At 71.3% G+C, this 56,968-nt stretch carries 50 protein-coding genes (2 of these 50 only partly in view); 25 read left to right on the forward strand and 25 right to left on the reverse strand.

The window, feature by feature from the left end; all coding sequences use genetic code 11:
• The 4 genes from OG867_RS10160 to OG867_RS10175 all read left to right on the forward strand — a co-directional run.
• Nucleotides 1-650, forward strand: partial view of a hypothetical protein gene (locus OG867_RS10160; protein ID WP_406284412.1) — the 3' portion only. Its footprint begins 100 nt before the window's first position; only the last 650 of its 750 coding nucleotides appear in the window; its start codon lies beyond the left edge, outside the window; it ends in the stop codon at nt 648-650.
• An 83-nt stretch (nt 651-733) separates the two neighbouring features.
• The gene (locus tag OG867_RS10165; protein WP_406284414.1) at nt 734-1,645 is read left to right on the forward strand and encodes an aminoglycoside phosphotransferase family protein; all 912 of its coding nucleotides are present in this window, start codon (nt 734-736) and stop codon (nt 1,643-1,645) included.
• A gap of 1 nt (nt 1,646) precedes the next feature.
• Nucleotides 1,647-2,339 (forward strand): class I SAM-dependent methyltransferase, encoded by a 693-nt coding sequence (locus OG867_RS10170; RefSeq protein WP_406284416.1) that lies wholly within the window; start codon nt 1,647-1,649, stop codon nt 2,337-2,339.
• 35 nt (nt 2,340-2,374) lie between these two features.
• Nucleotides 2,375-2,920, forward strand: coding sequence for an HAD domain-containing protein (locus OG867_RS10175; RefSeq protein WP_406284418.1), 546 nt, complete (start codon nt 2,375-2,377; stop codon nt 2,918-2,920).
• Between the two features lie 120 nt (nt 2,921-3,040).
• On the opposite strand, the gene OG867_RS10180 is transcribed toward OG867_RS10175, so the two are convergent.
• From OG867_RS10180 to OG867_RS10205, 6 genes are all read right to left on the reverse strand, one after another.
• Nucleotides 3,041-3,613, reverse strand: coding sequence for a hypothetical protein (locus OG867_RS10180; protein WP_406284420.1), 573 nt, complete (start codon nt 3,611-3,613; stop codon nt 3,041-3,043).
• Between the two features lie 170 nt (nt 3,614-3,783).
• A complete protein-coding gene (locus OG867_RS10185; protein WP_406284422.1) occupies nt 3,784-4,224 on the reverse strand; it encodes a hypothetical protein in 441 nt (146 codons plus the stop codon).
• Nucleotides 4,225-4,281: 57 nt separating this feature from the next.
• Nucleotides 4,282-5,979 (reverse strand): relaxase/mobilization nuclease domain-containing protein, encoded by a 1,698-nt coding sequence (locus OG867_RS10190; RefSeq protein ID WP_406284424.1) that lies wholly within the window; start codon nt 5,977-5,979, stop codon nt 4,282-4,284.
• Nucleotides 5,969-6,538, reverse strand: a complete 570-nt coding sequence (locus OG867_RS10195) for a hypothetical protein (RefSeq protein ID WP_406290877.1) — start codon at nt 6,536-6,538, stop codon at nt 5,969-5,971. The genes OG867_RS10190 and OG867_RS10195 overlap by 11 nt, the downstream gene beginning before the upstream one ends.
• A 315-nt stretch (nt 6,539-6,853) precedes the next feature.
• Nucleotides 6,854-8,263: a DUF3631 domain-containing protein gene (locus OG867_RS10200; RefSeq protein WP_406284426.1), complete on the reverse strand. Its 1,410-nt coding sequence runs from the start codon at nt 8,261-8,263 to the stop codon at nt 6,854-6,856.
• Between the two features lie 400 nt (nt 8,264-8,663).
• Entirely contained in the window at nt 8,664-8,858 is a 195-nt protein-coding gene (locus tag OG867_RS10205; RefSeq protein WP_123974439.1) for an AlpA family transcriptional regulator, read from the reverse strand.
• 121 nt (nt 8,859-8,979) lie between these two features.
• On the opposite strand from OG867_RS10205, the gene OG867_RS10210 reads away from it, so the two are divergent.
• Together OG867_RS10210 and OG867_RS10215 are read left to right on the forward strand one after the other, a co-directional pair.
• On the forward strand, nt 8,980-9,480 hold the full coding sequence (locus OG867_RS10210; protein ID WP_406284428.1) for a helix-turn-helix transcriptional regulator: 501 nt from the start codon (nt 8,980-8,982) through the stop codon (nt 9,478-9,480).
• 24 nt (nt 9,481-9,504) lie between these two features.
• A complete protein-coding gene (locus tag OG867_RS10215) occupies nt 9,505-10,623 on the forward strand; it encodes a tyrosine-type recombinase/integrase (protein ID WP_406284430.1) in 1,119 nt (372 codons plus the stop codon).
• A gap of 109 nt (nt 10,624-10,732) precedes the next feature.
• On the opposite strand, the gene ychF is transcribed toward OG867_RS10215, so the two are convergent.
• The 7 genes from ychF to OG867_RS10250 all read right to left on the reverse strand — a co-directional run bounded on the left by ychF (nt 10,733) and on the right by OG867_RS10250 (nt 19,506).
• Nucleotides 10,733-11,821: a redox-regulated ATPase YchF gene (ychF, locus tag OG867_RS10220; RefSeq protein WP_328902079.1), complete on the reverse strand. Its 1,089-nt coding sequence runs from the start codon at nt 11,819-11,821 to the stop codon at nt 10,733-10,735.
• A gap of 120 nt (nt 11,822-11,941) precedes the next feature.
• A complete protein-coding gene (locus OG867_RS10225) occupies nt 11,942-13,150 on the reverse strand; it encodes a GNAT family N-acetyltransferase (RefSeq protein WP_406284432.1) in 1,209 nt (402 codons plus the stop codon).
• Between the two features lie 69 nt (nt 13,151-13,219).
• The gene (locus OG867_RS10230) at nt 13,220-14,308 is read right to left on the reverse strand and encodes a peptidase C39 family protein (RefSeq protein ID WP_406284434.1); all 1,089 of its coding nucleotides are present in this window, start codon (nt 14,306-14,308) and stop codon (nt 13,220-13,222) included.
• A gap of 19 nt (nt 14,309-14,327) precedes the next feature.
• On the reverse strand, nt 14,328-16,436 hold the full coding sequence (locus tag OG867_RS10235) for an iron ABC transporter permease (RefSeq protein WP_406284436.1): 2,109 nt from the start codon (nt 16,434-16,436) through the stop codon (nt 14,328-14,330).
• Entirely contained in the window at nt 16,433-17,497 is a 1,065-nt protein-coding gene (locus OG867_RS10240; protein WP_406284438.1) for an ABC transporter substrate-binding protein, read from the reverse strand. Before OG867_RS10240 ends, OG867_RS10235 begins: the two co-directional genes overlap by 4 nt.
• A 77-nt stretch (nt 17,498-17,574) precedes the next feature.
• The gene (locus OG867_RS10245) at nt 17,575-18,438 is read right to left on the reverse strand and encodes an ABC transporter ATP-binding protein (RefSeq protein ID WP_406284440.1); all 864 of its coding nucleotides are present in this window, start codon (nt 18,436-18,438) and stop codon (nt 17,575-17,577) included.
• A 180-nt stretch (nt 18,439-18,618) separates the two neighbouring features.
• Complete coding sequence (locus OG867_RS10250; RefSeq protein WP_406284442.1) at nt 18,619-19,506, reverse strand: helix-turn-helix domain-containing protein; 888 nt, start codon at nt 19,504-19,506, stop codon at nt 18,619-18,621.
• Nucleotides 19,507-19,750: 244 nt separating this feature from the next.
• Between OG867_RS10250 and OG867_RS10255 the strand changes: the two genes are divergently transcribed.
• On the forward strand, nt 19,751-20,284 hold the full coding sequence (locus tag OG867_RS10255; protein WP_406290879.1) for a DUF6542 domain-containing protein: 534 nt from the start codon (nt 19,751-19,753) through the stop codon (nt 20,282-20,284).
• Nucleotides 20,285-20,328: 44 nt separating this feature from the next.
• On the opposite strand, the gene ppgK is transcribed toward OG867_RS10255, so the two are convergent.
• Both ppgK and OG867_RS10265 read right to left on the reverse strand, forming a co-directional pair.
• Complete coding sequence (ppgK, locus tag OG867_RS10260; protein ID WP_328902076.1) at nt 20,329-21,075, reverse strand: polyphosphate--glucose phosphotransferase; 747 nt, start codon at nt 21,073-21,075, stop codon at nt 20,329-20,331.
• Nucleotides 21,076-21,136: 61 nt separating this feature from the next.
• Nucleotides 21,137-22,126, reverse strand: coding sequence for a 4-hydroxy-3-methylbut-2-enyl diphosphate reductase (locus OG867_RS10265; protein WP_328902075.1), 990 nt, complete (start codon nt 22,124-22,126; stop codon nt 21,137-21,139).
• 74 nt (nt 22,127-22,200) lie between these two features.
• Between OG867_RS10265 and OG867_RS10270 the strand changes: the two genes are divergently transcribed.
• From OG867_RS10270 to OG867_RS10285, 4 genes are all read left to right on the forward strand, one after another.
• On the forward strand, nt 22,201-23,574 hold the full coding sequence (locus OG867_RS10270) for an APC family permease (protein ID WP_406284444.1): 1,374 nt from the start codon (nt 22,201-22,203) through the stop codon (nt 23,572-23,574).
• A gap of 46 nt (nt 23,575-23,620) precedes the next feature.
• On the forward strand, nt 23,621-24,832 hold the full coding sequence (gene xseA / locus OG867_RS10275) for an exodeoxyribonuclease VII large subunit (protein ID WP_328902073.1): 1,212 nt from the start codon (nt 23,621-23,623) through the stop codon (nt 24,830-24,832).
• Nucleotides 24,833-24,906: 74 nt separating this feature from the next.
• Nucleotides 24,907-25,146, forward strand: coding sequence for an exodeoxyribonuclease VII small subunit (locus tag OG867_RS10280; RefSeq protein WP_328902072.1), 240 nt, complete (start codon nt 24,907-24,909; stop codon nt 25,144-25,146).
• A 148-nt stretch (nt 25,147-25,294) separates the two neighbouring features.
• Nucleotides 25,295-25,885 (forward strand): malonic semialdehyde reductase, encoded by a 591-nt coding sequence (locus tag OG867_RS10285; RefSeq protein ID WP_406284447.1) that lies wholly within the window; start codon nt 25,295-25,297, stop codon nt 25,883-25,885.
• A gap of 104 nt (nt 25,886-25,989) precedes the next feature.
• Here the strand turns inward: OG867_RS10285 and OG867_RS10290 are convergent, their stop codons facing one another.
• A complete protein-coding gene (locus OG867_RS10290; RefSeq protein WP_406284449.1) occupies nt 25,990-26,508 on the reverse strand; it encodes a DUF4245 domain-containing protein in 519 nt (172 codons plus the stop codon).
• A gap of 143 nt (nt 26,509-26,651) precedes the next feature.
• On the opposite strand from OG867_RS10290, the gene glpX reads away from it, so the two are divergent.
• Nucleotides 26,652-27,683, forward strand: coding sequence for a class II fructose-bisphosphatase (gene glpX, locus OG867_RS10295; RefSeq protein ID WP_406284451.1), 1,032 nt, complete (start codon nt 26,652-26,654; stop codon nt 27,681-27,683).
• A gap of 84 nt (nt 27,684-27,767) precedes the next feature.
• Here the strand turns inward: glpX and OG867_RS10300 are convergent, their stop codons facing one another.
• The gene (locus OG867_RS10300) at nt 27,768-28,112 is read right to left on the reverse strand and encodes a WhiB family transcriptional regulator (protein ID WP_328902068.1); all 345 of its coding nucleotides are present in this window, start codon (nt 28,110-28,112) and stop codon (nt 27,768-27,770) included.
• Nucleotides 28,113-28,253: 141 nt separating this feature from the next.
• A complete protein-coding gene (locus OG867_RS10305) occupies nt 28,254-28,922 on the reverse strand; it encodes a DUF1707 domain-containing protein (RefSeq protein WP_406284454.1) in 669 nt (222 codons plus the stop codon).
• 177 nt (nt 28,923-29,099) lie between these two features.
• Between OG867_RS10305 and OG867_RS10310 the strand changes: the two genes are divergently transcribed.
• The 6 genes from OG867_RS10310 to OG867_RS10335 all read left to right on the forward strand — a co-directional run bounded on the left by OG867_RS10310 (nt 29,100) and on the right by OG867_RS10335 (nt 38,545).
• A complete protein-coding gene (locus OG867_RS10310; protein WP_328902066.1) occupies nt 29,100-30,767 on the forward strand; it encodes a fumarate hydratase in 1,668 nt (555 codons plus the stop codon).
• A gap of 279 nt (nt 30,768-31,046) precedes the next feature.
• Nucleotides 31,047-32,246, forward strand: a complete 1,200-nt coding sequence (locus OG867_RS10315; RefSeq protein WP_406284457.1) for an MFS transporter — start codon at nt 31,047-31,049, stop codon at nt 32,244-32,246.
• Between the two features lie 408 nt (nt 32,247-32,654).
• A complete protein-coding gene (locus OG867_RS10320; protein ID WP_406284459.1) occupies nt 32,655-33,956 on the forward strand; it encodes a M18 family aminopeptidase in 1,302 nt (433 codons plus the stop codon).
• Between the two features lie 155 nt (nt 33,957-34,111).
• Nucleotides 34,112-35,515: a class II fumarate hydratase gene (locus OG867_RS10325; RefSeq protein ID WP_406284461.1), complete on the forward strand. Its 1,404-nt coding sequence runs from the start codon at nt 34,112-34,114 to the stop codon at nt 35,513-35,515.
• Between the two features lie 44 nt (nt 35,516-35,559).
• Entirely contained in the window at nt 35,560-36,267 is a 708-nt protein-coding gene (locus OG867_RS10330; RefSeq protein ID WP_328902063.1) for a DUF402 domain-containing protein, read from the forward strand.
• 385 nt (nt 36,268-36,652) lie between these two features.
• Entirely contained in the window at nt 36,653-38,545 is a 1,893-nt protein-coding gene (locus OG867_RS10335) for a SpoIIE family protein phosphatase (protein ID WP_406284463.1), read from the forward strand.
• Nucleotides 38,546-38,554: 9 nt separating this feature from the next.
• On the opposite strand, the gene OG867_RS10340 is transcribed toward OG867_RS10335, so the two are convergent.
• From OG867_RS10340 to OG867_RS10350, 3 genes are all read right to left on the reverse strand, one after another.
• On the reverse strand, nt 38,555-39,319 hold the full coding sequence (locus OG867_RS10340) for a hypothetical protein (protein WP_406284465.1): 765 nt from the start codon (nt 39,317-39,319) through the stop codon (nt 38,555-38,557).
• Nucleotides 39,319-43,299: an SGNH/GDSL hydrolase family protein gene (locus OG867_RS10345; protein WP_406284467.1), complete on the reverse strand. Its 3,981-nt coding sequence runs from the start codon at nt 43,297-43,299 to the stop codon at nt 39,319-39,321. Before OG867_RS10345 ends, OG867_RS10340 begins: the two co-directional genes overlap by 1 nt.
• 203 nt (nt 43,300-43,502) lie before the next feature.
• Nucleotides 43,503-45,785 carry a transglycosylase domain-containing protein gene (locus tag OG867_RS10350; protein ID WP_406284469.1) on the reverse strand — a complete coding sequence of 761 codons (2,283 nt, stop codon included), beginning with the start codon at nt 45,783-45,785 and terminating at the stop codon, nt 43,503-43,505.
• 227 nt (nt 45,786-46,012) lie between these two features.
• On the opposite strand from OG867_RS10350, the gene OG867_RS10355 reads away from it, so the two are divergent.
• The 5 genes from OG867_RS10355 to OG867_RS10375 all read left to right on the forward strand — a co-directional run bounded on the left by OG867_RS10355 (nt 46,013) and on the right by OG867_RS10375 (nt 50,951).
• On the forward strand, nt 46,013-46,984 hold the full coding sequence (locus tag OG867_RS10355) for an SPFH domain-containing protein (protein ID WP_328902058.1): 972 nt from the start codon (nt 46,013-46,015) through the stop codon (nt 46,982-46,984).
• A complete protein-coding gene (locus OG867_RS10360) occupies nt 46,981-47,247 on the forward strand; it encodes a hypothetical protein (protein WP_406284472.1) in 267 nt (88 codons plus the stop codon). The genes OG867_RS10355 and OG867_RS10360 overlap by 4 nt, the downstream gene beginning before the upstream one ends.
• Before the next feature lie 103 nt (nt 47,248-47,350).
• Complete coding sequence (locus OG867_RS10365; protein WP_406284473.1) at nt 47,351-47,875, forward strand: PadR family transcriptional regulator; 525 nt, start codon at nt 47,351-47,353, stop codon at nt 47,873-47,875.
• A complete protein-coding gene (locus OG867_RS10370; RefSeq protein WP_018100930.1) occupies nt 47,872-48,558 on the forward strand; it encodes an ABC transporter ATP-binding protein in 687 nt (228 codons plus the stop codon). Before OG867_RS10365 ends, OG867_RS10370 begins: the two co-directional genes overlap by 4 nt.
• Nucleotides 48,555-50,951, forward strand: a complete 2,397-nt coding sequence (locus OG867_RS10375) for an ABC transporter permease (protein ID WP_406284475.1) — start codon at nt 48,555-48,557, stop codon at nt 50,949-50,951. Before OG867_RS10370 ends, OG867_RS10375 begins: the two co-directional genes overlap by 4 nt.
• A 45-nt stretch (nt 50,952-50,996) precedes the next feature.
• Here the strand turns inward: OG867_RS10375 and OG867_RS10380 are convergent, their stop codons facing one another.
• On the reverse strand, nt 50,997-51,959 hold the full coding sequence (locus tag OG867_RS10380) for a hydrogen peroxide-inducible genes activator (RefSeq protein WP_328902054.1): 963 nt from the start codon (nt 51,957-51,959) through the stop codon (nt 50,997-50,999).
• Nucleotides 51,960-52,091: 132 nt separating this feature from the next.
• Between OG867_RS10380 and OG867_RS10385 the strand changes: the two genes are divergently transcribed.
• Both OG867_RS10385 and OG867_RS10390 read left to right on the forward strand, forming a co-directional pair.
• Entirely contained in the window at nt 52,092-52,646 is a 555-nt protein-coding gene (locus OG867_RS10385) for a peroxiredoxin (RefSeq protein ID WP_014154322.1), read from the forward strand.
• A gap of 12 nt (nt 52,647-52,658) precedes the next feature.
• Complete coding sequence (locus OG867_RS10390; RefSeq protein ID WP_328902053.1) at nt 52,659-53,192, forward strand: alkyl hydroperoxide reductase; 534 nt, start codon at nt 52,659-52,661, stop codon at nt 53,190-53,192.
• Nucleotides 53,193-53,268: 76 nt separating this feature from the next.
• Here OG867_RS10390 and OG867_RS10395 read toward each other — a convergent pair whose 3' ends face one another.
• The 3 genes from OG867_RS10395 to OG867_RS10405 form a co-directional block, all read right to left on the reverse strand.
• The gene (locus tag OG867_RS10395) at nt 53,269-54,651 is read right to left on the reverse strand and encodes an AI-2E family transporter (RefSeq protein WP_328902052.1); all 1,383 of its coding nucleotides are present in this window, start codon (nt 54,649-54,651) and stop codon (nt 53,269-53,271) included.
• 130 nt (nt 54,652-54,781) lie between these two features.
• A complete protein-coding gene (locus OG867_RS10400) occupies nt 54,782-55,483 on the reverse strand; it encodes a transglycosylase SLT domain-containing protein (protein WP_328902051.1) in 702 nt (233 codons plus the stop codon).
• Nucleotides 55,484-55,873: 390 nt separating this feature from the next.
• Nucleotides 55,874-56,968: the 3' portion of a PhoH family protein gene (locus OG867_RS10405; RefSeq protein WP_328902050.1), read on the reverse strand. Its footprint extends 228 nt past the window's final position; 1,095 of the gene's 1,323 nt are visible here — the last part of the coding sequence; the start codon falls outside the window, past its right edge; it ends in the stop codon at nt 55,874-55,876.

Below are 56,968 nucleotides of genomic sequence, written 5' to 3' on the forward strand. Positions count from 1 at the left end.
TCACGATCGACCCGGCCGAGTACTTCTTCCGCTTCGAGTCCAACTCCTGGCTCGTCGCCGACTGGGAGCTGGTCAAGTCCCAGCTCCTGAACGTGGACGAGACGACCGAGAGCGCGGTCGAGCAGCTCGCGCTCGACTTCATCAAGAACCACGGCGAGTCCACCTCCGACGCCGCCCGCGTCCTGGCCACCGCGTACGAGGTGTACGCCTACCTCTTCCGTGACGAGCACCTCGCCGGTCTCGGACTCCCGCAGATCACCGCCGATCACCTGCGGATGCTCCGCGAGGCGGCCACGCTCATGGCGCTCAACAAGGTAGAGCTCGACGGGCACATCTCCAACGTCGGCCCGTGCTGGTTCTTCCCCGCCGCCACCTCCGTCGTCTTCGACCTGGACGACGAGACGGGCGGGATGCTCGACGAGGTCTACCACGGCGGCTGGTTCAACGAGCACCGCCGGATCGAGTCCATCAAGGCCCACGCCGCCCTCGGCGGCCGGCTCGTGCACGGCTGCCAGTCCGTGCCGGACCAGTCCGGCGGAGTGGTCGCGCCCTACGGTGCCTCAATGGCCAACTTCCGTGACGACCTGGCCGCGTTCAAGGCGGGCTGGATCGAGCAGGTCTACGCCCACCGCGTGAACCCCGCCGCGTAACCCCACCCGATCAGGCTCCGGGGCGGGCCGACACCTCCCTCCCGCCCGCCCCGGACGCCACCCTCACCCTCCGGAGCCCACACGTGACCACGAACCCCAGCGCCGAACTCCTCGACAACCTGCTCACCGTGGTCGGCCAGACCACCGCTGTACGGGAGGAGGTACGCGTGTGGTCCATGTCCGGCGTCGAGCGCGTGATCTTCCCGGACGGCTCCACGGCCATCTTCAAGTACGCCAAGAAGCCCTTCGACAGCGAGGACCAGGCCCTCCGCCTGGCCCACGCCCTCGGCGTGCCCGTCCCCCAGGTCCACGCCTCCGCCGCCCTGGACGGCTGGCTCGGCATGCTCATGGAGGACCTCGGACCGTCCGTCCGCGAGGCCGACGACCTCGACGGCGTCGCCGCGGCCGTGATCCTGCACGGCACCCGTACGGCTCCGCCCTTGCCTGTCCTCGACCAGAACCGGCTGCGCACGCTGCCCGCCCGGGCGCTGGAACACCTCGAACGGCTGCGCAGGGCCGACCGGTGGCAGGACGCCGACGACGTCGAGGACGCGCTCGACAGGATCGCCCAGGCCGCCGAGGCCCGCTCGGTCGGAGCGACGCTGGAACCGTTCGGCTGGGTGCACTCCGAGTTCCACCCCACCAGCCTGCACATCGGCGAGCGCGGCTGGCGGCTGCTCGACTTCGCCCGCGCCTTCACCGGCCCCGGCCTGCTCGACCTCGCAAGCTGGCACGGAACCATCGAACCCCCGCACCCCGTGCGCCTGCGCGTCTTCCTGGACCAGTACGTCACCGCCGGCGGCTCCCCCGACGCCCTCGCCCCGCGCGGCGGGCTCACCGCCGAGAACTGGGCCCTGGGCTGGCACCGCATGTGGGCCGTCGAGTGGTTCATGGAGCAGTCCATCCGCTGGATCAACGACCCGGCCACCGACCCCGCCTACATCAAGGCCGTCCGCCGCCACCTCACCGACGTCCTCCACCTCCTGGAGATCTGACGTGCTCGCCCAGGCATCCCCCTGGCACGCCCACGCCGTCCAGCGCACCGCCGCCGGACTCGCCGAACCCCTCTCCGTACCCGCCCGGATGGAATGGACCACGAGACCCGGCCAAGGTCCCGGCGCCGATGTCCTCGGGCCTGACCTGCGCGGCAAGCGGCTCCTGGAACTCGGCTGCGGCCCTGGCCACAACGCCGCCCACCTCGCCACCCGCCACGGCGCCAACGTCACCGGCGTCGACCTGGTCGGCCTCCAGGTCCGCCGCGCCCGCTCCCACTACGGACGGCTGAACAACCTCACCTTCATCGCCGGCCACGCCCTGCACTACCTGCACGCCTCCGCCGAGCAGTTCGACGCGATCTACTCCGTCTTCGGCGCCGTCGGTCTCGTCGCCCCCGAGCTCCTGCTCCCGGCCATCGCCCAACGCCTCACGCCCGGCCGGGTGCTCGCCTTCTCCGTCCCACACTCGCAGCGTGGCGGCCGAAGCCCCTCGAGCGACGACCGGCCTCGTCGTGACCACGTCACTCTTCCCGATCGCACCCGACTACCCATCGCCCGCTGGGAGTTCTCCACAGACCGGTGGGAGAAGCACCTCAGCCAGGCGGGCTTCTGGCTCACCTCGGCCCAGGAGTTCCACGACCCCCGCATGGGCCACTGGCCCACCACCCTGCTGATCCGCGCCCGCAAGCTCTGACCAGCCATTTGCCCCGGCTTCCCCTGGAGGAACCGATGCGCCCGCCCTACCTGCTCCTCGACATCGACGGCGTCCTCATACCCTTCCCTGACCAGCACGGCTCGACCCCGGCCACCCACGCCCGCCACGACGTCGTCCCCGCCGGCCGGAGCGCCGACAACCCGGTCACCGTCTGGCTCGACCCTGACCACGGCCGCCTGCTCATGGACGTGATCCGCACCGGCCTGGTCACCCCGGTCTGGTGCACCAGCTGGCGCCAAGACGCCACCACCCTCATCGGGCCGCTCCTCGGCCTTCCGACCCTGTCGTACGTCGATCTCCCGCGTCCGCAGATCACCACCAGCCACCCCAACGGCTACCTCTGGAAGCGCGACCACGTCGACGCCTGGCTGGGCGACGCCCCCGCCGTCTGGATCGACGACGACTTCACCGGCCTCGACCACGCCTGGGCGGCGGAGCGCGCCGCCCGCGGGACGGCGACCCTCCTCGTTCAGCCCGACCCACACCTCGGGCTGCAGCCCGAGCATCTGACTGAGGTGACGAAGTGGGTCGCTCAGTTACCCGTAGTCCGAGCCGCCTGACGACTGATGCCCTCGCTGCCACGGACAGCGAGGGCATCAGGCTGCGTAACGGGCGGCCCGAACGCGACCTCGACTGGTGGGCTGGCGTATTCGGGCCTCCTCGCCATGAGTCACGCCACGTCAGGCCGTCGACCCGTTGAGGCGGTACTCCTCGGAGGGCATCGAGTCCCATTCGGTATTCGCGCCGTCGCGCGTCACCATGAACAACGGGCGCGATCGGAGGACCGGCCCGACTAGTTGCCCGCGCATGACGACCCCGGGATCATCCGGTCCTGCGTAGCCCTCGGGCGTGTAGCGGAAGTACACGTCCATTGCCTCGGCATACGCAATTGCGTCGCTCTCCAGCTCCGACAGGTCTCGCCCGACCAGCCGGATTCCGTCGTATGCGACCTGGGGACCGTACACGGCGTCGACAGCAATGCAGAAGAGGCCCACAGCTTGACTCACATAGGTTGTGACGGCAGATGGAGAAGGAGCCGCCCCGTGACGGCGGACCTCGACCTTCCAGGTCGGCGAGAAGATCGCGTGGTCCGGTGCACAATCGCTGACCTTCGTCTGGCCGAGTGTCTCAGCCGCCTCGACCACTTCGTCGACGGTCATACCGAACCGGAGCGGTCCCACTCCGACAGCCGGCGCATAGGACCACTCGTCCCGTCCGGCGACTCCGAAATCGGCTTCGGCCTTGACCGCCATAGTCGCCCCTCTAGAGACACCTGAGAACTCACCGGCGCCCATCATGTCAATCACCGACCAGCAGACTGCCGGGGTGCGGCCGGGCGCGAAAGGCTGTGAACTCAGCGATCACCTCCGGCGACGGCTTCCGGTGCCCACGCGAGGGCTGGATAACGGGTCCCGCTGATCGTCTACGAGGTCGCCGGCCTGGCGGCCGACGACTGCGGAGTGGGCCACGGCCGGTCGTCAGGTGTCGTTGCGGGGCGGCCGGCCAGTACGTAGTCGCGGTACTCATCGCCCGCCATGGTCTGGTTTACCCAGCGTTCGAGTGCGGCTCCGGTTTGGCTCTCGGCAGCGTGCATGGCAGCAAGCGGCTCACTCGTGGTTGCCAAGAGCAGGCCGAAGTCCTCTTCCCCGTCGTCGAACAACGGTGGCAGCGAATCCAGGTCGCCAGTCAGGGGTTCGCAGTCGAGAGCGGTGTGGAGGTAGACCTCGTAAGACCCTCGGGACGGTCGTATTTCGACCCAGCGGACCCCCGGCCTCTCGGGGGTTCCAATCGGTCCAAGGAACTGCTCGACGGAACGCCCCCGCTTCAGGGCGCCGAGGATGAATGGTTCTGCGAGATAGCGCACGCCGGAAGGCTACGGCGTGATGAGGACGCGCGCCCGCAGAAGGGCATCTGACCGGGGTCAGCGGTGTCGACCGTGCTCTTCGGACCTCGTGGCCACTGGTGCGACCGGAGGATGCGGCGTGGCGGACCTGGCCGAGGTGCCGCTGATGGTGCTTCGGCTGCGAGCGGCTTGCGTCCGTCGGTTCGGCTGAGCGGTGATGCGCCAGTTGAGGATCTCGGCCGGGCGCTCCGCGCTGTCGAGTTCCCGCTGGGCACCCACCTTCGCCAGGAGACGTCGGGGCTTGTGGCCGGCGGTTTCGGCCTGGGCGAGGGTTGTGGTCAGGGCGGTCCAAGTGGGGTCGGCGAGGATCCGGTCGGCGTGGTCGGGGAGAGTCGCGCGAACGTCCTGCTCGAAGCGGCGGGCGGTTGCGGCTCGTGGTGCGCGGCGGGCCAGGTCCGCCAGGACGGGTGCGGCGGCCTGCTGGTAGCCCGCCTGGAGGTGGCGGAATGCTTCTTCGGCCGCAGCGGCCTGCTGTTCGTGGCCGCGTTGCTCGTGCCACTTGGCGGCGGCGCGGGCCAAGTGCACGGTGGCGAAGAGCAGGGCGATGGCGAGCCCGCCCGGCTCGCTGGAGGCGTAGGCGAGTTCCTTGGCGGCCTTGCGCAGGGCGGTGGCGGCCTGGTGGTCGGCGCGGGTGGCGGAGCGGCGGGCGCGGTTGAACGCCATCGCCGCCGCCCGTAGTTCCGCCCGGTGTGGGCCGGTCGTGGCGCTGGCGATGTTGTACAGGGCATCGCCGAAGGCGGCCAGGTAGCCCTGGGCGGCGGCATCGTCACCGGAGTCGAGAACGGTGCGCGCCGCGTGTATGGCGGTGGTGGTGTGGCGCCATGGGTCCGTGGGGTCCGCCACATACCGAGGGTGGTCGGCTACCTCCTGGTCGGAGAGGCGTTCGCGTAGGCGGTTGATGGAGAGGTCGGGGGCGAGTTTGGAGCCGCCGTACCAGACGGGTTCGCCAGCCGCGTTGGTGTCGCCTGGGGCGGCGAGGCTGTAGCCGATGACGTCGCCGGTCTCGGGGCCGATGCGTGTCTTGACCTTGATGCCGAGGGACTGCAGCACGGTGAAGTAGTCGGCTTCGGTTCGTACGGCGGCGGCGACCGCATACGCCTGCTCGCGCAGCCAGTGCCGTGCCGTGACTGTCTGGCCCTGGCGCTCGGCCTTGGCGCGTTCGGCGCCGGTGGGGGTGCGGGGCGCGGTGAGGTCGCCGGACTTCAGGCGGCGCAGGCCGAACTCGGCTTCGATCTTGCGGCATTCGGCTTGGGCCCGCTGTCCGTCGCGGCGGGTGCGGGGGCGGCGTCCGTCGGCGCGGACTGTGGTGGCCATGATGTGGATGTGGTCGTCGGCATGGCGTACCGCGATCCACCGGCACGCTTTCTCGTCGCCTTCGGGTGCGACGCCTGTGGCGTGAACGATGCGGCGGGCGACCTCGGCCCACTCGGCGTCGGTGAGGTAGCGGTCGCCGGGCGCGGTACGGACCGGGCAGTGCCAGACGTGCTGAGGTGGCTTCTTGCCACCCAGCTCGCGGGTGCGCAGGTCGACGTGGGTGTCGAGGCGCTTGGCGAGCTGGGTGTAGGTGGCTGCCGGGTCGCGGCCGGGGTCGGGGGCGCCGGCCATGTCCCAGGCGGCGACGATGTGCGGGTCGGTGTGTTCGTCGCGGCGGCCGGGGCCGAAGAGGTAGACGATCAGCCCGCGGGTGTCGGAGCCGGTGGAGACGTCAGGAACCATGTGCGGTGCCTTCCGTCAGGAGCTGGTCGATCAGTCGGTAGCTGCTCTCGGCGGCTTGCTCGACGCGGTCCAGCACCGCCTCGGCACGCTCGGGCACCGCTCCTCGGTGGATGGCTGCGGTGATCTGGTTGAGGTTCCTGCCGATGCTGTTCAGCGCGACCGTGTGTGCCTCGACGGCCTCGATCAGCGGGCGGACCGGGTCGTCCTCCGGGCTGCCGACGAGTCCTGCCTTGCCGAGGGCGAGGGCGGCGTCGCCGACGAATCCGGCGAACTTCTGACCGCGCTGGTGAGCGGCGGCGCTGATCACGCTTACAGCGGTCCGGGTGAAGCGGATGGTCTTCTCCTGGTCGCGCTTCTCCACGGTGCGCTTGCGGTTCATCAGTGCGGGCAGGACGGGGGCATCAAGATCCCGCCAGGAGAGCTGCTCGACGGGCGGTGGGATATCGGTCGGCGGCTGAGTGCTCGGGGCGACGGAGTCGGCTGCGGGCGGGCAGCGAGTCTCGGCTGCACCCTCCTCCGGCTCGGGCGCCCCCTGGCGCTCGGCCTTCTTCTCCGCCACCCCTGGGGCGGGGGCAAGCGCGGACGAAGCCTCGTTAGAGGCTCGTTCGTTCCAGCTTGCTGCTGATCGGCGGGTCAGGCCGAAGAACCCCTTGAGGCGGCGGGTGGGGGCGTTGTCGGTGCTCGTTTCGGGCATGGTGGTGCTCCGGTGGTCGTGTGCGGTGGGGCTTCGTCACGTCCGTTGCATCCGTCCCGTAGCTGGTCAGGACAGGTACGGAGGCGGTCGCAGGTACGGAGTGATCCGTATCGGCGAGGAACTCCGTCCCCGCGCTGACCTGCGCGGGGACGGATGCGACGGATTGATACGGAGCTGGTGTCAGCGCGTGGGCCTGGGGCCGGCAGACCCGCCAGGCGGACCGATGGGCAACGTCCCCGACGGAGGGGCTGGTGGCTTGCCCTGGGCTCGACGTGCGACCACGGTCTCGCTAGCTGCGGGGGTCGGCTGGGCAGGGTCGGGGCAGTAGCGGGCCCAGGCGTCGAGGAACTGGTTTCGGGCGTACGCCTTCGCCTGCCTGCCGTTCTCGAAGCGGTGGTTGGCCGGGCTGATGCCGAAGTCGCGCAGCAGGTTGGCCAGGTGGTAGGCGTTCAGGCCCTTCGTCCCGTACTCGGACCAGGGCGCCTCGGCGTCCTGGAGGAGGGCGGCGAGCAGGTCGTGGCTGCGCAGCGCCTCCGCGTCGCCCTGCTGCTCGAACACGCGGCGGATGTCCCGGAGCAACCGGGTCTTCAGCGTCGTCTGTTCGTCCTGGACCAGCTCGGTGCGGGTCATCGCCAGGCAGGCGGCGCGGGCCTGGGCGGGCCAGTGGCCGCCGGCCAGGTCGGCAACGATGACCAGGGGCTCCCAGGTGTCCGCGGCCCGGTCTTCGACCGGCATCGGTGGCACCAGCCGGTGTGCTGTCCCGCGCAGCGGGGTCAGCCACGCGGCCAGCCGGTCCCGCAGCGCGTTCAGTTCCGGGACGGAGTGCCGGGAGCGGAAGGGAGCGACCTTCTCGCCGGGCTTGCGCTTCTGCATGCGGAGCACGACGGCGCGGTCCATGATCGTGTCCGGCAGGTCGCCGATGCCGGCCAGCGCGGCCATGGCGAAGGTCGGGAACGCGGTCGGCTTGTGCTCAGGGCCGGAGATCCGCCAGGCGGGGCGGTTGCGCTGGTGTCCGGCGTTCAGCAGGCCCCGGAGGTCCTCCTTGTCGCCGGCCTTGGGGCCGAAGATAGTGTCGGCCTCGTCCACCAGCAGCGTCGGCGGGTCCTCGCCGATGATCCGGAAGACCACCGCCGGCGAGGTGTTCACGGTCATCATCGGCTGGGACACGGTCTCGTGGAGCACGTCCAGGACGCGGGACTTGCCGCAGCCCTTGGTCGGGCCCACCACCGCCAGGCGCGGCGCGTGCTGGAGGGCAGGCTGGATGTGGGAGGCCGCCACCCACAAGGTGACCGCGGTCAGGGCCTCGTCGCTCGGCAGTACGACGTAGCGGCCGATCGCGGCGCGCAGCTCGTCCAGTACGACGGTCCCGTCCTGGTTCCGGTCCGCCGAGAAGCCAGCACGCTCACGACCCTCGGTCCCCGGTCCGGGTTCGGGGACCGTCCCCGGAGCACCGTGGTGACTATGGTCAACCCGGACCGACGGTCCGGGTTCGCCGGCCGACCGACCGGAACTCTCCGTCCGGTCCTCGGCTTCCGGACCGGGGCCGTGGTCCGGGTTCCCGATCCGGTCCGGTAGGCCGATGAGCTGCACGTTCTCCGTCGGTCCGGGTTCCTGGTCCGGGTTGTCCGGGACTTCGGTCCGGGTTTCGGTCGCGGGTCGGTCCGGTCCCGGACCGACCGGACCAGCGGCACGGTCCGGTCGATCGCCGGCCCCCGGAAAGGCGGGCCGGCCGTCTGTTCGGTCTGGACCGAGCCACGGGATGCCCTGGCCGGGGACCGCGGCTATAGGCCAGACGACCTTGTGGGATGTGTTCGAGGTGGCGGGGGACGTAGAGTCCTCCATCGGCGTTCCTCTCAGGTGAGGGACGGGACGGGCAAGTTCCCGCCTCTCACCGGTTCGTTCGTTCAGGGATGGGCGGCGTGCAGGGGAATCTCCGGCCCTCGGCGTTGGCGCGCCGAGGGCCGTTGCTGTGTCTGGGCCCGTCGGTGGCTCACGAGGCCAGGCCCCATTCCTCCTGGCCGTCGATCAGGGTGCGCTCGTAGCGCAGCAGCTCGGCCTCGGGGTACAGCACCCGCTTGCCGACCTTGATGCCGCGTGGCCCCTTCTGGATATGGCGCCAGTAGCGGACAGTGCTCTCGGCCGTGCGGTAGCGCTCGGCGACCTCGGCGGTGGTCAGGTATCGCATGCATTCCCATTCGGCTAGGTATCGATTCGATCTGCATAAAGTTGTACCCCAGGATCGGCGGTTACCCAAATCGGGAAGCCCATGTTTCAATTGGGATAGCGACGGTGACGATGGAGGTTCGATGGCAGGCGACAGGCCCAAGGGCGGCGAGGTCCCGCTGCTCTACAGCGAAGGGAACGTGGCCGCGCGCGTGGCCCTGGAGCGCGAGGTCAGAGGGTGGAGCACGACCGAGCTGGCGGAGCGGGTGACCAGAGCCGGCATCAAGATGAACCAGACGGCGGTCTGGCGCATCGAGAACGGCACCCCCCGTCGGCGTATCAACCTCGACGAGGCACTCGCCTTCTCCCGCGTCTTCGAGCTTCCTCTTGAAGAGCTGATGTCCCCGCCCTTGGAGGGGCTCGACATCGACAGCCGGCGGCTCGTCCAAGAAGCCGTCGAGGCGTTCTACGAGGCTCGAGACGCGCGCGACCGTCTGCACCACGCCGTGGCCGCCATCGCCGACCACATCAAGGCCCATCCCGACAGCTCGCGGGCGATCCACGAGCAGTGCCTCCGCCTCATGGGCGACGAGCGGGACGCTCGCACCCTCAGCAGCGACATCGAGGACGGCGGCCACTACTGACAACCGACACGAAGGAGAGGCCACTTGGCCAACATCCAGAAGCGCCCCAACGGCAAATGGCGGGCCCGCTACCGCGACCTCGACGGCAAGGAGCACGCCCGCCACTTCGACCGCAAGATCGACGCCCAGCGGTGGATCGACGAGGTCACGGCCAGCCTGGTCACCGGTCAGTACGTCGACCCGCGGTCGGCAAAGAAGCCCTTCAAGGAGTACGCGGAGGAATGGCGGGCCATCCAGCCGCACCGGCCCTCCACGGCCAAGGCGGTAGCCCAGCACCTGCGCTGCTACGTCTACCCGGCCTGGGAGAAGCGGGCACTCGGCGCCATCAAGCCCGGCGACGTACAGAGCTGGGTCACCAGCCTGACCACCACACACGGGCTGGCCGCCAGCACCTCACGGACGGTCTTCAACACGGTCAACGCCGTCTTCCGGGCGGCCGTCCGTGACCGGATGATCCCTCACAACCCGTGTGCCGAGGCGAAACTGCCCTCGGTACCACGGAAGAAGATCGTGCCCCTGGCCGTCGAGCAGGTGCGGACGCTGTCCGAGGAGATACCCGCCCGATACAAGGGCCTCGTGCTGCTCGGCGCGGCCACCGGGCTCCGCCCCGGCGAGCTCTTCGGCCTGCAGCTTCGGCACGTGGACCTGCTGCACGCGACCGTCTCGGTCGAGCAGCAGATCCAGCAGACCGCCAAGCACGGCGTGTACGTCTGCCCGCCCAAGACCGCTCGCTCGCACCGCACGGTCCCACTCCCCCGCATAGCGGTGGATGCGATGAAGGCCCACCTGCGGGACTTCCCCGCCGATGGGCCCGAGAGCTGGATCTTCACGGCGCCGCAGGGCGGGCCCGTGGTCTACACGCACTTCATGGACGCCTCCTGGCGGCCCGCCTGTGCGAAGGCCGGCATACCGAAGGGCACCGGACCCCACGCCCTCCGGCACCACTACGCCAGCCTGCTGATCAAGCACGGCGAATCCGTGAAGACGGTCTCCGAGCGCCTCGGCCACACCAACGCGGCCATGACGCTGAACATCTACACCCACCTGTGGCCCGACTCCGAGGAGCGGACCCGGGCCGCCGTCGACAAGGCGTACGCGGACCAGTCCGCCGAGACCAAGCCACAGGTCGACGAAGCGGCGTAACCACTCCCCCCGCGTGCCGGACCCATCCAGCACGCTGCGGACTCCGTGCGGACCGCAAAGGCCGCCCAACCCGCTCCGCCGCAGGTCAGACGGCCTTTCGCCGGACGTATTAGACGTTGAAGCGGAACTCCACCACGTCCCCGTCCTGCATCACGTACTCCTTGCCCTCCATGCGGGCCTTGCCCGCTGCGCGGGCTTCGGTGACCGAGCCGGTTTCGATCAGGTCCTCGAAGGAGATGATCTCCGCCTTGATGAAGCCCTTCTGGAAGTCGGTGTGGATGACACCGGCCGCCTCGGGGGCCGTGGCGCCCTTCTTGATGGTCCAGGCGCGGGTTTCCTTGGGGCCTGCCGTGAGGTACGTCTGGAGGCCCAGGGTGTCGAAGCCGACGCGGCCGAGGGTGGCGAGGCCGGGTTCTTCCTGGCCCATGGCCTGGAGGAGTTCCAGGGCCTCGTCGTCGTCCAGCTCGATCAGCTCGGACTCGATCTTGGCGTTCAGGAAGATCGCCTCGGCGGGGGCGACCAGGGCGCGCTGTTCGTTCTTGAAGTCCTCGTCCACCAGCTCGTCCTCGTCCACGTTGAACACGTAGATGAAGGGCTTGGTGGTGAGGAGGTGGAGCTCGTGGAGGAGGCGGCCCTTCTCCGTGGAGGCGGTGATGCCCGCGTGGAAGAGGGTGTCGCCGGCTTCGAGGATCTTCTGCGCCTCCTCGACCGCCGCGAGCACCGCGACCTTCTCCTTCTGGAGGCGGGACTCCTTCTGGAGGCGCGGGACCGCCTTCTCGACCGACTGGAGATCCGCGAGGATCAGCTCCGTGTTGATCGTCTCGATGTCGTCCTTGGGCGAGACCTTGCCGTCGACGTGGACGACGTTCTCGTCCTTGAACGCGCGGATGACCTGGCAGATCGCGTCCGACTCGCGGATGTTCGCGAGGAACTTGTTGCCCAGGCCCTCGCCCTCGCTCGCGCCGCGTACGATCCCCGCGATGTCCACGAAGTCCACCGTCGCCGGCAGGATCTTCTGCGAGCCGAAGATCTTCGCCAGGGCGTCCAGACGGTGGTCCGGGACACCGACCACACCGACGTTCGGCTCGATCGTGGCGAACGGGTAGTTGGCCGCCAGCACGTCGTTCTTGGTCAGGGCGTTGAACAGGGTCGACTTGCCGACATTCGGCAGTCCGACGATTCCGATACTAGTACTCATGCCACAAACGTCCGCTCAGGATCAAGAAGGGTGGGGTCGGGCCGCGACGGCAGCCCGGGCGTGCCATCGTCCACGTGCGCGTATCACGGTACAGGGACCGGGGCGAGGAGATCTCCTCGGTCAGAACCAGTGCAGGCAGTGCGGGGAGAGGTCGCTCGCGAACAGCGCGTCCGCACGGGCGGCGGCTGCCGGGTCGTGCGCCCGGATGTGTCCGGCCCGTACGAGCGTGCTCGGGCGGGTGCCGCCGAGGTAGACCGAGCCCAGGTCCCGTACGTCCAGCGACAGGTCGGGCCGCCGGTCCGTGGCCACGCACTCCGCCCTGCCGTCGCGGACGGTCAGCAGGTAGCGGCCGTGCTCGCCCAGGAACGGGTCGTCCACGTCCAGCACGAGCTCGCCGTCCGTGAACCAGCCGCGCGCCGTCAGCGCACGCGGTACGTCGAGCAGGCGCACCCAGAGCCAGTCGGTGTGGCCGCCGACCTCGCCGGCCCGGATGTCCGCGAGCTGCCACCGCAGCGGGTGCTCCGGCGGGACGTGGCGGAACACGACCTGGGAGACCAGGTCGTGCCCGAGGGCGTACCGGGCCAGGGCGGTGAAGGCCGCGTCGCCGACGGCGATGGTCTCGTCCACCGTCAGGGTGCCGGACTCGGTCGAGTAGCCGGCGTACCCGTCCGCGACGCCGTCCGCGTCCCGGTGGACGGCCACGTAGCGGGGTGCCCGGGAGACCGGCGGCTGGCCCGCGCCCAGGTCCCACCAGCGGTGCGGCCGGGACAGCGCGCCGGGCTGCGCGCGGCGGTACCGGTCGTAGACCGCTTCGAGGATCTCGCCGCAGTCGGCCCGGGGCAGGACCTCCACGGAACCGGTGTCCTCGGCCGCGCCATCCCGCCGCTCCGCCGGCTCCGCCCTGTGCCGCGGCACCGTCAGGCGCGCCGTCAACGTCGCGGGGCCGTACCCGTACCGGCCGTAGATCCGCGCCTCCGAGGCCAGCAGCACCGACAGGAACTCGCCCCGCTCCCGTACCTCGGCGAGCTGGTGGCGCATCATCGCGCTGAGCACGCCGCGCCGCCGGTGCGAGGGCAGGACGCCGACGGCGGTCACCCCGGCGGCCGGGACGAGCGTCCCGCCGGGCAGGGTGAGCTCGAAGGAGTACGCGGCGGCGGTCCCCACGGGCTTTCCGTCCGGTGCCACGGCAAGCAGTCCCCGGTCCATCTCCAGTGCCGACCACCAGCGTCCGCCGTCCGCGACCGGCGTCTCCGGGAACTGCCCGAAGGCCGTGTGGACGGTCGCGACGAAGACCTCGAAGTCCTCGTCGGTCGTGGGACGGATCTCCATCACTGCCGTTTCTCCTCGGGTTCGGAAAGGGGCCCAGCGTACGGGCGGCGCCGCGCCCGGCGCACCGGATTACTCGTGGGCGGAGCGCAGGGTCACGGCCCCGCGGAAGCCCCCCGGCGCCATCCTCGACATCGCGTCCAGCGACGCGTCCGGCACCGGCAGCAGGTGGGCGTCGACCCAGGTGTCGCCGGTCGCGCCGTTGGCCCACGGGTCATCGATCACCACGGCACCGGGCACGACGCCGTGGCAGAGGACCCAGTGCGGCACCTCGAACCCCTGCATCGCGGCGAGCGAGAGCAGCAGGAGTACGTGGTCCTGCCGGCCGATCGCCTCCCGGACCGCGCTCAGGGGGAAGTGGTCCGGGTCGACCGGGACGCCGACGCGCTCGGCCTCCGTACGGGACACCCGCTGGAGCAGCGCGCGCCACTCCTGGTCGCCCGGGTCGAGGTGGTCGAGCATGACCGGTCGGTCCGTGTCGAGGTGGACCGTCACCCCGTACGACGGCCGTGCGCGGCGCAGGGCGACGCCGAGGCCGACGGGCTCGCAGGCCATGAAGTTGGTCGCGTCCCGCCACAGCGCCAGCTCCGCACCGCGGTCCAGCGCCTCCCGGGGCAGGACGCCCGCGTGCACCTGCGCGACGAGGGCGGTGACGGCGCCGCAGCTGAAGTGGGTGGTCTGCCCGTAGTACGGAGGCGCGGTCACCGCGTCGTCGTCGAGCCAGCGGACGTAACCGGTGGCCGGCCCGTTCGCGCCCTCCGACTGCGAGAGCGGCGGCTCCAGGGCGGTGAAGCCGGCGGCGGCGGCCTGCTCCGGTGCGGCCGTCCACCCCTCCCACTTCAGCTGGACGAGCCCCCGCTCGCGCGCGTGGGCGGCGACGGCCCCGATGACGGCCGGTACGTCGCCGACGGCATCCACGATCTTCAGATACGCCGTGTCCGGGCGGGCGGTCACGAGCGCGGCGCCCGTCCACTCCTCGCCGTCACCGGGGACGGCCACGAGGTGCGGGGCGTGGGCGGAGCGGTCGACCGCGCCCCAGCGCTCCGCCACCTCCAGGGGCAGAGCCGGTGCGGGGCCGGGCTCGTACGGCACGACGATGCTGTTCACGGACGGCACGGGCCCTTCTTGCGGTGGCAACGGTGGGGACTGCGGGGTCGGCATTCGAGTGCTCCAGAGAGGGTCACGCGCGGGACCGCTTCAGCACCCACACGAAGTACGGCGCCCCGACCAGCGCGATCATCAGCCCCGCCGGCACCTGGGAAGGGGCCGCGACGGTGCGGCCCAGCGCGTCCGCCACGCACACCAGCACCCCGCCGAGCAGCATCGCGACCGGGATCGTCCGGGCCTGCCGCGCGCCCACCAGGGAACGGGCGAGGTGCGGGGCGACGAGCCCCACGAAGCCGACGACGCCGATGGCGATCACGCTGAGCGCGGCGAGCACCGCGGCGATCGCCAGGGCCGCGAAGCGGGTGCGTTCCACCCTGACGCCGACGATGCGCGGGGTGTCCTCGTCCACGGCGAGCAGGTCGAGCCGCTCGCGCATGGACAGCAGTACGGGAAGGGCGAGGGCCAGGGCCACGGCGACCGGGACGGTGTCGGAGAACGTCCGGCCGTAGGTCGTGCCGGAGAGCCAGGTGAAGATGCGGGGCGTGTTGTACGGGTCGGCGCGCAGCAGCAGGAACGTGGTCACGGCGCTGAGTCCGTACCCCACACCGATGCCGATCAGGACGAACCGGTCGGGCAGGAAGCCGCCGCGCCAGGCCAGCAGGGCGATCACCGCGAAGGTGGCGAGCCCGGCCGCGACGGCGACCGCGACGAGCACCGTCCGTCCGCCGCCGAGCCCCGAGGTGACGACGCCCGCGGCGCCGAGACCGGCACCCGCCGTGATGCCGAGGATCCCCGGCTCCGCGAGCGGGTTGCGTACGGTGCCCTGCACCACGCATCCGGCGAGTCCGAGCGCCATGCCGGCGAGGACCGCCGCGGTGACCCGGGGAACCCGGTCGTCCAGGGCGGCACCGATCAGGTCGGGGGCGGTGCCCTGGATCCAGAGCGCGATGTCCCCGGTCTTCAGCCAGAGGCTCCCCGCGAGGGTGCCGACGAGGGCGGCCACGACCAGCAGGACCGCAGCGCCGGTCACGACGAGGAGGTAGGCGCGCCGGGACCGTGCGGCGACCCGGGCCCGTGGCGGCTGCTGGATGCGGCCCGTGTCGCGCAGCCGCAGCGCGAGGACCACGATCACGACGGAGCCGAGCAGCGCGGTGGGCACCCCGGTGGGGATGGAGGCCGCCCCGTCCGCCCCCTGCACCGCGCGCAGGACCGCGTCCGCGAGCAGGATGAGCAGCGCGCCGAGCAGGCCGGCCGCGGGGATCAGGAGCAGGTGGCGGCGCAGCGCGCGGACCCGCCCGGCGAGCAGGCGGGCCAGGACGGGGGCGCCGAGGCCGACGAACGCCATCGGGCCCGCGAGGGTGACCGAGGTGCTGGTCAGGAGGACCGCGCAGAGCACGGCGAACACCCGGGTGCTGCGGATCGGGACGCCGAGGGTGGCCGCGGTGTCGTCGCCCAGGTTCATCACGTCGAGCCGCCGGGAAAGGGCGAGGGCGGCGCAGAGCACCAGGACGACGAGGGGGATGGCGCGCAGCGACGCGTCGATGTCGAGCTGCGAGAGCGAGCCGCTGCCCCAGGCGTAGAGGCCGGTGGTGTTCTGCTTGAACAGGATGAGGAGCATCCCGGTCGCGGAGTCCAGGGCCATCGCCATCGCCGATCCGGCGAGGATGAGGCGGGTGCCCGAGGTGCCCGCCGCCCGGCCCGCGAGGAGCAGGACGAGCGCCGCCGCGGCCAGGCCGCCGGCGAAGGCGACGACGCCCGAGGCCCACAGCGGTACGGAGAGGCCGAAGGCGGCGACGAGCGAGACGGCGAAGTAGGACCCGGCCGAGACCGCGAGGGTGTCGGGCGAGGCCAGCGCGTTGTGCGTGACGGACTGGAGCAGCGTGCCGGCGCAGCCCAGGGCGAAGCCCACCGCGACGCCCGCGAAGAGGCGCGGCAGCCGGGAGCCGGTGAGGATCTCGCCGACCGGCGCACCGTCGGCGCTGTCCCGTACCCCGGCCAGGTGGCGCACCAGGTCGCCGACGCCGACGCCCGAGGTGCCCTGGGTCAGGTGCCACAGGCCCACCAGGACGGTCGCGGCGAGGAGGACCGCCAGGACGGCCGCCCCGGCGGGAGCGCCACCGCGTTCCTTGAGTGGACGCGTGGGCGCTCTCTCAGCAGGTGGCGCTGTGCGTACGGTGCTCACTGCTTGTCGAGTACGTCGACGTAGGCGTCGATCGCCTGCTCGTTGGAGCGGGGGCCGCCGGCGCCCCAGACCCGGGCCGGGAAGGCGTGGGCGCGGTTTTCCTTGACGGCCGGGAGCTTCTTCCAGATCGGGTTCTTCCGGAGCGCGGCGACGTAACCGCCGGCGCCCTCGTCGTTGGCGTAGAAGAGGTTGGCGTCGCCCACCGCGACGAGGCCCTCGACGTCGGTCTGCGCGAGGCCGTAGGCGGGGTCGACGCCTCCGTCGCCGTGCTCCTTGTTGACGCTGCTGGTCCACGCGGGCTTCAGGCCGAGCTCCTTGCCCAGCTCGGTGAAGAGGGCACCGTCGCTGTAGGGGCGGACGGTGAGGTTGTTGCCCTCCAGCCAGCCGTCGAAGAACACGAAGTCCTTCGTCGGCAGGTCGGCGTCGGTGACCTGCTGCTTCGCCTTTGCGAGGTGGGCGTCGAACTCCTTGAGCACCTGGTCGGCGCGCTCGGTGCGTCCGGTGGCCTCGCCGATCATGCTGAAGACCTGGCGCATGTTCCCGATCGGGTCCTTCGGGTTCGCGCCGCGCGTGGCCAGTACGGGGACGCCCCGCTTCTCCAGCTTCTTGATCATCTCGTCCTTGGCGTCGAACGCCTCCACGACGATGAGATCGGGCTCGGCCGCGTACAGGGTGTCGAGGTCGGGCTCCTCGCGGGTGCCGATGTCGGTCACCCCGCCGGGCAGCTTCTCCGCGCTGACCCAGGTGCTGTAGCCCTTCGCGTCGGAGACGGCGGCGGGGGTGACGCACAGGGTCAGCGCGTCCTCGACCTGCTGCCACTCCAGGACCGCGATGCGCTGGGCGGGCTTGTCGAGCTTCACCTGCCGGCCGACGCCGTCCGTGAGGGAGACGGGACCGGTCGACGTGGTGGTGGTGTCGTCGGCGCAGCTCTTCGACGCGGGGGCGGCCTTGGCGCTGCTCTTGGCCGTGACGTCGTCGGCGTCGGTCGTACCGCAGGACGCGAGGGCGAACAGGGCGAGCCCGGTCGTGGCTGCGGCCGTCAGGCGGCTGGCGCGGTTCATGGAGGGTCCTCTTTCTCAAATTTTCGAACGTTGCGTCGGAGCGCCGCACGGCTGCTCCGGAAGGGGTGGCGGCCTCGTCAGGTGAGGTGGCGCCCGAGGGGGTCGATGCGCAGCCGGCCGGTACGCGGGTCGAGGGCGACGTCGACGCGGATGTCGTAGACCAGGCCGATGTTCTCGGCGGTGAGCACGTCGGCGGGTGCGCCCGCCGCGTGGATGCGGCCGGCGTGCATGAGGACCAGCGTGTCGGCGACCCGGGACGCCTGGTCGAGGTCGTGGAGCACGATGCCGACGGCGAGGCCGTGCCGCTCCACGAGGTCCCGCACCAGGTCGAGCGTCTCGAACTGGTAGCGCAGGTCCAGGTGGTTGGTCGGTTCGTCCAGCAGCACGACGCCGGTGTCCTGGGCGAGGCAGGCCGCGAGCCAGACGCGCTGCATCTCGCCGCCGGAGAGCTCCCCGACCTGCCGGTCCGCCATGTCCCGTACGCCGGTGACGCCCATCGCGCGGTCGACGGCGGCACCGTCCTCGGGGGTCGGTCCGGCGAAGCCGCGCCGGTAGGGGTGGCGCCCAAAGGCCACGACCTCGGCGACCGTCAGCCCCTGGGGGGCGGGCCGCGACTGGGAGAACAGGGTGACCTCGCGGGCGAAGCCGCGCGGGCTGAGCAGGGCCGCGTCGCGCTCGGCCGCCCCGTCGGGGGCGCCGAGGGTGACCCTGCCGCCGTCCACCTGGTGGAGCCGGGAGAGCGCGCGCAGCAGCGTGGACTTGCCGCTGCCGTTCGGCCCCACGAGGGCGGTCGCGCGGCCGGGCTCCAGGGTGACCGAGACGCCGTGGACGACCGGCTCGCCGCCGTAGCGCAGCACCAGGTCGCGCCCGTGGAGCGCGGACGCCGGCGCGGCGGGGCCGTCCGGGAGTCTGCCGGCACGGCGGAAGGGGCTTGTGAACATGAGGAGGTCCGGGTGGTCGGAGGGGCGCGGTGTGGGGCACCCCCCGCCCGGCCTCCACGGGCCGGGCCGCACGCTCTGCCGTACGCGGGCAGCACCGCATACGGGCGTACGCGGGCAGCGCCGTGCACGGCGAGCAACAACTAAGGGTTACCTAACTCGAAGAAGACTATATTCCGCTTGTCAGGCAGACAATCCGGCGTTCTCGCCACCCGATACGGGATTCCGGACATCCCCGGAGGCCGCCACCGCCCCGTGGAACGCGCCGGGCGTGGTCCCCATGACGCGCCGGAAGGCGGCGATGAAGGAGCTGGGCTGCGCGTAGCCGAGGCGCTCGGAGACGGACATCACATCGAATCCGTCGGACAGGAGCATCAACGCCCGGTGCACCCGCAGCATCTGCCGCCACTGTGCGAAGGAGAGCCCGGTCGACCGGCGGAACGCGCGGGTGATCGTGCGGTCGCTGGTCCCCAGCCAACGCGCCCACTCCTCCAGCGAACGGCCGTCGGCGGGGTCGTCCAGCAGGGCTTCGGCGATGGCGTCGATCCGGGGGTCGCCGGGCAGCCGCAGCGCCAGTTCGTGCTCCGAGGGCTCGATCACGTCGAAGACGACGGCCTCAGCCCGCAGCCGGGCGGCCTCGGCGAGGTCCGTGCGCGACAGGTGGGTCAGCAGCGAGACGAGCAGCGGGGTCATCGCGATCGCCTGCGGCTCCCCGTAGGCGAAGGGCGTGCGGTCGGGGGCGAAGAAGGCGCTGTGGAAGCGCGCGCCCTCCGTCGCCCGCCCCGCGTGCACCACCCCGGCGGGCATCCAAAGCCCGTGCCCCTCGAACACGGTGAAGACCCGGTCGCCCACCCGGGACGTCAACGTCCCGCCGCGCACCCAGACGAGCTCGTGCAGCCGGTGCGCGTGCTGCGCCCACTCCGTGGGGGCGGGGACGATCCGGAACTCGGCGACGACGGCGCCGGAGTCCGTCGCCCGCTCGGGAAGCGCCCCGGCCCGGCGCACGACTGTGCCCGCCTCGCGGCGCCAGAGCCCGGGGCTCACCTCACCACGGGACGACGACCGGACCATACGAGCGAGTCTAAGCGGAGGGTACCTATCGGTTCCCGTTGCGCCGTGTGGCATCGAACTCATCGCCAAGGTCGGCCAAAGCGCGTGTCCCGCACCTGATTCCGGCCTCCCGGCGACCTACGTTGTCCCGGTGGAGCAGCACAGGACACGTCCCCCGCAGCGCAGGCAGACCCCGTTGTCCCCGCTGGGGGCTGACCGGGGAGCCCGGAAGGCCGACGGCACGGGGGCCCTCGGTTACCGGGTGATGAGCGCGCCCGCCGGGCGGCCGGTCCCACCCGCCGTGGGCGCCCTGCGCCGGCTGCCCAATCCCCGGCTCACCGGGATCGGCGCCGGGCTCTTCGCGGCCGCCGCGATGTTCCTGATCGGGTGCCTGGACTGGCTGCTGTTCGACGAGTCGCCGGCCGTGTTCGGCGTGCTGTTCCTGCCGGTCAGCGCGCTCACCGCGCTCTGGGTGCGGCCGGCGGACCTGGTGACCGCGCCCATCAGCGTGCCCATCGCCTTCGCGTTCGGCATCGCCCCCATCGCCGGCGGCGGCGGAGGGCTCGGCGGCCGGACCATGGCCGTCGTCACCGCGCTCGCCGTGCACGCCGGCTGGCTGTACGGCGGCACCCTCGTCGCGGGCCTCATCACCTCCGTACGCAAGGTGCGGCTGATGCGGGCCCGGCAGCGGCGGCTGACGCAGGCCGCGCACACCGCCCGGCCGGCCGCCGTCACCGCCCCGCCGGCACCGGCGGGCCGCGCGGCGGGACGGGCGCCCCGCCGGCCCTCGCAGCGCTGAGCCGGCGGGCCTCGCGCCGAGCCCGCCCTCCTCGCGCCGAGCCGTCAGTCCGAAGCGGCCGCCTTCGCGGCCATCGCCGCGCCCACGATCCCCGCGTTGTTCTGGAGCTCCGCCGGGATCATCTCCGCCCGTACGTGCTCGATCAGAGGCAGGAATTTGTCGGCTTTACGGCTGATTCCGCCGCCGATGATGAACAGTTCGGGCGAGAACAGCATCTCCACATGGGCCAGGTACTTCTGGACCCGGCGGGCCCAGTGGTGCCAGCCCAGGTCCTCGTCCTCCTTGGCCTTCGTGGAGGCGTGCTTCTCCGCGTCGTGGCCGTTGAGCTCCAGGTGGCCGAGCTCCGTGTTGGGGACGAGCTTGCCGTCGATGAAGAGCGCGCTGCCGATCCCCGTACCGAAGGTCAGCATGATCACCGTGCCCTTGCGGCCCCGGCCCGCGCCGAACGTCATCTCGGCGATACCCGCCGCGTCCGCGTCGTTGAGCACGGTGACCGGGAGGCCCAGCTTGTCGCCGAGCAGGGTACGGGCGTCCTGGTCGATCCAGCCCTTGTCGACGTTGGCGGCGGTGCGGGTGAGGCCGCCCGTGACGACACCCGGGAAGGTGATCCCCACCGGGCCCTTCCAGTCGAAGTGGCCGACGACCTCGGCCACGCACCCGGCGACGTCCTTGGGCGTCGCCGGGTGCGGTGTCAGTACTTTGTGGCGCTCCTGCGCCAGGTCTCCGCGGTCCAGGTCCACGGGAGCGCCCTTGATCCCGGATCCGCCGATGTCCACGCCGAAGATCTCCATGTGATCCACGGTACGGGCAGCGGCGCGCGCTCACTCCCGGAACGGCACCCGCAGGCCCCGGCTACTCGCCCTTCAGGGCCGCCGCCTCCGCGCGCAGGTCGCGGCGCAGTTCCTTCGGCAGCGAGAAGACGATCGACTCCTCGGCGGCCTTCACGATCTCGACGTCCTCGAAACCCCGCTCGGCCAGCCACGCCAACACGCCGTCGACCAGCACCTCGGGCACGGAGGCACCGGAGGTGACGCCGACCGTGGAGACACCGTCCAGCCACGCCTCCTCGATCTCGTCGGCACCGTCGACCAGGTGGGAGGCGCCCGCGCCCGCGCCGAGGGCGACCTCGACCAGGCGGACCGAGTTGGAGGAGTTCTTCGAGCCGACGACGATCACCAGGTCGGCGTCGGCGCCCATCTGCTTCACGGCGATCTGACGGTTCTGCGTGGCGTAGCAGATGTCGTCGCTGGGCGGCGAGATCAGCAGCGGGAACTTCTCCTTGAGCGCGCCGACCGTCTCCATCGTCTCGTCCACGGAGAGGGTGGTCTGGGAGAGCCAGACGACCTTCGACGGGTCGCGCACCTCGACGTTCTCGACGTCCTCGGGGCCGTCGACCAGGGTGATGTGCTCGGGGGCCTCGCCGGAGGTGCCGATGACCTCCTCGTGGCCCTCGTGGCCGATGAGGAGGATGTCGAAGTCGTCCTGCGCGAAGCGGACGGCCTCCTTGTGGACCTTGGTGACGAGCGGGCAGGTCGCGTCGATCGTGGCGAGCTTCCGCTCGGCCGCCTCCTGGTGCACGGTCGGGGCGACGCCGTGCGCGGAGAACATCACGATCGAGCCCTCGGGGACCTCCGCCGTCTCCTCGACGAAGATCGCGCCCTTCTTCTCCAGGGTCTGCACGACGTACTTGTTGTGCACGATCTCGTGGCGCACGTAGACCGGGGAGCCGTACTGCTCCAGGGCCTTCTCCACGGCGATCACGGCACGGTCCACGCCCGCGCAGTAGCCACGGGGAGCGGCGAGGAGGACGCGTCGGGGGGTCGTAGCAGTCATGCGTCCCATCGTAAGGCCGTATCGGACGGGCGCGGGGGGCAGCAGGTCGGGAGACTGATCTTGACTCGACCAACGGAGGGCTCATGGCCGACAGCGGTACGGAATCCGGCGGCGAAGGCTCCACGGAGACGGCGCGCCTGCGGCGGACCCTCGGCTTCCGGGACCTGGTGGTCTACGGGCTGCTCTTCATCGCCCCCATGGCCCCCGTCGGCGTGTTCGGGACGCTGGACGCGAGGTCGGACGGGGCGGTCGCGCTGGTGTACGTCGCCGCGACCGTCGTGATGGCGTTCACCGCGTTCAGTTACGCGCAGATGGTGCGGGTCGCGCCGATGGCCGGGTCGGTGTTCGCGTACGCCCGCAAGGGGCTCGGCGAGGGTCCGGGGTTCATCGCCGGGTGGATGGCGATGCTGGACTACCTGCTGATCCCGGCCGTGGCGTACCTCTTTTCGGGGATCGCGATGAACTCGCTGGTTCCCGGTGTCTCGCGGTGGGTATGGACGGCGCTCGCGGTGGTCCTGACGACGCTGCTCAACCTGTGGGGTGTGCGAGCCGCCGCCCGGGTCGGTTTCGCGGTGCTGGCGATGGAGATCGTGGTGCTGCTGGTGTTCGTGGTGTCCGCCGTGGTGGTGCTCGTACGGGACGGGGCGCAGCGCGGCTGGCTGTCGCCGCTCACCGGGGATTCCGGGTTCTCCATGACGGCGGTGCTGGGCGCGGTGTCCGTGGCGGTGCTCTCGTATCTCGGGTTCGACGCCATCGCCTCGTTCGCGGAGGAGGTGACGGGCGGCTCGGCGCAGGTGGCGCGGGCGGTGCTGTTCTGCCTGGTGCTCGCGGGGACGCTGTTCGTGGCGCAGGCGTATCTGGCGGCTCTGCTGGAGCCGATGACCTCGGCGGAGCTGACCGTCGATCCGGGGGCGCAGGGTTCGGCGTTCTACGACACGGTGGACGCCGCGGTGGGGACCTGGCTGCACGATCTGGTGGCGGTGAGCAAGGCGATCGGGGCGGCGTTCGCGGCGCTGGCGGGGCAGGCGGCGGCGGGGCGGCTGCTGTTCGCGATGGCCCGGGAGCGGCGGCTGCCGGGGCTGCTGTCGAAGGTCGATCCGCGCTCGGGGGTGCCCCGGGTGGCGATCCTGCTGGCGGCCGTCGTGACCCTGGTGGCGGCGGTGTGGGCGGCGCGGCGCGACGACGGGCTCGACCATCTGGTCTCGGTCGTGGACATCGGCGCGCTGACGGCGTTCGTGCTGCTGCACGCGTCGGTGGTCGGCTGGTTCGTGGTGCGGCGGAGGGAGGGCGAGCCGAGCTGGTGGCGCCATCTGGTGGTGCCGGTGGTGGGGGCCGGGGTACTGGTCGCGGTGATCGTGGAGGCGACGGGGAGCGCGCAGGTGGTGGGCGGCTGCTGGCTGGTCGTGGGTCTTGTGGTGGTCCTGGCGCAGCGGGGGCGGCGGGGCGTGGCCCCGTAAGGCGTGACGGGCCCGGTTGTCGGTCCCGGCCGTTACGCTCGCTCGCATGGCTCTGAACACTTCCCCGGAAGCGCCGCTGCCCGTCGGTGATGTGTCGCGGCTGATCGGCGGCTGGATCGACCGGCTCGGCGCGGTCTGGGTCGAGGGCCAGATCACGCAGCTGTCCCGGCGGCCCGGTGCCGGGGTGGTGTTCCTGACGCTGCGCGACCCGTCGCACGACATCTCGGTGAGCGTGACGTGCTTCCGGCAGGTCTTCGACCGGATCGCCGACGTCGTCTCGGAGGGCGCGCGGGTCGTCGTCCTCGCCAAGCCGGAGTGGTACGCGCCCCGGGGGCAGCTGTCGCTGCGGGCGACGGAGATACGGCCGGTGGGCATCGGCGAGCTGCTGGTGCGCCTCGAACAGCTGAAGAAGTCCCTGGCCTCCGAGGGTCTTTTCGCCCTGGACCGGAAGAAGCCGCTGCCCTTCCTGCCGCAGCTGATCGGCCTGGTCTGCGGCCGGGCCTCGGCGGCCGAGCGCGATGTCCTGGAGAACGCCCGCCGCCGGTGGCCCGCCGTCCGCTTCGAGGTCCGCAACACCGCCGTGCAGGGGGTGCACGCGGTCAACCAGGTGGTGCGGGCGGTCAAGGAGCTGGACGGCATCCCGGACGTGGACGTGATCGTCGTGGCGCGCGGCGGCGGCAGCGTGGAGGACCTGCTGCCGTTCTCGGACGAGGAGCTGATCCGTACGGTCGCGGCCTGCCGTACGCCGGTGGTCTCGGCGATCGGGCACGAACCGGACTCCCCGCTGCTCGACCTCGTCGCGGACGTCCGGGCGTCGACGCCGACGGACGCGGCGAAGAAGGTCGTGCCCGACGTGGGCGAGGAGCTGGACCGGGTGCGGCAGCTGCGGGACCGGGCCCTGCGGACGGTCCAGGCGCTGCTCGACCGGGAGGAGCGGGGCCTGGCCCACGCACTGGGGCGGCCCTGCATGGAGCACCCGCAGCGGATGGTGGACGAGCGTGAGGCGGACGTCGACGCGCTGGCCGGGCGCGCCCGCCGGGTGCTGGGCCATCTGCTGGACCGGGCCGATTCGGAGCTCTCCCACACCAGGGCCCGAGTCCTCGCGCTGTCGCCCGCCGCGACCCTGGAGCGCGGTTACGCGGTGCTCCAGCGCGCCGACGGGCATGTGGTGCGGGAGCCCGCGGAGGCGGGGGCGGCCGGGGAGCCGCTGCGGGCCCGGGTGTCGGGGGGCGAGTTCGCGGTGCGGGTCGCGGAGTAGGGGCGGGTCCGAAGCTCCAAGGGGCAGGGATCGGCGTGGAGGCCGGACACATGACGACGCATAGGGTGGAAGACATGACGGACGACGGGACGGCGGCCGCCGCAGCGACGAGCCCGCTGGGCTACGAGCAGGCGCGCGACGAGCTGATCGAGGTGGTGCGCCGGCTGGAGGCGGGCGGGACCTCGCTGGAGGACTCCCTCGCGCTCTGGGAACGCGGCGAGGAGCTGGCGAAGGTGTGCCGGCACTGGCTGGAGGGCGCCCGTGCCCGGCTGGACGCCGCGCTCGCGGGCCCGGCGCCGGAGGACGAGGCGTAACGCATTATTCCGGCTCCGTGGCGTGAGTCTCCCCACTCGCCATTTAGTTGAACGTTAACGCACTTCCGCCGTACCGTGATCGTCGTGGCCGGTTCCTCCGTGTCCGTGGCCCGATCCCCCCGTGTTCGTCCGGAAGGTAATACCCACGATGTCCCTCGTTCTTGACCCCGCCGCCCAGGACCTCCTCTTCCGCGAGGCCCGCACCGCCAACACGTTCACCGACGAGCCGGTGACGGACGAGCAGGTCCAGGCCATCTACGACCTGGTCAAGTACGGCCCGACCGCCTTCAACCAGTCGCCGCTGCGCGTCGTGCTGGTGCGCTCCGACGACGCCCGCGCGCGTCTCGTCCAGCACATGGCCGAGGGCAACCAGCCCAAGACCTCGACCGCGCCGCTGGTCGCGATCCTGGCCGCGGACAACGAGTTCCACGAGGAGCTGCCGGCCCTGCTGCCGCACTTCCCGCAGGCCAAGGACATGTTCTTCTCGGAGCGCCCGGTCCGCGAGTCCGCCGCCTCGCTGAACGCCGCCCTGCAGGCCGCGTACTTCATCATCGGCGTCCGCGCCGCCGGCCTGGCCGCCGGCCCGATGACCGGTTACGACGCCGCGGGCATCGAGAAGGAGTTCCTGGACGGCGACCACAACGTCCTGATGGTCGTCAACATCGGCAAGCCGGGCGAGGACGCCTGGTTCCCGCGCTCGCCGCGCCTGGCGTTCGACGAGGTCATCAAGACCGTCTGAGCCACGGCCGCCCGAGCCACGGCCGCCTCCGGACGGCTGAACACGGGGAAGGCCCCGGAGCACTCGCTCCGGGGCCTTCCCCGTTTCCGTACGCCGTACGGCGGTCAGGACGTCTTCAGCGCCGCCGCCATCTCCGCCAGCCGCTCCGCCGGGGCCGAGCCGGTCACCACGGTCGTGGCGCCCTTCTCCTCGCGCACCAGCGCGTCGTACTTCGGGCCCTCCCAGCGCTGCCAGGTCTCCCCGGCGACCTCCTGGGTGCGCCCGGTGTCCTTGGCCTCCTGGCTCACCTGCGTGATGTAGGAGTTCGCCGGGGCCGTGGACTGCTCCACCGCGACGTACTTGCCGTCCGGGTCGAGGAAGCCCAGGTGCCAGCTGTTGCCCTTGTCCCGTTCGTACGTGACCGAGGTGGGCTTCCAGCCCGCGGGCAGGCCGTCGGGGGCCGCCACCGGGTACGGCGCGGCGCGCCGCGCGGTCAGGAGCTCGACGCGGTAGTCGACCGCCTTGACCGGATCGGCCTTGTCGTCGTGCGGGATGAAGATGTAGACGACACCCGCCACGGCGGCGATCGCCAACAGCGACAGGATCATGTCCCGGACGGTCTGCTTGCCTTGCTTGCTTGCCACGCCCCCATCGTCGCATCAGCCTCCGTGCGCCCGGACCGGGGGCCACCCCGCTCAAACGTGACCCGGTCTGCTCATTTTATCGGCCTGGCGATAGAGTCAGATCACCCTCATCCGGTCGTCGCCGTACAGAAAGGTGCGCTCCGATGTCCGAGCATCATCTGCCGTCCCAACTGGAGGTCTCCCCGGAGGCCCCCGACCGCAACCTCGCCCTTGAGCTGGTCCGGGTCACCGAGGCCGCCGCCATGGCCGCCGGGCGCTGGGTCGGCCGCGGGGACAAGATCGGGGCCGACGGCGCCGCCGTGAACGCCATGCGGACCCTGGTCTCCACCGTCTCCATGAACGGCGTCGTCGTCATCGGTGAGGGCGAGAAGGACGAGGCGCCCATGCTGTTCAACGGCGAGCACGTCGGCGACGGCACCGGGCCCGAGGTGGACATCGCCGTCGACCCGATCGACGGCACGACCCTCAACGCCAAGGGCATGCCGAACGCGATCGCCGTCCTGGCCGCCGCGGACCGGGGCGCGATGTTCGACCCGTCCGCCGTCTTCTACATGGACAAGCTGGTCACCGGCCCGGAGGCGGCCGACTTCGTGGACATCAACGCCCCGGTCTCGGCGAACATCCGCCGCGTCGCCCGGGCGAAGAACTCCACGCCCGAGGACGTCACCGTCGTCATCCTGGACCGCCCGCGCCACGACGGCATCGTCAAGGAGATCCGGGAGACCGGCGCCCGCATCAAGTTCATCTCCGACGGCGACGTGGCCGGCTCGATCATGGCCGCCCGCGAGGGCACCGGCGTGGACCTGCTCATGGGCATCGGCGGCACGCCCGAGGGCATCATCTCGGCCTGCGCCATAAAGTGCCTCGGCGGTGTCATCCAGGGCAAGCTCTGGCCGAAGGACGAGGCCGAGCGACGGCGCGCCCTGGACGCCGGGCACGACCTGGACCGCGTGCTGTCCACGGACGACCTGGTCAGCGGGGACAACGTGTTCTTCGTGGCGACCGGGATCACCGACGGCGAGCTGATGCGCGGGGTGCGCTACCGCTCGGAGACGGCGACCACGGAGTCCATCGTCATGCGGTCCAAGTCCGGCACCATCCGGACGATCAGCTCCACCCACCGGCTGTCGAAGCTGCGGGCGTACAGCGCCGTCGACTTCGACCGCGCGAAGTAGCACCCGCGCACCCGCCCGAAGAGGCGCCCCCATGTGCGGTGGGGGCGCCTCTTCGTACGTACGGATACGGGACCGGCGGCCCGGTCAGCCCGCGGCCTTCAGCTCCACGTCCCGCCGCCGGCGGCGGGCCAGCGCGACGCGGCGTTCGGCGGCCGTGAGGCCGCCCCACACGCCGTACGGCTCGGGCTGCACCAGGGCGTGCTCGCGGCACTCCACCCTCACGGGACAGCGCGCGCAGACGCGCTTCGCGGAGTCCTCGCGCGAGAGGCGGGCGGCAGTCGGCTCCTTCGACGGGGCGAAGAACAGCCCGGCCTCGTCCCGGCGGCACACCGCCTCCGAATGCCAGGGGCCTGCCTGGTCCTCCCGAGCGGGGACCCGCTGCGGGGGAACGGCGGCGACCTGCAGGGGCTGATGCGGCAGTTGCAGCACGGTCCACTCCTGACGACGGCTTCGCGAGCGAGAGACGATGCAGCAGTCCCTACCCGCTGTGCGTGCGCCTATGCACTGAGTGGTACTCAGGTCCGTACCGCGCAATTGCGGTCGAGTCGCTTTTCGGCCGGATGAAACGGCTCAGTGGCCGAGGTGTTTACGCAGCCGGTCCTGGAGATCCGCGATGAACTTGCCGCGTTTCGGCTTCGCCTCGACGCTGCCGAACACCGAAAATCCGTTGACGACGACCACCGGCGCCTCGGGGTCGGCGGATTCCAGCGTGCGGACTTCGAAACTGCCGAAAATGCCCATCCCGCTGCCGCGCATCGAGATGTTCTCGGGGACCCGGATCTCCACGCTGCCGAAGACGGAGGTCGCGTTGATGACGGTGAGACGCTGTCCGAAAAGCGCCTCCGTCAGGTCGATTTCCACACTGCCGAAGAGCGAGAACGCGTTCGTGCGGGCGCCCACCCGCCAGCGGCCCCTGCGGGTCGAGCTGCTGAAGATCGCCACCAGATTGTCGGCGGGACCGGCGGTCGCCTCGGGGCCGTACCCGTACGGCGTGCCGGTGGCGGCCCTGGGCGCACCGCCCGTCGCCGGCAGGTCCCGTACGAGCGGTTCGAGCTCGCCGACGGTCTTGGCGCGGTAGACGGAGTCGATCCGCTCCGCGTGCTCCTCGGCGGTCAGCCGCCCCTCGGCCAGCGCCTCGCGCAGGATGTCCGCGATCCGGTCGCGGTCCGCGTCGGAGGCACGGATGGCGTCGGTGTCCGCCGGTGCGGTGGGCTGCTGGGGCTGCTTCTCGAGGTCCACCGCCCCAGCGTACCGAAACGCGATAGATCGCGACAGGGGCGGGGGCGCGGCGAGTCCGATGCCGCGCCGGGTGGTGAGCCCTACCTCACAAGCGCGCCGGTCCCGGCGCGTCCTACCCTGGTGGGTGCGCTGTCCAAGGGTGGCCAGCCGCTGTCTGCCGAGTGAGGAATGGCCGTAATGCCAGAGTTTGCGTACTCCGATCTGCTCCCCCTGGGAGAGGACACCACGCCGTACCGTCTGGTCACCGCCGAGGGTGTGTCCACCTTCGAGGCCGACGGGCGTACGTTCCTCAAGGTCGAGCCGGAGGCGCTGCGCACCCTGGCCGCCGAGGCCATGCACGACATCTCGCACTACCTGCGGCCCGCGCACCTGACGCAGCTGCGGCGGATCGTGGACGACCCGGAAGCCTCGTCCAACGACAAGTTCGTCGCGCTCGACCTGCTGAAGAACGCGAACATCGCCGCCGCGGGTGTCCTGCCGATGTGCCAGGACACCGGCACCGCGATCGTCATGGGCAAGCGCGGCCAGAACGTGCTGACCGAGGGCGGTGACGAGGAGGCCCTGTCGCACGGCATCTTCGACGCGTACACCAAGCTCAACCTGCGCTACTCGCAGATGGCCCCGCTGAACATGTGGGAGGAGAAGAACACCGGCTCCAACCTTCCCGCGCAGATCGAGCTGTACGCCACCGACGGCGGCGCGTACAAGTTCCTCTTCATGGCCAAGGGCGGCGGCTCGGCCAACAAGTCGTTCCTCTTCCAGGAGACGAAGGCCGTCCTCAACGAGGCGTCCATGATGAAGTTCCTGGAGCAGAAGATCCGTTCGCTGGGTACCGCGGCCTGCCCGCCGTACCACCTGGCGATCGTCGTCGGCGGTACGTCCGCCGAGTTCGCGCTGAAGACCGCGAAGTACGCCTCCGCGCACTACCTGGACGAGCTGCCCGCCGAGGGCTCCCCCACCGGGCACGGCTTCCGTGACAAGGAGCTGGAGGAGAAGGTCTTCGAGCTGACGCAGAAGATCGGCATCGGGGCGCAGTTCGGCGGCAAGTACTTCTGCCACGACGTCCGCGTGGTGCGCCTGCCCCGGCACGGCGCCTCGCTGCCCGTCGCCATCGCCGTCTCCTGCTCGGCGGACCGCCAGGCCACCGCGAAGATCACCGCCGAGGGCGTCTTCCTGGAGCAGCTGGAGAAGGACCCGGCCCGCTTCCTGCCGGACACCACCGACGAGCACCTCGACACCGAGGGCGACGTCGTCCGCATCGACCTGAACCGGCCGATGGACGAGATCCTCGCGGAGCTGACCAAGTACCCGGTCAAGACCCGGCTCTCGCTGACCGGTCCGCTGGTCGTGGCGCGCGACATCGCGCACGCCAAGATCAAGGAGCGCCTGGACGCGGGCGAGGAGATGCCGCAGTACCTGAAGGACCACCCGGTGTACTACGCGGGTCCGGCGAAGACCCCCGAGGGGTACGCCTCCGGTTCCTTCGGCCCGACGACGGCCGGCCGCATGGACAGCTACGTCGCGCAGTTCCAGGCGGCGGGCGGCTCCAAGGTGATGCTGGCCAAGGGCAACCGCTCCCAGCAGGTCACCGACGCGTGCGGCGAGCACGGCGGCTTCTACCTCGGCTCGATCGGCGGCCCGGCGGCCCGGCTCGCGCAGGACTGCATCAAGAAGGTCGAGGTGGTCGAGTACGAGGAGCTGGGCATGGAGGCGGTCTGGCGGATCGAGGTGGAGGACTTCCCCGCGTTCGTCGTCGTGGACGACAAGGGCAACGACTTCTTCACCGAGCCCGCCCCGGCGCCCACCTTCACCAGCATCCCGGTGCGCGGCCCGGGCCTGGGCTGAGCCCCGCGCCGCCGGAGGGGCGTGCCCTTCCGGCGGCGGCCGGCCGTCGAGCAGCCCCGAGGTGACGACCGGGGTGCGCGGCGGAGGGCGGGGAACAGGTTTCGCCGTAGCAAGACCTTGCGGGTCGCTGATCTGCGGGGCTTCCTGAGCCAGGAACCCCCCGCGTCAGCTGGGGGAGGGTTCAAGAACATCCAGATCACCGGTTTCGGCTTCGGGCACAGGCGGGAAGGGCCCCGGGCGGCCGGCGCTCCGCGCGGTGAGCGTTCCTTCCGTTTCCTGGTGGCCGGGTACGCGGTCTCTTCGTACGGCACGTTCCTCAATATGGTGGCGCTCAACCTCTTCGTCTACGAGACGACGGGGCGGGCGCTCGCGATGGGGCTGTTCATGGCCCTGCGGCTGGCCGCCGGATTCCTCGCGGGGCTGATCGCGGGCGGGCTGCTCGCGCGCTGCACGGCGAAGAGCGTGATGCTGTGGACGAATATCGCGCAGGGCGCCGTGATGGTCCCGCTGATTGTCGCGCCGGACGGCTGGCGCACGCCCGCGCTGTTCGCCGTCTCCGTGGTCGTCGGGGCCTGCGGGACGCTGTTCATGGTGGCCCTGCGCAGCTCCGTGCCGGAGATGGTGGGCGAGGAGCGGCGGTCCTGGGCGAACTCGTTGTCGGTGACCGGGCGTTCGCTGGCGATGGTGGCGGGCTTCGCCTCGGCGGGTGTGGTCGTGTCGCTGGTGGGGTACACCGCCGCGTTCGTGGTGGACCTGTGCACCTTCGCCGTCTGCGCGCTGACGGTGGCGCTGCTGCCGGTCGCGGGCGGCGGGAAGGGGCGCGCCGAGGCAGCGCCCGCGAAGGAGGACGGGCCTCGGCGGCGGCGCCCGGTCGCGGTCGCCGCGCTGGCCGCGGTGCCGGGGCTCGGGCTGATGGTCGGGCTGCGCGGGGTGGACGCGCTCGGCTCCTCATCGCACAACGCGGCGCTGCCCGTGCACTCCGCCGCGCTGGACGACGCGCACCCCGCGCTGTTCGTCAGCGCGTTCTGGTGCCTGTGGGCGGTCGGCAACATCGTGGCGCAGCAGGTGATCCAGCGGTACGGGCGCCGCACCGGCCGGTCCGTGGGCGCGGCGGGCTTCGGCTACGGCACCTGCGTGATGTCGGCGGCGTTCATCCTGGCGTTCGCCGGGTTCCCGGCGGCGGCCACGGCCGTGATCGCGCTGGTGGCGGGGGCGGCGGACGGCCTGACCGAGGTGTCGTACACCTCGCACCTCCAGACCCTGCCGGCCGGGCCCCGGGCGCACGCCTTCGGGCTGTCGGCGACCGTGGAGAACCTGGGCTTCGGGGCCGGGATGATCGCCGTGGCGGCGGCCCTGGAGCACTTCAGCCCGCTCGCGGTCGTCGGCTGGTCGCACGGCGCGGCCCTCGCCGTCGCGGTGGTGTTCCTGGTGCGCATCGCGGGAACGCGACGGGCACGGGCGGCCGCGTCGGCGCCATGACGGGCGGCGGCACCCGGCCGCACGCGGGGCCTCTACACCTACATCGAAAATCAGCCAATCTCGCGCGAGCGCCGCGACGCCCGCGCCACGGCGCCGGCCGGACCCGCGGGGACCCGGCACGGACCGGAGCGGGGCCCCGGGCGCCCGTCCGGCCTCCACGGCGCCCCGCGGCGCACCGCAGCTTTCGCGCACCGGGCCGCCCGCCGGGCTTGCGGGGCACCACACGAATGCGGTGGGTTGTCCGGCGTTGCCGGAGAACTCCGCACCGCCGGGCGGCCGGCCCGGTGCCACCGTCGGACGCGGGCCGCCCCCACGGGCCCGCCGCCGTCCTCGCCCCCTGCCGACCCCGTCCGAACCCCGGGCGGCAGCGCCACCCTCACCGTCCCACTCCGGAAAGGCGGACACCGCATGACGCCGGTCCCCCACCGCAGCCATGCCGACGACCTGCTCACCTTCATCGCCGCCAGCCCCTCCCCGTACCACGCCGTGGCGAGCGCGGCCCAGCGGCTGGAGAAGGCGGGCTTCCGTGAACTGCGCGGAACCGACGACTGGACGGGCACCACGGGCGGCGCCTTCGTCGTCAACGGCGGCGCGCTGATCGCCTGGTACGTTCCCGGGTCGCTGCCCGCCCACACCCCGTTCCGGATCATCGGCACGCACACCGACTCGCCGAACCTGCGGATCAAGCCGACGCCCGACACGAGTTCGGCGGGCTGGCGGCAGGTCGCGGTGGAGATCTACGGCGGGGTGCCGCTCAACACCTGGCTCGACCGCGACCTGGGCATCTCCGGCCGGCTCGCGCTGCGCGCACCGGGCGGCGGGACCGAGTCCCGGCTGGTGCAGATCGACGAGCCGCTCCTGAGGGTGCCGCAGCTGGCGATCCACCTGGACCGCACCGTCAACGACGGGCTCGCCCTGGACCGGCAGCGCCACATCGCGCCCATCTGGTCGCTCGGCGCGGCCGACGAGGGCGCGCTGCTGCGCCGGGTCGCGGCGGCGGCCGAGGCGGAGCCGGGCGAGGTGCTGGGCTGGGACCTGATGCTGCACGACGTGCAACCGCCCGGCTATCTGGGCGCGGAGCGGGAGTTCCTGGTGTCGTCGCGGCTGGACAACCTGGTGTCGGTGCACGCCGGGGTCACCGCGCTGACCGCCGCGGCGACGGCCGCCGAGCCGCCGTCGTACATCCCGGTGCTCGCCGCCTTCGACCACGAGGAGGTCGGCAGCGGCTCGGACACGGGGGCGCAGAGCCCGATGCTGGAGCGGGTGCTGAGCCGGTCGGTGTCGGCCCGGGGCGGCAGCGGGGAGGACTGGTCGCGGGCGCTGGCCGGGGCGTACTGCGTGTCCGCCGACATGGCGCACGCGGTGCACCCGAACTACGCGGAGCGCCACGACCCGGGCCACCACCCGCTGCCCAACGGCGGCCCGACGGTCAAGGTCAACGTCAATCAGCGGTACGCCACCGACTCGACCGGGATCGCGCTGTTCGCGTCGGCCTGCGAGCGGTCGGGTGCCCCGTGGCAGCCGTTCGTCTCCAACAACGCGATGCCGTGCGGCACGTCGATCGGCCCGCTCACGGCGGCCCGGCTCGGGGTGCCGACGGTCGACGTGGGGGTGCCGGGGCTCTCGATGCACTCGGCCCGTGAGTTGTGCGGGGCGCGGGACCCGGGTCATCTGGCGGCGATCCTGACGGCGTTCGTGACGTCCGGATAAGAGGCACGGGTACGGGGAAGGGCCACACCGGCCCTTCCCCGTGGCGGCTACCCTCGGCGAGTACTGGCCGACGAGGGCCTGGGGAAGGCCGGACCAGGACGAACCCCCTGCCTTGGCCACTGCCACCGACCAAGCGGCTTCAAGGAAGTTGAACGATGACGGATCAGGGAACGGCCGAGGGCTACCGCGTCGAGCACGACTCGATGGGCGAGGTCAGGGTGCCCGCCGACGCGAAGTGGCGGGCCCAGACGCAGCGGGCCGTGGAGAACTTCCCGGTCTCCGGCCAGCGGCTGGAGCGGGCCCACATCGAGGCCCTGGCCCTCATCAAGGCCGCCGCCGCCAAGGTCAACGCCGAGCTGAAGGTCCTCGACCCGGAGATCGCGGAGGCCATCCAGGAGGCGGCCGCCGAGGTCGCCGACGGGCGCTGGGACGCGGAGTTCCCGGTCGACGTCTTCCAGACCGGCTCGGGCACCTCCTCGAACATGAACGCCAACGAGGTCCTGGCCACCCTCGCCACCGAGCGCCTGGGCCGCGCGGTCCACCCCAACGACCACGTCAACGCCTCGCAGTCCTCCAACGACGTGTTCCCCTCCTCGATCCACATCGCCGCCACCGCCGCGGTCACCGCCGACCTGATCCCCGCCCTGGACCACCTCGCCGCCGCCCTGGAGCGCAAGGCGGAGGAGTTCGCGACGGTGGTGAAGTCCGGGCGGACCCACCTGATGGACGCCACGCCCGTCACCCTGGGGCAGGAGTTCGGGGGCTACGCCGCCCAGATCCGCCACGGCGTCGAGCGGCTGCGCGCCTCGCTCCCCCGCCTCGCCGAACTCCCCCTCGGCGGAACGGCCGTGGGCACCGGAATCAACACCCCGCCCGGCTTCTCCGCCGCCGTCATCGCCGAGGTGGCCCGCGTCACCGGACTGCCGCTCACCGAGGCCCGCGACCACTTCGAGGCGCAGGGCGCCCGGGACGGCCTGGTGGAGACCTCGGGCCAGCTGCGCACCATCGGCGTCTCGCTCACCAAGATCTGCAACGACCTGCGCTGGATGGCGTCCGGACCGCGCACCGGCCTCGCCGAGATCTCCCTGCCCGACCTCCAGCCCGGCTCCTCGATCATGCCGGGCAAGGTCAACCCGGTCATCCCCGAGGCGGTCCTGATGGTCGCCGCGCAGGTGACCGGGAACGACGCCACGGTCGCCGCCGCGGGCGCCGCCGGGAACTTCGAGCTGAACGTCATGCTCCCGGTCATCGCGAAGAACCTGCTGGAGTCCGTACGGCTGCTCGGCAACGCCTCCCGGCTGCTCGCCGACCGTACGGTGTACGGAATCACGGCGCACGTCGAGCGGGCCAGGGAGTACGCCGAGTCCTCGCCGTCCGTCGTCACCCCGCTGAACAAGTACATCGGCTACGAGGAAGCGGCCAAGGTCGCCAAGAAGTCGCTCGCGGAACGCCGGACGATCCGTGAGGTCGTCCTCGAATCGGGCTACGTGGAGCGCGGAGACCTGACCGAACAGCAGCTCGACGAGGCCCTGGACGTGCTGCGCATGACCCGCCCGTGACGGGCGCCGCCGTGCCGGGGCCGCGCGCTCCGTAGGATCTCTCCATGACGGGTACCGGAGAGACCGAGCGCTGGGCGCCGGGTGACCAGATTCTGTGGCGCTACCGCGGCAACGGCCCCGAACGGCCGGATTCCGCCGCTCACGCGTTCCACATCTGCCGCCCGGTCACGGTCGTCCAGGACACCGAGGAACTGCTCGCGGTGTGGGTGGCGCCCGGCACCGAGTGCGTCAAGCCGGTCCTCGCGGACGGCACCGAGGTGCACGCCGAACCGCTCGCCACCCGCTACACCGCCCCGCGCACGACGGCCCGTTCGCTCTGGCTGGGCAACGGCGTGCTGAAGCTGGCCAGACCCGGCGAGCCCTGGTCCGTCTGGCTGTTCTGGGAGCGCGGCTGGCAGTTCCGCAGCTGGTACGTGAACCTGGAGGAGCCGCGCACCAGGTGGGCCGGGGGCACCGACTCCGAGGACCACTTCCTGGACATCTCCGTCTACCCGGACCGCAGCTGGCTCTGGCGCGACGAGGACGAGTTCGAACAGGCTCAGCGGGTCGGCCTGATCGCGCCGGACACGGCGCGCCGGGTGCGCGAGGCGGGGCGCGAGGCGGTCGGACTGATCCGCTCCTGGGGGGCGCCGTTCCGGGACGGCTGGGAGGACTGGCGGCCCGATCCGGCGTGGCGGGTGCCCGAACTCCCGGACGACTGGGACCGCCGGCCGGACGGTTCGGACCGTACGGCTTCCGCCATGCCGTCGTGAGACCCTTGATGCACCCCAGGGGGGCAAACGTAGGATCGTCCCGAGGAACGCGGCTCGGCCCCAACCGGCAGGCGGGGTGCAGGACCTGACCGTAGGTCATCGTCTCGTCGCGCGGACCGCGCCCTCAAGGGTCGCATCGGCGTCACGAGTCGCACGAGCTGCCCGCATCGCATGAGCCACTACGAGGGGGTGGGGACGTGTCCGCCGGCCGCTGCCGCTCCCATGGAAACGTTGTCACCGGCATCCTGATCGGACATCGCGTTTCGGCCCCGTACGACGGGGAAGGCGATGTCAGCCGTTGTTATTGCCGCTCCTGCCGGGGCACAGTAGCGCCCCACAAGGTGATTGCCTCATACAACCGGCCCGGACGGACGGAATCCCACGCGTGACGGAGCATCCCACCTCCCACGAAGGCCGGCAGCCTCTCGCCGCCCGGCCGCAGGAACGCACCCGGCCGCGGCAGCGGGACGCCGCCGTGGCGGCCGCCGCTGCCGCCACGGCGATCCCGGCACCCACCAAGGGCCCCGCGGGCGCGGCCCCCGATCCACAGGCGGCGACGCGGCGCGAGGGCGACCGGCTGCGCTTCGTGGGGGCCGCGACCCGGCGGATCGCCCGGGGCATCGACCTGGACGAGATCGTGCTCGGGCTGTGCCGGGCCAGCGTGCCGACGTTCTCCGACGCCATACTCGTCTACCTCCGCGACCCGCTGCCCGTCGGCGACGAGCGGCCGGTCAACCCGTTCGTGCTGCGGCTGCGCCGCTCGGACCGGCTGCGGCTGACCGACGAGGAGACCGAGAGCCTGTCGGAGACGGAGCGGCTGCGGCTGCCCGCCGTCGACCCGCAGGCCGACCTGATGCCCGCCGCCGAGCTGTGCGAGGTCCGTGCGGGAAGCGCTCTCGCCGAGGTGCTGCGCGGGGTGCGGCCGGTCTTCGGCGACTCCGCGGCGGCCCGGGTCGCGCTGCCCGAACTGCTGGGCGCCGACCGCACGGTGCCGTCCGGCCACCGGGTGATCCTGGCCCCGCTGCGCGGCCGGCGGCGGGTGATCGGGGCGGCGGTCTTCCTGCGCGGCGCCGAACGCCCGGCCTTCGAGGCCAACGACCTCCTGGTCGCCGCCCAGCTGGCGACGCACACCGCCCTCGGCATCGACAAGGCGGTGCTCTACGGGCGCGAGGCGTACATCGCGGACGAGCTCCAGCGCACAATGCTGCCCGACTCGCTTCCCCAGCCGACCGGCGTGAAACTCGCCTCGCGCTACCTCCCGGCCGCCGAGACGGCCCGGGTCGGCGGCGACTGGTACGACGCGATCCCGCTGCCCGGCAGCCGGGTCGCCCTGGTCGTCGGGGACGTCATGGGCCACTCCATGACCTCCGCCGCGATCATGGGCCAGCTCCGGACCACCGCGCAGACCCTGGCCGGGCTCGACCTGCCCCCGCAGGAGGTCCTGCACCATCTGGACGAGCAGGCGCAGCGCCTCGGCAGCGACCGCATGGCCACCTGCCTCTACGCGGTGTACGACCCCGTCGCGCACCGCATCACCGTCGCCAACGCGGGCCACCCGCCGCCCGTCCTGCTCCACCTGGGCGGCCGCGCCGAGGTGCTTCGGGTGCCCCCGGGCGCCCCGATCGGCGTCGGCGGGGTGGACTTCGAGGCCGTCGAGCTGGACGCCCCGGCCGGTGCGACGCTGCTGCTGTACACCGACGGGCTGGTCGAGTCACGGCTGCGGGACGTGTGGACGGGCATCGAGCTGCTGCGGGAACGGCTCGCCGCGACCGCCCGGCTGACCGGCCCGGACCACTCGCCGCCGCTGGAGGCCCTGTGCGACGACGTGCTGGACATGCTGGGCCCCGGTGACCGCGACGACGACATCGCGCTGCTGGCCGCCCGCTTCGACGGGATCGCGCCGAGCGACGTCGCCTACTGGTTCCTGGACCCGGACGACTCCGCCCCCGGCCGGGCCCGCAGGCTGGCGCGCAGGGCGCTCGGCCGGTGGGGCCTGGACGACCTGTCGGACTCGGTGGAGCTCCTGATCAGCGAGGTGGTCACCAACGCCGTGCGGTACGCGGAGCGCCCGGTGACCCTGCGGCTGCTGCGCACCGAAACGCTGCGCTGCGAGGTCGGCGACGACTCCCCGCAGCTCCCCCGGCAGCGCCGCGCCAAGGACATGGACGAGAACGGGCGCGGCCTGTTCCTGGTCAACCGCCTGGCCCGCCGCTGGGGCGCGACGCGCCTGTCGACGGGCAAGGTGGTGTGGTTCGAGATGCCGACCGGGGGGCGGTGACCCGCCGGTTCAGCAGGTGGCCACCGGGACCGCGGTCACCGGAGCGGCGTCCGTCCCGGGGCCGCGGGTGAAGGCGTAGCACTGCTGTACGGCTGCGCCGCCGACGCTCTCCCGGACGAGCACCGTGATGACGTCCGCGTCGCCGGACCGCCCGACCTTCGTGACGGAGTACGGGCGCTTCCGGTGCGCGGGGTCGAGGACCCGTGCCGCCTCCGCCGGGGTCACCTGACCGGTCATGTTCGCCAGCCGCTTCCGTGCGAGCGTCACGTCGAAGTCGATCAGCCGGCCGCTCCGGCACGCGCTGTCGTCCCGTTCGGCCCGCTTCGCCGTCCACGTCGTGGCGGGTGCCTTCCGCGCGAACGTCAGGGTGAAGCAGCGTTCCGTCCTGACGGGCCCGGCGCCGAGCAGGACCCCCTTCTCGTCGTGGTCCGACGAGAAGGCGGCGGTGGCGGTGTAGGTCCCGTGCTCCGGGTCGTACGCGATGACCGGGGCGTGCGTATGCCGCCGGATGACGCCGACCAGCGCGTCGGGGGCGGTGGACCGCGAGGCCGACAGCGCCCGGACCGTGCCGTCCGAGGCCCGCCGGGCCTGCGCCAGAACGGAGGCCGCGGCCGCCTCCTCCCGCCGCTCGTTCACCCGGTCCGCGTGCCAGGCCGCGTACCAGAAGTACGCGAGCAACGCGGCCGGGACCATCAGCAGCAGGAGACAGCCGGTGGTGGCGCGACGACGAGACCGCCGCCCCGCCACCACCGGACCGCTGGAAATCCCGGCCATCAGCTCCCCGTGTATCCGATGTCGGCCAGGGTCTGGTCCATGACCTGCGCGTACTTCGACGTTCCCGAGCCGTTCGGGTGGAAGGACTCAAGGCTCGCGCAGATGTCGTCCCCGGGCCAGGGAATGCACCAGGTCGGAGTCGCGTCGTCCCCGCTGTGGAAGTCCCCGTCGCCGTTCGGTCCGGCGACGATGTCGTGGATGTACGGGTCGCCGTCGCACACCGCATGGCCGTGGAAGGCCGGGATCGCGTCGGCGAACGTGACCTTGTAGCCCTTCGTGGCCAGGCCCTCGACCATGGTCTTCTGCTCGTCGCGCATGTAGTCGGCCAGGTTGTTCAGCACGTCGTAGTTCCCCGTGGTGCAGGGGTCGTCGGCGACGATGTGCGGGTAACCCATGAGGACGATCCGGGCGTTGTACGCCGCTCCGCTGATCTCCCCGATGAGAGTCTCGGTGGCCTTGACCGCGTCCTGTGCCTTGCCCGTGAAGTCGTCCTCGTCGCAGATGCCCGTGATGTAGCAGTCGGTGACCGCGTTGGTGAAGTTGTCACCGTCGTTGCCGCCGATGGTCAGCATGACCAGGCTCGTGTCCTTGCTGAGGACACCCGAGTCGATCTGGGTCACCTCGTGGTAGTTCCCCATCGAACCCCAGGAATTGGGGTCCCCGGATGTCAGCTGCCACGTTTTCGCACCGGAGCACGAGACGTTCTGGAAGTCCATCGAAGCGTCGTTGCCGTCGGCGAGCGCGCCGATCGACTTGCTGCTGAAGGGCAGGACGACCTTGCGGCCCCAGGAGTTCGCACTGCGACGGCAGGCGTTCCACTGGGAGGTGCCGTGGTCCCGGTCGGACTCGGGCGAGTAGCTGCCGGCTCCCTCACCGGAGGAGTAGGAGTCGCCCATCGCCACGACCATGTGCTTCGGCTTGGCCGAGAGCTTCTGGAACGCGATGGAGGTGAACGCGATGTCGTCGTCGGCCGTACCGTCGGCCGTGGTGTTCGACAGTTCCACCTGGGGTGTGCTGGTGAAGTGGTACGTACCGAGTTCGAACCAGGTGTTGGTGCCGTAGTGGGTGTTCACGTAGCGGTCCCGGTCACCGTCGTCGGTGCCCTTGACGACGTAGTGGGCTTGCTGGGTGTGGGCACCGGTGTCGGGCAGGTGGACGAACACGCGCGCCCAGCCGAGGCTCTGCCCCAGGGTCCAGGTACCGGTGATGGCCATGGGCCCGGTGCCACCGAGGTGCGCCGAGTTGCGGGTGTGGGTGTACCAGAAGTGGCCGTCGTAGCCGCCACCGACCTGATGGAGGTCGGCCTTCGCCTCGTAGTGGCTGTCGGAGTCGGCGTTGAAACCGAACGCGAAGCTGCCCTTGGAGGAGATCGTCCCGCAATCGTCGTTCCACGACTGCGTGCCGTCCGGTACGGAGGCGACCACGAGGGAGCCGGTCGGCGCGCCGTCACATACGGGGGTGCCGTGCTTGAGACGGTAGCCGCGCCCCGGTTCCGAGCGCAGCGTCTCGTACTTGATGTGCTCGTGGCCGCAATTGGTCGCGCAGTCGTCCTTCCACGTCGCGTTCTCCTTGTGCCACCAGTACTGCGCGTAGCACGCCTCGGTGTCGCAGTCCGGCGGGCTGAGGGAGTCGCAGTTGTTGAACGCGTTGCAGAAGACACTCAGGTCCGGGGAGACCTTGCTGCGCTCCGCGTTGCTGACCCACCAGGCGGGATAGAAGCCGGCGGAGCTGAACCCGGATTCGCCCTGCCAGTCCTGCCGTCCGTCCGTGCTGTAGGAGTAGCCCGTGTCGATGGACCAGGCGGACCAGCCCATCACCTTCTCCTCGTACGGCCAGTCCTGCGGGTGCGCCGCGTCGTGGTTCGCGTCGGCGTCCACGCTGGTGTCCATGAAGGGATGGCCCCAGCTCTTCTTGTAGATCGGGTTGGCCGGGTTGTTGTACCAGCCGAGTCCCCAGGGACCGCTGGAATGCGGGGTGGGCGGGTTGAAGCCGAGGTTGTAGTTCCAGACGGCGGTGAACCAGTTCTCCACCTTCGAGGGGTCGTCGTCATTGACGGTGACCTCCTGCCCGGCGGTGTGGACCTCGTTCCACTTGTCGGCGAGGATCTGCACGGACGCGGCGATGTTCACGGCGTAGTCGAGGGCGACGGCCTTCTGCTTCTCCGGCGACAGGCTGGTCTCGCCGGTCTTCTCGTGGCCGGCCAGGCGCATGCCGTCGGTGATCTGCCCGACTCCGTAGCCGCAGTCGGACTCGTCCCAGTGGACCTTCCAGTAGTCGTCCGTCGTGCCGGACGCGTCATGCCCGTAGTAGCCGTCGACGGCCGCGAGCGGGTTGCCCATCTGGCCGGGGACGACGCCGGACTCGGCCTGCCACAGGTTCGACTCCTGGGCCAGGATGCCGAGCATCACGTTGGCGGGGATGCGGGCGGTCGTGGAATCGCCCAGCTTCGGCTTGGGGAAGAGGCCCTGGGGGTCCACGACGCCGAGACCGTACTGGTTGCGCCAGCCGCCGGTGGTGAGCCACTGCGAGCGCAGCTCGCCGCGCACGGCCATGTCCACGGCCCACTCGACCTGGTTCGGGGTCGGCTGCAGGGCCTGGGCGTTCACATCGTTGCGGGAGACGGAACACCAGCGGTCGGGGTCGGTCGGCGTGGTGGAAGCGGCCGCGGCCGTCGCGGTGAGCGCGGAGGACGTGGTCTTCGCCGCGGCCCTGGTCCGGTCGGCCAGAGCCGGCGAGAGAACGGCCGCCGATGCGGCGTCGGCCGCAGCGGGGAGGACGCTCTGCGTCAGCTTCTTCCCGGTGGTGACGGCCGTCGAGGTGACGGTCGTCGGCTCGGCCGCCTCCTCCCCGGCCGGAGGCTGCGGGGCGGGCTCGGCCTTGGTGAACCCGCGGCCCGTGTTCCTGATCCGTTCCAGACCCGCCTGCACCCCCGGGGTGAGCACCGGGTCGACGGCGAGCCGGCCCAGGCCGGAGACCGTCGTGTCGGCGGGCGCGTCGAGCGCGGTCACACCGCTCCCCGCGATACGGGGCTCGCCGGAAGGACGACCGGTGAGGAACACGCGTCCCGCGTCGCCCGGCAGGAGTTCGAGGTCACCGACCTTCCCCGTGGCAAGGACGTCCGGCTTCCCCCGGCCGGTGAACACCTTGGCCTGGGACACGGAGGTGCCCTTGCGGTCCACGAACGCGATCCGGCCGTCCTTGGCGGGCCGGATGTCGAACGGGACGCTGTCCGCGGTGGCCAGCGTGGTCACCTTGCCCGCATGGTCCACGCGGACCAGCCCGTGCCCCCGTCCGGCGAGCGTGCCTCCCTCGGCCGGTACCGCACTGGTGAACTGCCCGTCGAGGGTGGCCTCGTCGAGCGTCTTCCCGGACGTGTTCACGGTGACCAGGCGCGTCTTCATGGTGCGCACGTCGTTCATCCCGCGGTACGCGGTGAACGCGGCCGTCCCCCTCGCGGTGTTGCACGTGGGGTCGAAGTAGGCCAGTGACGCCGTGAACGGCAGCTTCGTCACGCGGCCGGTGTCCAGGTCCACGATCGCGGTGAAGGCGCCACCCTGCATCAGGTCCGGCTTGTTCGTGAAGGCCCTGGGCGCGTAGGCGACCGCGGCATGGGATCGGTCCATGACGCAGGCGTTGCCGATCCACGAGTCCGCGGGCATGCCGGGCTCGGACAGCCTGGCCGCCGTCTTCCACGTGTAGGCGTCCGCGCTGTCGGCGACCAGGATGTGGAGGCCGTCGGTGTCGGCCGCCGCGACCACGGCCCGGTCCTTGGAGCTCTTCCAGCCCTTCCCGAGCTGCCGGTCCGGGTCGGCGACCCGTGCCGGAGGGGCGGGCGCGGTACTGCTCGGGGCCGGAGCGGTCTTCGGTACGGGTGGTGCCGCGACGGCGGGCGCGGCCTGGACCAGACCGCCGATCAGCACGGAGCTGACCGCCAGCACCACGGGTATGGAGGTCGCCCCGACGGATCTTCCGGCTCTCAAGAGTGCTCCCCTGGTCTGCGTCCACGCCGGCCCATGACGGCAGGTCGTGGCGACCTTAGGTGACACGTACAAGGAACTTCCAGGGAACCGGAGTTACATGGCGTAGATACGACAAAGCCGATGAGGACAGACCGTGACGTCACCGACATGGTCGGTGCGGTCGGGCCTGTGGCCTCATCGGCCTTGGCGCGCGGGTCAGCCGGTCACCGCTCGTCGCTGTCGTCCGGTCGCCGGTCCCCCGAGAGGTCCGGGAGCTCCCCTGTGGACGAGGGGTCCGGGCCCGGTTCGGTCGACGGGTTGGGGGGCGGTTCGCTCGTCGCGCCGCCCGAGGGCGAGGCGGGCGGGGAGCTCTGCGGGGACTCGCTGGCCGGCGGGGGCTCGGAGGACGGCGAGGTGGACGGCGAGTGGGAGGGCGAGGGGTCGTCGGAGGGCGAGGTGCTGGGGCTCGGCGAGTGGGTCACGGGCGGCGGACTGACCGCGGCGCCCATGTCCGTGTCGAGGTCGAACTCGCGGGCCTTGCCGACCGAGTGGCCCATGTAGTCGGCCCAGATCTCGGCGGGGAAGCCGCCACCGTTGACGCGTCCGCCGCCACCGGCGCCCTGGAGGGTCACCTGCGCGTTCTTCTTGATCTTCTTGCCGTCGTCGCCGGTGCGGTCGAAGGCGGCCTCGCCGAACAGGCCGACCGAGGTGACCAGGTTGGAGGTGTATCCGGTGAACCAGGCCGACTTGTTGTCGTCGGAGGTGCCGGTCTTGCCGGCGATGTCCGTGTCGGAGAGCCCCTCCGCGTTGCGGACCGCCTTGCGGGCCGTACCGTCGTCCACCACACCGGTCAGCACGGAGGTGACGGAGTCCGCCGCCTGGCGGGAGACCACCTGGTCACCGACGGCCTCGGGCAGGTCGAGCGGGGCGTCGCCCTGGTGCACGGCGCTCTTCACGATCTGCGGGGTGACCTGCCTGCCGTGGTTGTCGAGCGTGGCGTAGACCCCGGCCATCTCCAGCGGGCTCGCGCCCATGGAGCCGAGGGTCATCGCGGGTGCGGCTTCCAGGTCCTTCACGTTCATGCCGAGCTTGCCCGCAGTCGCCAGCACCTTGTCCATGCCGACGTCCACGCCCATCTGCGCGAAGACGGAGTTGACGGACGCGTTCATCGCGGTCTGGACCGTGATCTGCCCGTAGTTGTGGTCGTCCTCGTTCTCCGGCGCGAAGTACCGGTCGCCGCCGACGACCGGGCGCTTGCTGGTGCCGTCGTAGCGGGTGCTCGCGGTGATCTTCTCGTCGTCCTGCGTCTTCGACTCGTTGTCGAGGGCGGAGGCGAGGATGACCGGCTTGAAGGTGGAGGCGGGCTGGTAGTCCCTGCGCCCGGCGTTCGAGATCCAGTGCTCGCTCTGGCCGCGTCCGCCGTACAGCGCGAGGACCGCGCCCGTCTTCGGGTCGACCGAGGCGGCGCCCGCCTGGATGTCCCTGTCCAGCTTGCGCTTCTTGGTGTCCAGCTTGTCGAGCAGCTTGGCCTCGACCGACTTCTCCAGCTGCGCCTGCTTCTTCTGGTCGATGTTGACGGTGATCGTCCAGCCGCCGCGGTCGAACTGGTCCTCGGTGATGCCCGCCTGCTTGATCACGGCCTCGCGGGCCGCCTGGACGATGTAGCCCTTCTGGCCGGCCGTCCCGTTCAGCGGCTTGGGTTCGTGCGGCACCGGGAACGTCTGCTTCTGGCGCTTGGCGGAGTCGAGCCAGCCCTCCTCGACCATGTTGTCCAGCGTGTACGCCCAGCGCGCCTTGACCAGCCGCTTGCCGTTCGGACCGGCGACCGCCCAGTCGTACTGGCTCGGCGCCTGGAGCAGCGCGGCGAGGTAGGCGCCCTGCGAGACGTTCAGGTCCTTGGCGTCCACGCCGTAGTACGCCTGTGCGGCGGCCTGGATGCCCCAGGCGCCGCGTCCGTAGTAGCTGGTGTTGATGTACCCGGCGAGGATTTCCTTCTTGGTCTTCTTCTGGTCCAGCTTCAGGGAGATGACCAGCTCCTTGAGCTTCCGGCTGACCGTCTGGTCCTGGTCCAGGTAGTAGTTCTTGACGTACTGCTGCGTGATGGTCGAGCCACCCTGCTTGCCCTTGCCGGACAGGGTGTTGAGCAGGCCGCGCGCGGTGCCCTTGAAGTCGACGCCGTGGTCCTCGTAGAAGGACTTGTTCTCGGCGGCGACGAAGGTGTCCTGCACCTCCTTGGGCACCTCCGCGAGGCTCACGACCTCGCGGTTCACCTCGCCGGTCCTGGCGAGCAGGGTGCCGTCGGCGTACTTGTAGACGTTCGACTGCAACTCCATCTTGGCGTTGCCCTCCGGCACGTCCACGAGCATGTAGAGCACGGCGAAGGCGCCCATGCCCAGCAGGATCACCCCGAGGGCGGTGCCCAGTAGTTTGCGCCAGGTGAAGAGCCTGCGTATGCCGCCGCTCTTCGCAGCCCGCCGCTGGGCTCGTCGCGCTTCCGCTCGACCCATCGCTTGGTCGCTCCCGTTTCTCTGCTCTGCTCTGCCGAATCAGCCCGGACCTGCCAGCTAACACCGTTGGCAAGGCCGGAAAGCCGACGATCCGAGGTTTTACGGACGTGAGAATCAGCACCCGTCTCCGATGGAACCGACTCCTGAGGGGTGCACAAGGTTGCGAGAACCGTTAATGTGTAATCACATTGCTAGCGACCGGCTAGCTGACCATGACGGGGGCCACCATGACCGATCCGCACGACCCCACCACCGCTGCCCAGCCGCCCGCCGGGCTCGCCCCCGACGCGCCGGACATGCCGGAACCGCAGGTCCGCGAGATGAAGGCGCACAGCATCGGCGGCGGCCTCGGCCTGCTGCTGACCGTGGTCGGCGTGATCGCCGGCATCGCGCTCGCCATCGTCGGAGGCGTGATCGGCAGCGGCGGGAACAACGCCGTGGGCATCCCGCTCTGCATCCTGGGCGTCCTGCTCGCCATCGCCTCGCTCTTCTGCATGGGCGGTGTGAAGATGGTCGCACCGGGCGAGGCGCGGGTGATCCAGCTGTTCGGCCGGTACGTGGGCACCATCCGCACCGACGGACTGCGCTGGGTGAACCCGCTGACCTCCAGCCGCAAGATCTCCACCCGGGTCCGCAACCACGAGACCGCCGTCCTCAAGGTCAACGACGCCTACGGCAACCCGATCGAGCTCGCCGCGATCGTCGTGTGGAAGGTCGAGGACACCGCCCAGGCGCTCTTCGAGGTGGACGACTTCCTGGAGTTCGTGGCCACCCAGACCGAGTCCGCCGTCCGGCACATCGCCCTTGAGTACCCGTACGACGCCCACGACGAGGGCGGCCTGTCGCTGCGGGGCAACGCCGAGGAGATCACCGAGAAGCTGGCCGTCGAGCTGACCGCCCGGGTGCAGGCGGCGGGCGTGCGGATCATCGAGTCGCGTTTCAGCCACCTCGCGTACGCCCCCGAGATCGCCTCCGCGATGCTCCAGCGCCAGCAGGCGGGCGCGGTCGTCGCGGCCCGGCAGCAGATCGTCGAGGGCGCGGTCGGCATGGTCGAGATGGCGCTGACCCGGATCGCCGAGCAGGACATCGTGGAGCTGGACTCGGAGCGGAAGGCGTCCATGGTGAGCAATCTGATGGTGGTCCTGTGCGGTGACCGCGCCGCCCAGCCGGTCCTCAATACGGGCACGCTCTACCAGTGACCGAGGACAGCCCGGAGGAAGCGCGGGAAGCGCCCCGTGCCCGGCCGCGGCAGCGCAAGCAGATGCTGCTGCGGCTGGACCCCGCCGTGCACGACGCGCTGGCCCGCTGGGCGTCGGACGAGCTGCGCAGCGCGAACGCGCAGATCGAGTTCCTGCTGCGCCGGGCGCTCGCCGAGGCGGGCCGGCTGCCGGGCGCCGCGGCCCCCATCCCCCGCCGGGGGCGCCCGCCGAAGCCCGCGCCGGAGCCGCCGGGCGACGAGTAGGACCTGAGGCCCGTCCCGCGAGGGTCGGGCCTTTCACGTGCGCCGTTCGACTGTACTCCCCGCGTATACACAGCAGGTATACACACCATGTAGAGTGCTCCGCATGTCTATCGGCCACACCCTGCTCGGGCTCCTGGAGTCCGGCCCACGCCACGGTTACGACCTCAAGCGGGCGTTTGACGAGAAGTTCGGGCACGACCGCCCCCTGCACTACGGGCAGGTCTACTCGACCATGTCCCGGCTGCTGAAGAACGGCCTTGTCGAGGTCGACGGCGTGGAGAGCGGGGGCGGCCCCGAGCGCAAGCGCTACGCGATCACGGACGCCGGCATCACCGATGTCGCCACCTGGCTCGCGCAGCCCGAGAAGCCGGAGCCGTACCTCCAGTCGACCCTGTACACCAAGGTCGTCCTGGCCATGCTCACCGGCCGCGACGCGGCCGACGTGCTGGACGCCCAGCGCTCCGAGCACCTGCGCCTGATGCGCATCCTCACCGACCGCAAGCGACGGGGCGACCTCGCCGATCAGCTGATCTGCGACCACGCCCTGTTCCATCTCGAAGCCGATCTGCGCTGGCTGGAACTCACCGCCGCCCGCCTCGGCCAGCTCCAGAAAGTGGTGGCCCCGTGACCCCCGCCGGCTCCCTGCTCTCCGCGCACGACCTGCACAAGACCTACGGCTCGACCCCCGCGCTCGACGGCGCCTCGTTCTCCGTCCACCCCGGCGAGGTCGTCGCCGTGATGGGCCCCTCCGGCTCCGGCAAGTCCACACTGCTGCACTGCCTCGCCGGAATCATCACCCCGGACTCCGGCACCATCACCTACGACGGCCGCGAGCTGTCCGCCATGTCCGACGCGGAGCGCAGCGCCCTGCGCCGCACCGACTTCGGGTTCGTCTTCCAGTTCGGCCAGCTCGTGCCCGAGCTCACCTGCGTGGAGAACGTCGCCCTGCCGCTCCGCCTGGCCGGCACCCGCCGCAAGGACGCCGAGCGCACCGCCCGCTCCTGGATGGAGCGCCTGGAGGTCGAGGACATCGGCGCCCAGCGCCCCGGCGAGGTCTCCGGCGGCCAGGGCCAGCGCGTCGCCGTGGCCCGCGCGCTCGCCGCGTCCCCGAAGGTGATCTTCGCGGACGAGCCGACCGGCGCCCTGGACTCCCTCAACGGCGAGCGCGTCATGCAGCTGCTCACCGACGCCGCCCGCTCCTCCAACGTCGCGGTGGTCCTGGTGACCCACGAGGCCCGCGTCGCCGCCTACTCCGACCGCGACGTCACCGTGCGCGACGGCCGGGCCCGTGACCTGGAGCACGCCGTATGACACTCCTGGACGAGAAGCGGACCCCGGCCCCCGCGCCCGCTCCGCCGGCCCGCCCCTCCCGCACCGCACCCTGGCTGCGCGACCTCGCCCTCGGCGTCCGGTTCGCCGCCTCCGGCGGGCGCGAGGGCTGGACCCGCACGATGCTCACCGCCGTCGGCGTCGGCCTCGGCGTCGCGCTGCTGTTCCTCGCCGCCTCGGTGCCGCACGCGCTCGACGCGCGCAACGACCGCGACACGGCCCGCAGCGAGACCAAGATCTCCGAGAACCCGGACGCACAGGCCAAGAAGTCCGACACCTCGGTCCTGCGGGTCGCGGCCGACACCGAGTTCCACGACCGCAGCATCAGCGGCTATCTGATGCGCGCGGAGGGCGGCCACCCGGTGCTCCCGCCGGGCATCGACGCCATGCCCGCCGCCGGCGAGATGACCGTCTCCCCCGCCCTGAAGGACCTGCTGAACGACCCGGCCAACGCCCTGCTCAAGGAGCGTTACCCGTACAGGATCACCGGCACCATCGCGGACGACGGACTGCGGTCGCCCAACGAGCTGATGTTCTACGCAGGCAGCGACACCCTGACCCCGGCCGCGGGCGGCCACCGCGTCACCGGATACGGCGAGCCCGAACCGACCCCGCCGCTCGCCCCGCTGCTCCTGGTGCTGGTGATCATGGTCTGCGTGGTGCTGCTCGCGCCCGTCGCCATCTTCATCGCCACCGCCGTACGCTTCGGCGGCGACCGCCGCGACCGCCGGCTGGCCGCGCTGCGCCTGGTCGGTACGGACATCAGGTCGACCCGGCGGATCGCGGCGGGCGAGGCCCTGTTCGGCTCCGCGCTCGGTGTGCTCATCGGCCTCGTCCTCTTCCTGGCGGGGCGGCAGTTCGTGAGCCACATCGAGGTCTGGGACGTCAGCGCCTTCCCCTCGGACCTCGCCCCCGACCTGCGGCTCTGCCTGCTCATCGCGGTCGCCGTCCCGCTGACCGCGGTGCTGGTCACGCTGTCCGCGATGCGCTCCGTGGTCATCGAACCGCTCGGGGTCGTACGCAACAACCGCGCCCGCAAGCGCCGCCTGTGGTGGCGGCTGGCGCTCCCCCTCGCAGGGCTCGGCCTGCTCGCGCTCAAGGGCCAGTCCGGCGAGTACGAGGTCGTCAACCCGTACCCCATCACCATCGGCGCGGTCCTGGTCCTCCTGGGACTCGCCCTGCTGCTGCCGTGGCTGGTCGAGGCGTGCGTGAACCGGCTGCGCGGCGGCCCGGTGCCCTGGCAGCTCGCCACCCGCAGGCTGCAGCTGAGCAGCGGAACCGCCTCCCGGGCCGTCAGCGGCGTCACCGTGGCGGTGGCCGGCGCGGTGGCCGTGCAGATGTTGTTCGCCTCGATGAACGCCGACTTCAACAAGGCCACCGGGCAGGACCCCACCCGCGCCCAGTTCTACGCCGTGTCGCAGAAGGTCGGCGGCAACGCCGCCGTGGAGACGATCGACGAGTTCCGCGCCACCAAGGGCGTCACCCAGGTCATCGGCATGGTCGAGGCGTACGTCACCAAACCCGGGAAGTACGCCGACGGGGAGATGCAGCCCACCACGTCGCTGAACGTCGGCGACTGCGCCACCCTGCGCGAGGTCGCCCGCATCGGCTCCTGCAAGGACGGCGACTCCTTCGTCGTGCACCCCAGGAACGACAAGGACATGGCCGGCTGGATGGACAAGACCGCCCGCAAGGGCAAGGAGGTCGAGTTCGAGTCGGGCACCGGCAGGAAGCTGCGCTGGACGCTGCCCGCCGACGCGAAGACCGTCGTCAGCCGCAAGGACCCGATCGGCGAGGACCGCTGGGGGATCATGGTCACCCCGGGGGCGATCGACGCGACCAACCTGCCGGGCGCGATCACCGTCTCGCAGATCCGCATCGACGAGAGCGTCCCGGACGCCGCCGAGTACGTACGCAACACGGCGGCCCGCCTCGACCCCGGCATGCGCCTGGTCACCCTGACGTCCGTCGCACGCGACCGCCAGTACGCCAGCGTCCAGACCGGCCTCCAGGTCGGTGCCACGGTCACCCTGCTGCTGATCGCGGCCTCCATGCTGGTCTCCCAGCTGGAGCAGCTGCGCGAGCGCAAGCGGCTGCTGTCGGTCCTGGTCGCCTTCGGCACCCGGCGGGCCACACTCGCCTGGTCGGTGCTCTGGCAGACCGCGCTCCCGGTGGTCATCGGGCTCGCGGTGGCGGTGGCCGGCGGTCTCTCGCTGGGCGCGGCGCTGTGCTGGATGGTCGGCAAGTCGGTCGATGACTGGCTGGTGTTCCTCCCCCTGGCCGGGGCGGGCGGGGCGCTCATCCTGCTGGTCACGCTGCTGTCCCTGCCGCCGCTGTGGCGCATGATGCGACCGGACGGGCTGCGCAGCGAGTAGTCCTCCCCTGCGGGCGGCTGGGCCTGATTCGTACAGCTGTACGAATCAGGCCCGGCCGCCCGTCACGCGTACCGGCAGCGCCCGCATCGTCTCGCGCAGCGCCGCCGCCAGCTCCTCGAACTCCTCCCGCCGCGCCGCCCCGGTCCGCATCGCCAGCGCCACCCGCCGCGTCGGGGCCGGGTCCGCGAAATACCCCGTGGTCAGCGCCTCGTTGCGGGCGGTCTCGACGGTGACCGCGGTGCGCGGCAGCAGCGTCACGCCGAGGCCCCCGGCCACCAGCTGCACCAGTGTGGAGAGCCCGGCCGCGGTCGTGGTGACCGGCGCGCCCTCCGTACGGCCGGCCTCGCGGCAGATGTCGAGCGCCTGGTCCCGCAGGCAGTGCCCCTCGTCCAGGAGGAGCAGCGGGAGCTTCCGGAGCGCGTCGCGGGGGATGTCGGCGCGCCCGCCGAGCGGGTGGCCGCGGTCCATGACGAGCACGAAGTCCTCGTCGAAGAGCGGGAGCTCGCTGACCCCGGGGACGCCGAGCGGCACGGCGAGGAGCAGCAGGTCGAGCCGTCCGGCGCCCAGCCCCTCGATCAGCGAGGAGGTCTGCTCCTCGTGCACCTGGAGGTCGAGGGCCGGGTAGCGCTCGTGGACCAGCCGCAGCACGGCCGGCAGCAGATACGGGGCGACGGTCGGGATCACGCCGAGCCTGAGCACTCCGGTGAAGGGGGCGCGGACCGCCTCGGCCTCCTCCAGGAGCTCGCCGACGGCGTCGAGCACGACGCGCGCCCGCACCGCGAGCCGTTCCCCGGCGGGCGAGAGCAGCACCTTGCGCGTCGTACGCTCGATGAGCTGGGCACCCAGTGCCTCCTCCAGCGCGGACACGGCCCCGGAGAGCGCGGGCTGACTCATCCCGATTGCGGCCGCCGCGTCCCGGAAGTGCAGATGTTCGGCGACGGCGGCGAAGGCGCGCAGCTGCGAGAGACTGGGCTGTTTGGGCCGGTTGCCCGGATTGCTCTGCGCCACTGATAGGCACCTCCGATCATCGCGACCGAGTGTAGCTATTTCCGCGATCAATGCACTCTGTGCCATGGTGGAGATCGTCCAACCCCCAGGAACTCCCTCAAAAGGGGAGAACCTACGCTGCAAGGAGAGCGCGTGCTCACTGTCGGTGACAAGTTCCCCGAGTTCGATCTGACCGCCTGCGTGTCGCTGGAGAGCGGCAAGGAGTTCGAGCAGATCAACCACAAGACCTACGAGGGTCAGTGGAAGATCGTCTTCGCGTGGCCGAAGGACTTCACCTTCGTGTGCCCCACCGAGATCGCCGCCTTCGGGAAGCTGAACGACGAGTTCGCCGACCGTGACGCCCAGGTCCTCGGCTTCTCCGGCGACTCCGAGTTCGTGCACCACGCCTGGCGCAAGGACCACCCGGACCTGACCGACCTGCCCTTCCCGATGCTGGCCGACTCGAAGCACGAGCTGATGCGCGACCTCGGCATCGAGGGCGAGGACGGCTTCGCGCAGCGCGCCGTCTTCATCGTGGACCAGAACAACGAGATCCAGTTCACGATGGTGACCGCCGGTTCCGTGGGCCGTAACCCCAAGGAGGTCCTGCGGGTCCTCGACGCCCTGCAGACCGACGAGCTGTGCCCGTGCAACTGGACCAAGGGCGAGAACACCCTGGACCCGGTCGCGCTCCTCTCGGGCGAGTGAGCTGACACCGACATGGCTCTCGATGAACTGAAGTCCGCCCTACCCGACTTCGCCAAGGACCTGAAGCTGAACCTCGGTTCGGTCATCGGCAACAGCGAGCTCCCGCAGCAGCAGCTCTGGGGCACCGTCCTGGCCTGCGCGATCGCCTCGCGCTCGCCGAAGGTGCTGCGCGAGCTGGAGCCGGAGGCGAAGGCGAACCTCTCCGCGGAGGCGTACACCGCCGCGAAGTCGGCCGCCGCCATCATGGCGATGAACAACGTCTTCTACCGCACCCGCCACCTGCTCTCGGACCCCGAGTACGGGAACCTGCGCGCGGGTCTGCGGATGAACGTCATCGGCAAGCCTGGCGTGGAGAAGGTCGACTTCGAGCTGTGGTCGCTCGCCGTCTCCGCGATCAACGGCTGCGGCCAGTGCCTGGACTCGCACGAGCAGGTGCTCCGCAAGGCCGGCGTGGACCGTGAGACCATCCAGGAAGCCGTCAAGATCGCCTCGGTGATCCAGGCGGTGGGTGTGACTCTCGACGCCGAGGCTGTACTCGCCGAGTAGGCACCGTACCCTGAATACGAGAAGGGCCCCGAGGACGACCGACCGTCCGAGGGGCCCTTCTTCCTGTGCGTACGCGCTACGAGACGTCCGGTGACGGCTCTTCCCCGCCCTTCTCCGGCGGGGCACCGGAGGCCGGCGCCGCGTCCAGCGCGGTCGACCCGTGCGGGGGCGGCGAGTGGCGGCGCGACTCCTCCTGCCCGTAACTGCGCAGATAGCCGACCACCGTGTTGGTCACCGCGACCAGCGGCACCGCCACCACCGCACCGCCGATCCCGGCGATCATGCCGCCCGCCGCGACCGAGAGCACCACGGCCAGCGGGTGCACCCGCACCGCCCGGCCCAGGATGAACGGCTGGAGGACGTGGCCCTCGATCTGCTGCACCGCGAGGACCACGGCCAGCACCATCAGCGCGGTGAACACACCCTCCGTGACCAGCGCGACGACCACCGCCAGCGCCCCGGAGACCACCGCGCCGACGAGCGGGATGAAGGCGAACAGGAAGATGAAGACGGCCAGCGGCACCGCCATCGGCACGTTGAGGAAGTAGATCCCGAGCCCGATGAAGATCGCGTCGATCAGGGCCACGATGACCGTGCCGCGCACATAGGCGGTCAGCGTCCGCCAGGCGCGCGGCCCGGCCCCGGCGACCCCGGGCCTCGCCTGCGCGGGCACCAGCTTGAGCACCCACTGCCAGATGCGCGCGCCGTCGTAGAGCAGGAAGAGCGTCGAGAACATCGCGAGCAGCGCGCCGGTCATGAACTCCACGACCACGGTGACGCCCTGGAGTCCCGCGGTGGTGATCGCCTCGGTGTTGGTGCCGACGGTGTCGCTGAGGTTCTTGGCGATGTCGTTGATCTGTTTGTCGGTCACATGGAACGGGCTGTCCAGCAGCCAGTTCTTGAGGTCGTCGATCCCCTTGGTCACCTTGTCGGACAGGGTGTCGATGTTGTCCATGACCTGCCACACCACGAACCAGCCGACCAGGCCCATGATGACGAAGCCGGAGATCGCGGTGACGGCCGTCGCCAGGCCCCTCGGCAGCCCGTGGCGCCGCAGCCGGGCCACGGTCGGCTGGAGCAGCGCGGTGACGAGCAGCGCGGCGACGAACGCCAGCACGACCAGCTGCACGGCGCTGATGACCCGCATCAGCACCCACAGGGTCCCCGCCAGCACCAGCAGCCGCCAGCCCGCCTCGGCCGCGACCCTCATCCCCCAGGGGATCGCCGCGACCGGATCGGGCCGCGCGGCCACGCTGGGCGCGTAGGTGGGCGGGGCGGGCACCTGGTCGACGTGGGCCGCTTCGTCCTCCCCCGACCCCGCCGGGACCCGCGCGTGCGGGTCCGCTTCGGCGAGCAGGGGGTCGTCGGCCTCCGTCTCGGCCCGTCGTTCGTCAAGGCGCTCGCCCAGCCTGCTCAGCTCAGCACCCACTTGTCCGAGCCACCCCGGCAGTTTCGACATAACGCTTCCTCTACCCCCGTCCGCTCTCCCCACCGCTCCCCCGGGAGCGTTCCGCACGACCGTACACGCGTGAAGCCCCCCGCCGTAGGACGGCGGGGGGCTTCACGAGGTTGAGCTGTGAACCCTGGTTCTAGTACCAGTGGTTGGCCTGCCAGAAGGACCAGGCACCGCAGGGGCTCTTGTAGCGGCCGTCCATGTAGCTGAGGCCCCACTTGATCTGGGTGGCCGGGTTGGTCATCCAGTCGGCACCGGCCGAAGCCATCTTGGAGCCGGGAAGGGCCTGTACGAGACCGTAGGCGCCCGAACCGGGGTTGCTCGCCCGGTAGTTCCAGCTCGACTCGTGGTTCACGATGTTGCTGAAGCACTGGAACTGGTCGGCCGGCACGATCTGCCGCGCCATGGCCTGGACCTCGGCGACGCTGTACGAGCTCTGCACGGCGAACGACGTGGAGCGGACCTCGGAGCGGCTTGCGCGCTCCTCGCGGTCCTTCTTCTCCTGGCGCTCGCGCTCCAGCCGGTCCTCGGCGGCCTGCTTCTTGGACTTCGCGTCCTTGGCGGCCTGGACCCGCGCGGTCTCCTCCGCGGACTTCTTCGCCGCGGCGTCGGCCGCGGACGCCTGGGCGTCGGCCTGCTGCGTCAGCGAAGCGGTCTGCACCTGGGCCTGCTGGCCCGCGGGGATGTCTGCGAGCAGCGTGGTGTCGGCTGCGGTCGCCTCGAAGTTGTTGTCGTCGGCAGCAGGAGTGCTGCCCGATGCAACGCCTACGACGGCGCCTACGGTGGTGACCGCGGTGGCGGATGCCACGGCGAACCCCCGGACCGAAATCCGGCTCACACGGTGTCCTTCCAGCATCGCCCGCTTAGGTGACCTCGCGGGCGCAATCGTGCCCCTGGCACTGGCCTCCCTACTGCTTGGGTCACGGGAAGGCACGGGCCCGGTGGGCGACTCCCCTGAGGGAGCGCCGCGTGGTACTCGCGGGCGGCATACGGACGGCGGTTGTTGAGTTGTGTGGTGCGTGGCGCCTCTGGAGGTGCCGGTGTGCCGTATGCGGGGCCTGACGGAAGCAAGACTCTGCCGGAACGGGACCGGGGGAAGCAATTCTCCGTTGCGTGTGAAAGGTCACACCTCGTTTGGCGGACCTGAATGACGGAAAAGGCGCCGGAACACGCCACCGCCCGGCTAGGCTGCTTGGCCCGCCGGGCGGCGTCAACGTCCCAACCCGTATCAGATCTGACCTTCCTCCAGCATTTCGGTCACCAGTGCGGCGATGCGGGAACGCTCCGAACGCGTGAGCGTCACATGAGCGAAGAGCGGGTGCCCCTTCAGCTTCTCGACCACGGCGACCACACCGTCGTAACGGCCGACCCTGAGATTGTCCCGCTGGGCCACGTCATGGGTGAGGACGACCCGGGAATTCGTGCCGATCCTGGACAACACGGTCAGCAGGACGTTCCGTTCGAGCGACTGGGCCTCGTCCACGATCACGAAGGCGTCGTGCAGGGAACGGCCCCGGATATGGGTGAGCGGCAGGATCTCCAGCATCCCGCGCCCCAGCACCTCCTCGATGACCTCGCGCCCGGAGACGGCCGAGAGGGTGTCGAAGACGGCCTGCGCCCAGGGGCTCATCTTCTCGGCCTCGCTGCCGGGGAGATAGCCGAGCTCCTGCCCGCCCACCGCGTACAGCGGGCGGAAGACCATCACCTTCTTGTGCTGCCCGCGCTCCAGCACCGCTTCGAGCCCCGCGCAGAGCGCCAGCGCCGACTTTCCGGTGCCGGCCCGGCCGCCCAGCGAGACGATGCCGACCTCCTGGTCGAGCAGCAGGTCCAGGGCGATGCGCTGTTCGGCGCTGCGGCCGTGGATGCCGAACGCCTCCCGTTCGCCGCGGACGAGCCGCACATCGCCCTCGGGCGTGACCCGGCCGAGCGCCTTGCCGCGTTCGGACTGGAGGACCAGGCCGGTGTGCACGGGCAGCTCGGCGGCCTCGGGGACGTACAGCGTCTCCTCGGCGAAGAGCAGGTCCACCTGGTCGGCGGCGAGGGACAGTTCGGCCATCCCCGTCCAGCCGGAGTCGGTGATCGCCAGCTCCGCCCGGTACTCCTCGGCGAGGAGGCCGACCGATGACGCCTTGATGCGCAGCGGGAGGTCCTTGGAGACGACCGTGACGTCGTACCCCTCGGCCTGGAGGTTGCGCGCGACCGCCAGGATCCGTGAGTCGTTGTCCCCCAACCGGTAGCCGGCGGGCAGGACGCCGGGATCGGAGTGGTTGAGCTCGACGCGGAGCGTCCCGCCGAGGTCCCCGAGGGGGATCGGCGCGTCCAG

Source organism: Streptomyces sp. NBC_00209 (assembly GCF_045206345.1).
In the GTDB taxonomy this organism is placed as follows: domain Bacteria; phylum Actinomycetota; class Actinomycetes; order Streptomycetales; family Streptomycetaceae; genus Streptomyces.

Excerpts from the sequence above, each read along its gene's own strand:
- OG867_RS10325 (WP_406284461.1), top strand. The coding sequence starts at position 34,112 with ATGACGGATCAGGGAACGGCCGAGGGCTACCGCGTCGAGCACGACTCG.
- OG867_RS10190 (WP_406284424.1), bottom strand. The coding sequence starts at position 5,979 with ATGGTTCCTGACGTCTCCACCGGCTCCGACACCCGCGGGCTGATCGTC.
- OG867_RS10355 (WP_328902058.1), top strand. The coding sequence starts at position 46,013 with ATGACCGATCCGCACGACCCCACCACCGCTGCCCAGCCGCCCGCCGGG.
- OG867_RS10175 (WP_406284418.1), top strand. The coding sequence starts at position 2,375 with ATGCGCCCGCCCTACCTGCTCCTCGACATCGACGGCGTCCTCATACCC.
- OG867_RS10375 (WP_406284475.1), top strand. The coding sequence starts at position 48,555 with ATGACACTCCTGGACGAGAAGCGGACCCCGGCCCCCGCGCCCGCTCCG.
- OG867_RS10210 (WP_406284428.1), top strand. The coding sequence starts at position 8,980 with ATGGCAGGCGACAGGCCCAAGGGCGGCGAGGTCCCGCTGCTCTACAGC.
- OG867_RS10245 (WP_406284440.1), bottom strand. The coding sequence starts at position 18,438 with ATGTTCACAAGCCCCTTCCGCCGTGCCGGCAGACTCCCGGACGGCCCC.
- OG867_RS10205 (WP_123974439.1), bottom strand. The coding sequence starts at position 8,858 with ATGCGATACCTGACCACCGCCGAGGTCGCCGAGCGCTACCGCACGGCC.
- ppgK (WP_328902076.1), bottom strand. The coding sequence starts at position 21,075 with ATGGAGATCTTCGGCGTGGACATCGGCGGATCCGGGATCAAGGGCGCT.
- OG867_RS10350 (WP_406284469.1), bottom strand. The coding sequence starts at position 45,785 with ATGGGTCGAGCGGAAGCGCGACGAGCCCAGCGGCGGGCTGCGAAGAGC.
- OG867_RS10390 (WP_328902053.1), top strand. The coding sequence starts at position 52,659 with ATGGCTCTCGATGAACTGAAGTCCGCCCTACCCGACTTCGCCAAGGAC.
- ychF (WP_328902079.1), bottom strand. The coding sequence starts at position 11,821 with ATGAGTACTAGTATCGGAATCGTCGGACTGCCGAATGTCGGCAAGTCG.
- OG867_RS10180 (WP_406284420.1), bottom strand. The coding sequence starts at position 3,613 with ATGGCGGTCAAGGCCGAAGCCGATTTCGGAGTCGCCGGACGGGACGAG.
- OG867_RS10320 (WP_406284459.1), top strand. The coding sequence starts at position 32,655 with ATGACGCCGGTCCCCCACCGCAGCCATGCCGACGACCTGCTCACCTTC.
- OG867_RS10340 (WP_406284465.1), bottom strand. The coding sequence starts at position 39,319 with ATGGCCGGGATTTCCAGCGGTCCGGTGGTGGCGGGGCGGCGGTCTCGT.
- OG867_RS10310 (WP_328902066.1), top strand. The coding sequence starts at position 29,100 with ATGCCAGAGTTTGCGTACTCCGATCTGCTCCCCCTGGGAGAGGACACC.
- OG867_RS10230 (WP_406284434.1), bottom strand. The coding sequence starts at position 14,308 with ATGCCGACCCCGCAGTCCCCACCGTTGCCACCGCAAGAAGGGCCCGTG.
- xseA (WP_328902073.1), top strand. The coding sequence starts at position 23,621 with ATGGCTCTGAACACTTCCCCGGAAGCGCCGCTGCCCGTCGGTGATGTG.
- OG867_RS10285 (WP_406284447.1), top strand. The coding sequence starts at position 25,295 with ATGTCCCTCGTTCTTGACCCCGCCGCCCAGGACCTCCTCTTCCGCGAG.
- OG867_RS10265 (WP_328902075.1), bottom strand. The coding sequence starts at position 22,126 with ATGGGACGCATGACTGCTACGACCCCCCGACGCGTCCTCCTCGCCGCT.
- OG867_RS10365 (WP_406284473.1), top strand. The coding sequence starts at position 47,351 with ATGTCTATCGGCCACACCCTGCTCGGGCTCCTGGAGTCCGGCCCACGC.
- OG867_RS10240 (WP_406284438.1), bottom strand. The coding sequence starts at position 17,497 with ATGAACCGCGCCAGCCGCCTGACGGCCGCAGCCACGACCGGGCTCGCC.
- OG867_RS10255 (WP_406290879.1), top strand. The coding sequence starts at position 19,751 with ATGAGCGCGCCCGCCGGGCGGCCGGTCCCACCCGCCGTGGGCGCCCTG.
- OG867_RS10395 (WP_328902052.1), bottom strand. The coding sequence starts at position 54,651 with ATGTCGAAACTGCCGGGGTGGCTCGGACAAGTGGGTGCTGAGCTGAGC.
- OG867_RS10225 (WP_406284432.1), bottom strand. The coding sequence starts at position 13,150 with ATGGAGATCCGTCCCACGACCGACGAGGACTTCGAGGTCTTCGTCGCG.
- OG867_RS10280 (WP_328902072.1), top strand. The coding sequence starts at position 24,907 with ATGACGGACGACGGGACGGCGGCCGCCGCAGCGACGAGCCCGCTGGGC.
- OG867_RS10330 (WP_328902063.1), top strand. The coding sequence starts at position 35,560 with ATGACGGGTACCGGAGAGACCGAGCGCTGGGCGCCGGGTGACCAGATT.
- OG867_RS10270 (WP_406284444.1), top strand. The coding sequence starts at position 22,201 with ATGGCCGACAGCGGTACGGAATCCGGCGGCGAAGGCTCCACGGAGACG.
- OG867_RS10250 (WP_406284442.1), bottom strand. The coding sequence starts at position 19,506 with ATGGTCCGGTCGTCGTCCCGTGGTGAGGTGAGCCCCGGGCTCTGGCGC.
- glpX (WP_406284451.1), top strand. The coding sequence starts at position 26,652 with ATGTCCGAGCATCATCTGCCGTCCCAACTGGAGGTCTCCCCGGAGGCC.